The following is a 57,671-nucleotide window of genomic DNA, read 5'->3' as shown; positions in this document are numbered from 1 at the left end:
CACGCTTGGGTTCCGGCATAATCAAACTCTGCTGCTTGTCCGATGACGATTGGACCTGATCCGATAACGAGAATCTTCTGGATATCTTGACGTTTAGGCATGAGTGACCTCCTGTTGGTTCGTGATTTCTGTTAAAAACTGATCGAATAAATCATTGGCGTCCATTGGACCGGGTGATGCTTCCGGATGATATTGAACAGAGAAGACAGGTTCCGTCCGGTGTCTGACACCTTCGACCGTCCCATCATTGATCGCGACGTGTGTGACGATTAACTCGAATCCCTTCAATGACTGTTCGTCGACGGCGTAGCCATGATTTTGTGAGGTGATGCTGACGTGACCGGTTTGAAGATCTTGAACCGGGTGATTGGCACCGCGATGACCGAACGGTAACTTGAACGTATCGGCGCCGTGCGCAAGCGCAATCAATTGATGACCGAGACAAATGCCGAAGATGACGATTTTCCCTGTCAGCTCTTGAATCAATGGAATCGCTGTTGGAACGTCTTTCGGATTCCCGGGACCGTTCGATAACATCATGCCGTCCGGTTTATAACGTAAGACTTCCTTCGCCGTAACATTGTACGGTACGACGACAACTTCGCAACCGCGGCGGACGAGTTCACGGACGATGCCGAGCTTTGCACCAAAGTCGACGAGGACAATCCGCGGACCGGCACCCGGGATGATGTACGCCCGTTCCGTCGAAGCACGTTGCACCTGATCCGTTGCGAGTGGCATGTTGTGCAAACGCTCTAATTGGTCGGCGAGATTAAATTCACCATCGACGAGCAATCCCCGCATGACGCCTTTTGATCGTAAGTGGCGCGTCAGTTGACGTGTATCGACGCCGGTTAAGCCCGGAATATCGAATTCTTCTAAGGCCTCTGCTAACGACGATTGGGAGCGGAAGTTCGACGGAGTATGGCAGACTTCACGGACGATGAGTGCTTTCGCAAGTGGTCGCGTCGTTTCGTAATCTTCCCGGTTGATGCCATAGTTCCCGATCAAGGGATTCGTCAAGACGATCATCTGGTCACAATAGGATGGATCAGATAACATTTCCTGGTATCCCGTCATCCCTGTCTGGAAGACGACCTCCCCCATCGTGACGCGTGTTGCGCCAAATGCTGTCCCTTCGAACGTCATACCATCTTCTAAAATGAGTGTCCGTTTAGACATGTGCCGTTTCCCCCTTGAATACGATTTTTCCACCGACGAGTGTCATGACCGGGTATCCTGTCAGTAACTGCCCCGCGAACGGTGTATTTTTTCCTTTTGAATAAAAACGTTCTGGTTCAACCGGTCGAACGGTCTCTAAATCAAGCAACACGAGATCTGCCGGTGCCCCGACTTCCAAGCGACCATACGGTAAGTCGAACAAGGCGGCCGGCTTGCGTGTCAAGGCATCGACTAAGTCGCTTAGCGTCATCTGGTTCGTTTGAACAAGTTTCGTATAAAGTAGTGGAAAGGCTGTCTCGAAGCCCGTAATTCCAAATGGTGCCCGCTCGATGCCGAGCGCTTTTTCATCGGCTGCGTGCGGCGCATGATCCGTTGCGATACAATCAATCGTGCCGTCGCGTAACCCTTCGAGCAATGCCGCCCGGTCTGCCTTACTCCGAAGGGGCGGATTCATTTTAAAGTTCGGATCCTGCCCCTCGATGTCATCTTCCGTCAGGACGAGATGGTGCGGTGTCACTTCTGCCGTGACACGGATTCCTGCCCGTTTGGCGTCACGAATGACCCGGACTGATTCTTTTGTCGAGACATGACAGACATGATAATGGCAGCCGGTCGCTTCTGCGATTAAGACGTCGCGCGCGATGTGGATACTTTCCGCTAGTGACGGAATCCCCTGCAGTCCTTCCCGTTCACTATACGCACCTTCATGGACACAGCCGGCTTTCAACGTATCGTCCTCACAATGGGCGACGACCGCCTTCCCGAGTTTCGCTGCGCGTCGCATCGCTTCCCGCATGACGGCGGCACTTTGAACGCCGACGCCGTCATCTGTAAACGCAAAGGCATCCGTTAATTCTTCAAACGCGACGAGTTCCTGTCCTAGCTGATTTTTTGAAATCGCCGCATAAGGCAAAACCCGGACAGACGCCGTTTCTTCGATTTTCTTGAACAAGGCGTCTAACGTCTCGCGGTCATCCGGAACAGGACGCGTATTCGGCATCGGACAGATTGTCGTGAATCCGCCGGCTGCGGCTGCGGCCGTACCTGTTGCAATCGTTTCTTTATGTTCGCCACCCGGTTCGCGGAGATGGACATGAATATCGACGAAGCCTGGTGCTAATAAGCGGTTACTTGCATCGATGACTTGCTCGTCCGCCCGCGGCGCAGCATCGAGATCCGTAATCAAGCCATCCTCGATGCGAATGCTTGATTGTTGCAATTGTCCGTTTTGATACCATGTTGCGTGATCGATACGTAGTGTCATATTAAATCTCTCCTTCAGTTGAGTTAGGATGAAACGCACGTTCTAAAATCGCCATTCGGGCGAACACACCATTTTTCATCTGCTCGAAGATTCGTGACTGGGTATGTTCGACCAGTTCGTCCGCAATCTCGATCCCGCGATTGACGGGTGCCGGGTGTAAGATGATTGCTTCCGGTCGAATCCGCCGCATCCGGTCGAGTGTCAAACCATATTGTTCGTGATACGTTTCTTCGAGCTCCATCGCCTGATTGTGCCGTTCCTGTTGAACCCGGAGTAACATGATGATGTCACTTTGCTCGAGTGCCTCGTCAATCGGGACATAGGCAATCCCCATCGTCTCGTCAAACCATTCCGGTGGACCGGAACCGATGACGGTCGCCCCGAGCCGCTGCAACACGTCCGCGTTCGACCGGGCGACCCGGCTGTGTCGCAGGTCCCCACAGATGACAACCGTTTTGCCGTGAATATGACCGAATTCAGCGAACATCGTCATTAAATCGAGTAAAGACTGGGACGGATGTTGACCACTCCCATCGCCCGCGTTGATGACCGGAATCGTCAACTGTTCAATCAGCGCGTGGTAATAACCTGTCTCGTGATGGCGGATGACAAGTGCTTCGACCCCGAGTGCTTCAAGTGTTTTACATGTATCAAGTAACGTTTCTCCTTTTTGGACGGACGATGTCGTCGTCTCAAACGGCAGGACATGCATTCCTAAGCGATGTTCCGCCATCTCGAATGAACAGCGTGTCCGTGTCGAATTTTCAAAGAACAGGTTGGCGATCGTTTTATTCGCAAAGGTATTTGACGGTTGTCCATGTTTCAATTCAAGCGCCCGCTCAATCAACTGCTCGATTTCTAGAATCGAGAGCTGGTCGAGACTGACGAAATCGGGACTCACTGGTTGGGTTTTCATCTCGTTCACTCCTTTTTCGGCCGCAAAAAAGCGCACCTTCTGATGTGAAGGTGCGCTGAAGAAAGCAGATGAACATCTGCGATCTACAAGGGCCTCCACTTTATCGTCCTCTCGGGAACGTCTTAAAAGTCGTTAGCTGCTCGTTTCGGTTGTAAAGGTGTTTCTTCGATGTCGACTTCTTCCTGTGCCGCCTTCGGTAAAATCAAGTTCAAGACAACTCCGAGGATGGTGGCGAGCGCCATTCCTTCTAACGAGAAGTTCCCCACTTTCAAAGCTGCACCGCCGATGCCGATGACCAAGATGACCGCCGTGATCGTCAAGTTTCGTTTATCTGCTAAATCGACCTTACTTTCGACGATCGTCCGGAGACCGTTCGAGGCGATGACCCCGAACAAGAGGATGCTGATGCCGCCCATGACGGGTGTCGGAATCGTTTTAATGAAGCCTTCGACGTATCCAAGGAATCCGAAGCTGATTGCAAGTAATGCTGCGCCACCAAGGACAAACACGCTGTAGACACGCGTAATCGCCATGACACCGTTATTTTCGCCGTATGTCGTGACAGGTGGTCCACCGAGCATCGAAGCGACTGCCTTGGCAATCCCGTCTCCAAGCACTGTCCGGTGCATTCCCGGATCAAGGAGCGTCTCGCGCCCAATGATGCGGGAAGTGACCTTTTGTTCACCGATATGTTCCGTCAACGTGACGAGTGTGACCGGGACGATCAAGGCGAGTGCTGCCCAGTTCAAGGTCGGTGAATAGTCGAGGAACGGAATCGTAAAGTCAGGTAGATGGAAGAATGTTGCTTCGCGCAGTGGTGCGAAATCAACGATCCCGCTAATTGCTGCGACGAGGTATCCGGCGAGAATACCGAACAAAATCGGCACCGTACTCCACATGCCTTTAAAGTACGTCATCGCGAGGAGCGTAACAGCGAGCGTCGTCAAGGCGACGAAGAAGAACAAGCCGTTATATGTGCCATCCGCTCCGTTCATTGCCATGCTGACAGCCGTTGGGGCAAGCGATAGACCGATGACCATGATGACTGGACCGATGACGACCGGCGGAAGCAGTTTCATCAACCAGGAGACACCTGTGTACATGATGATTAAGGAGACAAGTCCGTAGACAAGTCCAGCGACCATCCCGCCGACAAGTGCATCTTCGACACCCCAGCGTTCGCTGACGGCGATGATTGGGACGATGTAGGCAAAACTAGAACCAAGGTATGTGGGGACTTTGAAACGGGTGACGGCGAGGAAAATCAACGTGCCGACTCCGCTCGCGACGAGTGCGACAGATGTGTTTAATCCCGTAAGTAACGGAACGAGCACGGTCGCACCAAACATCGCGAAGACATGTTGGAGGCTGAGCATCAGCCATTGAAGAGGATGTTTCGGTAATTCACGGACTTCAAGAATTGCTTTATGTTTTGACATGAGAGCATCTCCCTTTCTGGTCTCTCTGGACCACGTTAAAGGTATTTTTGATTTAACGTTTAATGAATACTTGATCAGCATCGTCGACTTCTGATAAGGCGACGACGACTTGTTCTTCGCGTGACGTCGGAACGTTCTTGCCGATGAAATCTGGTCGAATCGGGAGTTCCCGGTGACCTCGGTCAACAAGGACAGCTAACTGAATCATGCTTGGTCGACCATGATCGACGAGTGCGTCCATTGCCGCGCGGACCGTCCGTCCCGTGTACAGGACATCATCGACGAGCACAACGATTTTTCCTGTGACGTCTTCCGGCATCTCGGACCCTTTGATTTCCGGCTCGAGGCTTTTCTTCGAGAGATCATCGCGGTACATCGAGATGTCGACGACACCAAGTAACACGGCTTTTCCTTCAATCTCTTCAATCCGCCGGGCAAGGCGTCTCGCAAGTGTTTCGCCCCGCGTCTTGATACCGACGATCATCAATTCTTCAATCCCTTTGTTGCGCTCGATGATTTCATGGGCGATTCGTGTTAAGGCACGACTGATTGCCGCTTCATCTAAAATGATGGCTGGTTTCATGGCTTCTCCTTTCATAAAAAAACCTCCTGCTTAATCGGCAGGAGGTTGTTGAAGACAGATGTGTACATAGCAAAGCCATGTGTTTACACGCGTTACGGTGTCTCCCTTTCGTAGCCTCTCCGGACTCGATTAAAGGTGTTCTAATTTTGTAGGATCGTCACGCGGACGACCGATTTGGTGAGGCTGATGTCTCGCATCGCTCTCTAGGTGTTACTCTACCGTTTTATCAGAAAAACGTCAAGACTCTAATTCAAGTTTTTTCAACTGACTGATCTCAAACGTCATCTCTTCCGGGAGTGGTGCTTCGAACGTCAACCATTCGCCGGTCCGTGGATGTTCAAATCCGAGAACCGCTGCGTGGAGTGCTTGACCATTCATCTTCATCGTCTTCCGCGGTCCATATTTCGGGTCACCTGCGAGCGGGAATCCGATATAGCGCATGTGGACACGAATTTGGTGAGTCCGTCCTGTTTCGAGTTTACACTCAACGACCGTAAAGCCTTCATACCGGTCAAGGACACGGAAATGCGTGACCGCTGCTTTTGAGTTTTTGTCCGTGACCGTCATCCGTTGACGGTCATTTTTATCACGGCCGACCGGTGCTTCAATCGTTCCGAGTTCATGGGGAATCTCGCCATGGACAAGCGCGATATAAAGACGTTCCGTCGTCTTATCTTTTAATTGTTGCGCAAGCGATTCATGGGCTAAATCATTTTTAGCGACCATCAAGAGACCCGATGTATCTTTATCGATCCGGTGAACGATTCCTGGTCGTTTGACCCCATTGATGCCTGAGAGGTCTTGACAGTGATGAAGCAACGCATTAACGAGTGTTCCTGACACATGTCCTGCTGCCGGGTGGACGACCATGCCTTTTGGTTTATTGATGACGATGACATCGCTGTCTTCGTAAACGACATCTAGCGGAATGTCTTCCGGTAAGATTTCGAGTTCGACGGCTTCCGGGATATGCACGGTGATGCTTTCCGTTCCCGTCATCTTATAGTTCGGTTTTACGATGCGTCCGTCTACTTCGACGTGCCCCGCCTTTAACCAGTCTTGCACTTGCGAACGCGACCACTCTTGTTGTTCAGCCAACCATTTATCGATTCGCCCTGTCGCGCCTTTTGCTTCGACCGTCCATACTTGTTGTTCATTCATTAATCAATCGTTCCCTTCTTCGTCAAACGCTCTTCGAACATGACGCTAATCAGCATCAAAATCACTCCAAATGTCAAGCAGACGTCTGCGACATTAAAGATCGGAAAATTATAGCCGAACGGATAAAAGTGTAAGAAATCAACGACTTCCCCACGCGCCATCCGGTCAATAAAATTTCCGATCGCTCCACTCAGTAGTAAAGCGACACTCCAAGCAAATACTTTGTTTTTTGTTCCTTCTTTGTACAGAAAATAAATCAGACCAACAACGACGAGAACCGTCACGATGAAGAAGAAGCCGAATTTTCCTTCAAGCATTCCCCATGCCGCTCCACGGTTGCGGTATGAATTGAGATAAAAGAAATTTGGAATGACTTCAATCGCTTGACCAATCGTCATCTGCTGAACGACGATCCATTTCGTCAATTGATCCACTCCTACGAGTAAAGCAGCAATCACTAAGTAAAGCCACATCCTGTTTTCCCCCACATCAAAAATAATGAGGGGTAGCTACGAAGTCGCAGTAGCCGCCCCTCCCCTTATTCATTATAAAGAATTGACGACCGCAGTACAACGAGGACAAAGTGTCGGATGAGCCGGATCTTGACCAAGTTCAGTCGAATATGTCCAGCAACGTTCACATTTCTCGCCGTCCGCTTTCAAAACAGTGATTGCTGTCGTCTCATAGTTACGTTCTGCCGAGTCGACAAAATCGATGTGTGAGACTTGAAGCAGTTGTTCAAGATGGTCGATTGTCGCAAGCAAGTTCTTCGTCGCTTCGTTCGGTGCGAGCTCGAGTTTGGCTTCGAGCGTTTTCCCGACGAGCTTCTCTGCCCGTGCTTCTTCAAGCGCCTTCAAGACATCATCGCGGAAGACGAGGAACGCGTTCCATTTCGCGATCAGTGCAAGTCCTTCTTCCGATACGTCGACTGCTTCCGGTAAATCCGTCAAGAAGATACTTGCCGTCTCGACACCAGGAACGAATTCCCATGCTTCGTCTGCCGTATGCGGTAAGACAGGTGCCATCAATTGTAACAATGTCACGACGGTATCATACATGACCGTTTGAACGGCACGACGCGCCGGTGCATCTGCTTGTTCGATATACAAGATGTCTTTCGTGTAGTCGAGGTAGAACGAAGACAGGTCAAGGACACAGAAGTTATGCAACAGTTGGTAAACTGCCATGAAATCATACGCATCATAGGCTTTTTTGACTTTACCGACTAATTGATCGAGCTTCGTCCGCATGAAACGGTCTGCTTCCGGTAAATCTTCAAACGCAACACGATGTGCCGTGTGATCGAATTGATCCAAGTTCCCGAGCAGGAAACGGACCGTGTTCCGGATTTTACGGTATGATTCTGAAACTTGTTTAAAGTTGTCCATCGATGCCCGGACATCTGACTGATAATCGACTGACGCAACCCACAGACGAAGAATCTCAGCACCGAATTGTTGCATGATTTGGATTGGGGCAATCGTATTCCCGATTGACTTCGACATCTTCCGTCCTTGACCGTCTAATACGAAACCATGACTGACGACTGCTTTATACGGTGCTTTTCCCGTTGTCGCAACAGCTGTCGAAAGCGACGAGTTGAACCAGCCACGGTATTGGTCTGAACCTTCGAGGTAAAGATCAGCCGGACGCTCTAGTTCTGGACGCGTCGCCAGCACACCGGCATGTGACGAGCCGGAATCGAACCAGACATCCATGATGTCTGTTTCTTTTTTGAACTGACCATTCGGACTTGCCGGGTGCGTAAAGCCTTCCGGCAATAAGTCGATTGCTTCGCGTTCATACCAGACGTTCGAACCGTGCTCTGCGAACAAGTTCGCGATATGGTCGATTGTTTCCGGTGTAACGATTTCTGTTCCGTCTTCTGCATAGAAGATTGGAAGGGGCACGCCCCATGCACGTTGACGCGAGATGACCCAGTCGCCACGATCTTTAAACATGTTGTGAAGACGTGTTTCTCCCCATGCCGGTACCCACTGCACATCTTTGATTTCGTCAAGGATTTCCGCACGGAAGTCTTTAATCGACGCGAACCATTGTGGTGTTGCCCGGAAGATGACCGGTTTTTTCGTCCGCCAGTCGTGCGGATACGAGTGTTTGATGAACGATAGTTTCAACAATGCGCCCGCTTTTTCTAACGCAAGACCGACTTCTTTATTCGCATCTTCATAGAACATGCCTTCGAATCCTGGTGCTTCCGCCGTCATGACCCCTTTATCATCGACCGGGCAGAGGACATCGAGTCCGTATGCTTGTCCGATGCGATAGTCATCTTCCCCGTGTCCAGGTGCCGTATGCACGACGCCGGTCGCTTCCGCCGTAACATGATCACCGAGCATGACGAGTGATTCACGGTCATAGAGCGGGTGTTTGGCTTTCATGTATTCGAAATCTGCCCCATTGAAGACACGACCGACTGTCGCGTCTTCCCATCCGAGTGCCTCGATGACTTCAGGAACAAGCGCCTCTGCGACGATATAACCTTTTCCTTCGTACTCGATCCGGGCATACGTGAGTTCCGCACTGACAGAGATTCCGAGGTTTGCAGGAATCGTCCACGGCGTCGTCGTCCAGATGACGAAGTGATCGGTTGGCTCTAAGATGTTATTTCCTTCTAAGACAGGGAACGCAACATAGATGGCAGCAGAACGTTTATCATGGTATTCGATTTCGGCTTCTGCCAGTGCCGACTCAGAAGAAGGTGACCAGTAGACTGGTTTTTTTCCTTTATAGATATAGCCTTTGTTCGCCATGTCACCGAAGAGGCGAATTTGCGCCGCTTCAAATTCCGGTTGGAGCGTGATGTATGGATTATCATAATCACCGAGAACACCTAAACGCTTAAACTGTTCACGCTGATGATCGACTTGTTCGAGCGCATATTTCGCACACAACTCACGGAACTCAGCGACCGACATCGTCTTCCGATCGACACCTGATTTTTGGAGCGCTGTTTCAATCGGTAAACCGTGTGTATCCCAACCCGGTACGTACGGTGAACGGAAACCATTCATCGATTTGTAACGGACGACGATATCTTTTAAGACTTTGTTTAATCCGTGCCCCATGTGGATATCACCGTTTGCGTATGGTGGTCCATCATGAAGGATGAAGGTTGGTTTCCCAGCATTTTTTTCTTGAACTGCTTGATATAAGTTCATCTCGTTCCAACGTGCCTGCATGTCCGGCTCACGTTTCGGCAAGTTACCTCGCATTAGAAATTCAGTTTTCATCATCAGTAATGTATCTTTGTACTCCATCTGGCATTCCCTCACTTCTTTTAATTTAACATACAAAAAAAGCCAAACACATCCCTGGTATAGGGACGAGCTTGGCTTGAACTCGCGGTACCACCCTACTAGTAGTTCAACCGTACGAACTACCACTTAAGAGCCCGATAACGGGGGCGAATCGGTGCGACTTACTTAATGGTTCAGTCTCACACTCGAAGGGGATATCCATTCTCACTTACTGTTCGGGCTCACACCAGTCCCCGATTCGCTTGCAGCAGTCTGATTAAGACGTGTCCTTGTCATTGATTTAAGTTATATGACATCGTCGTCATTATACGCAACTGCCGGAATCTCGTCAAGCGCACCACGGGTCGAACTATCAAACGCGTCCCAATCATGGCTTGCCAATAACTCCATCTGCGCATCGATCAAGACTTTAAAACGATTACGGTACAATTCGATTTTCTTACGCATCTGTTCGACTTCAAAGTCTGTCCGTTGCGCTCGACGCTGTGCGGAATCTTGCAGTTGTTCCGCTTCACGCTCGGCTTGTTTTAAAATCAAGCTTGCTTCTTTAGTCGCATTGGCCTTGACTTCTTCTCCTGCTTCTTGGGCAACGATGATTGACTTGTTTAACGTCTCTTCCATCGAACTGAAGTAATCGACACGCGATTGCATGTTTTGAATCACTTCTTGCTGTTGACGGTTTTCCCGCAACAACATTTCAAAATCCTTGATGACTTGATCAAGAAATTCGTTGACCTCATCCTCGTCATAGCCGCGAAACTTACGTGTAAATTCCTTATTATGAATATCAAGTGGCGTCAATGGCATGATGAAATCCTCCTCAGCATTTTTTAACCTTTTAATAATCCGTACTGTAATTTAATCCGGTCGCGTTTCGTCGACCCTAAAATAGCCGTCAATTTGACGCGGCCTGTTCCACGGAGCGAAAGCAAATCGCCTTCTTCAAGCATGAAGCTTGGATCTTCGACGATTTTATAATTCACTTTACTTTCCCCTTGTTTAATCAAACTCTGTGCTTTTTGTCTCGAAAAACCAAGCACTTCGCTGACGACAGTATCAAAGCGGAGCGAACTGACGAATCCAAGTTCTTCTTGCCATTCCTGTTCTTTGATCTTCAATTGGTCTTCTAGTTCGACGCGAGATAAACGAATTTTCGTTTTCCCTGCCCGCTCGACGTTGACTTCGATATAAGAAGCAACGTCTTCTGCGACTGCGAACTGAACGACTTGATCTTGAATGACGACGTCACCGAACTTGCCGCGTTTCAGACCGACGTTTAAGAGCGTACCTGTTACTTGTCGATGCGATAGTTCAACGAATTTTGTAGGATAATGAATACGATAGATGGCAATATCAAAGTCGCTCGCATCAAGTTCGTAGTAATCAGGCGCAATTAGTGCCCGCTGTCGCTCTGCCCCTTCGAAACCGCCCTCAAAAAAGAGGGCACATTTCGTTCCGACGAGTTCGCGTGTGATTTGCTGTTCGCGTGGGTCAAGAAAATCTGTCAGTTTAAACGTATAGGTCGCTTCGACATGATCGATCCAGTTTAAGACAAGATCGACGAACTCCCGCTCATGTCCGCGATAGTGATCATAGACGCTCATTAGAAGAAGATTGCTCGAATGCCTGACTGTGCTAAGTTCAACACTAAAAAGGCAACGATTGGTGAGATGTCAAGCATACCTCCGATGGGCGGGATGATCCGTCGGAAAGGCGCGAGGAACGGTTCGACTAACATCGCTAATACTTGTCCGAATCTTGACTCTCGTGCGTTCGGGAACCATGAAAGTAAAATATAAGCAATCATGACATAGCTATAATATTGAAGTAACGTGCTCAATGTACGCCCAATCGCGTACATAACTTGTGAATCCATGTTTACCACCCCTTATGATTGATATCATCTTCTCCAAGTAGATTTGAAATACTACCCGCGAGCTCGACGTTGTTCGGCACACAGAGGAGCGTGTTTTGACTGATTGTCGTAATCGTACCATCGAGTGCAAAGACGACGCCTGAAAGAAAATTAATCATTTGCCGTGATTGATCTTTTGACATGCGTTGCATATTAACGATGACCGCACGATTTTGACGGAGATGCTCCCCAATTTCTTGTGCTTCATTGAAGACACGCGGCTCACTTAAAATGACTTGTGATTTTGCTTTTTTCGTATGAATCGGAACGATATTCGATTGACGCACAGGGTCCTCCTTTTGAGTAACACTCGGGGTAGATTCCTCGTAGTACTCTTCATACTCTTGCTCTGCAGTACCTCTACCTTTATTTATTGTAGCATCATTTTCATATTCAAGTTCGTCTAAATCGTCTGTGTTCCCAAGAAACAGATGTTGCATTTTCGATTTGAATCCCATTTCGATTCTCCTTTCAACTTCTTCTACGTTTTATGATTGGACGAGGACCGTTCCGATTCTGACGTGTGTCGCCCCTTCTTCAATCGCAATCTCATAATCAGACGACATCCCCATCGATAATTCCGTACAGGGAGCGTAAGACAGGTTTCGTGCTGCTACTTCGTCTCGTAAGACGCGTAAAGCGCGGAAAACGGACCGCACTTCCTCTTGATTTTCTGTCAATGGTGCCATCGTCATGAGTCCAATCACACGAACTTTTGGATATTGACCGATTTCATGTAGAAAGGAATGGATGTCTTCTGCGGAAATACCTTGTTTCGAAGCTTCACCCGAGACATTGACTTGAACAAAACAATCGATAGGACGTTTTGCACGTTTATTGATTTCTTCCGCTAAATGCAAACGATCGAGTGAGTGAAGCACATCGATTTGATCGATGATTTGACGTACTTTTCGCGACTGCAGTGTCCCGATGAAGTGCCACTCACAGGCTTCACGCCCAAGTGCTGCTTGTTTTTCTGACAAACCCTCCGGACGATTTTCACCTAGCGCCGTTATACCTGCTTCTAACAGCACAGAGGCAACTTGACTTGAAACTGATTTCGTCACGCCAATCAGTTGTACCTGCTTTTTTTGAAAACTCTTTTCACTCGCTTGTTGCATCTTTTGTTGGACAAGTTGAACATTTTCATTAATCGACATGTAATGACTCCTTTACGATCAAGCTCGCGAAACGACCTTGGTGGTCCCCATGACGGTAAGAGAAATAGTCATCTGCTTGGCAGTGCGTACAAATTCCTGCATCAATGATGTCACCTAATCCACTTCGCTCTGCTAATGCAGCATTCGTCTGCTGAAGCGAAAGCATCGCTTTTCCGTTTTCTTTTATTGTGTAGGGCGTATCTTCAAGACCAAGCCCGTCAATCGCTTCAAGGACGGGTTGGTCGACCTCATAACAACATTCACGAATCGAGGGTCCGATGACCATTTGAATCGAGGAACGGTCTGCCCCCGCCGCTTCCATTCGGGCGACAGTCGCTTCAACGATATTCGCGACTGTTCCACGCCATCCGGCATGCGTATTCGCAATAATTCCTGTCGTCGGATCACAAAACACGAGCGGTACACAATCCGCGAATAACATGGCGAGTAATACATTTGCATCCGTCGTCACCAATCCATCTGTACCCTCGATCGTTGTTCCATAATCCAGTGCGCCTCGTCCAGAATCTAGCGTCGTCACTTGTTCGACATGGTTCCCGTGAACCTGTTCTGCCCAAACTGAATTTTCGAGCGATAAATCAAGTTGACGGGCGATGACTTGCCGGTTTTGAATGACACCATCGCGATCGTCATTGACATGCAATCCAAGATTGCCAATACCATGCGGCGCTGAAAATTTTGTAGTGAATGCCGCACGCACTGTACCGGTCGGTGTATCCCACTTTATCCATTGACCAAACATCATTTCACATCCCTTTCAAAAAAGAGGTGCCGCTTACGCGACACCTCTTTGTCTAGCAGTCGTGTCTTGGAAAAAATCGATTAACGATTGTTCCGACGAAGGAATGATGGAATGTCCATCGTTTCTTCAACATCTGACCCTTTTGCTGGTTCTGGATTCGAGCTGACAGGTGTCTCTTCGACTTGTGGTTTCGGCTCCTCAGTCGCAGCAGGAGTTGGAGTCGCCTGCTTTTTCTTGAGTAAGTTTTTCATCATTTCTTGAGCAGATGGAATCTCGAAATCGAGTGGCTCGTTTTCGAATTCTGTTGCGATGACGGTAACGATGATTTCATCTTCTAAGTTATCGTTGATAACAGAACCGAAAATCAAGTTTACTTCTTCATCTGCTGCACTTTGAACGATTTGAGCAGCTTCCGTTACTTCATATAGACTGAGGTTCGCACTACCTGTGATGTTCATTAAAACACCTTTTGCACCTTCAATCGATGTTTCAAGCAATGGACTTGAAATGGCTTTCTTCGCAGCTTCCGTTGCACGGTGTTCGCCTGTCGCAACACCAACGCCCATCAAGGCAGATCCTTTTTCAGTCATGATTGTCTTAACGTCTGCAAAGTCTAAGTTGATTAAACCAGGGACAGCGATTAAGTCTGTGATCCCTTGAACCCCTTGACGAAGCACATTATCCGCTTCTTTGAATGCTTCGAGCATCGGCGTGTTACGATCAACGATTTCAAGTAATTTATCATTCGGAATGACGATTAACGTATCGACTTTTTCTTTAAAGTTTTGCACACCCGATACAGCGTGTTGCATCCGTTTGCGTCCTTCAAACATGAACGGTTTCGTTACGACACCGACAGTCAATGCGCCGATTTCTTTTGAAATTTCAGCGATGACTGGCGCAGCACCAGTTCCTGTCCCGCCACCCATACCTGCAGTGACGAAGACCATATCAGCACCTGACAAAATCTCTGTCAACTGTTCACGGCTTTCTTCTGCCGCTTTTTTACCGATTTCTGGATTCGCACCTGCACCTAAACCGCGTGTCAGCTTTGCACCGAGTTGGAGCTTCACATCTGCCTGCGACATGTTGAGTGCTTGTGCATCTGTATTGACGGCGATGAATTCTACGCCTTGTACACCATGTTCAATCATTCGGTTGACGGCGTTTGAACCACCGCCACCTACGCCGATGACCTTAATTTTAGCTACTTGGTCCATCATTTCATCAAAATGCAACATAAAAGGGGCCCCCTAATTTTTTATACTCATTGTATTTTAGTCATTAACCAAAAAACTTTTCAAAGAAACTACTGAATGATTTACGCTCTTTTGGAGGTTGTTCCTGTTGCGTTCGTTCTTCACGTACTGGAGACGGTGTCGGGTTCGTAAGCAATTGTTCTTGTTCACGATTTTGCGCCACGACTTCCTTCTCGTCCGCACGATCAAATCCTGATTTCGAAACCGTACTTCTTGAGAGTACATAGCGTAACATGCCGGCTGCCACAGCGTACTTCGGATTACGAATGCCTAAGCTGGCCGGTTGGTAGACGTTGACGTTCTGGTTGAAAATCCGTTTCCCTAGCTGATCGATTCCAGGAAGCGAAGAACTTCCACCGCAGAGAATGATGCCACTATTCATTTGTGGATGGCCAGCCTGCGTCATCCGTTTTTGAATCATCTCGAAGATTTCTTCGAGGCGTGCCTCTAAAACGAAACCGATCTCAGGTTGCGGCTCAAAACGATGCTCCCCATTAATCGTTACATAGGATACCTTTTCTTCAGGATCCCCTAACGATTCAAGCGCCACTCCGTATTCTTCCTTCGCAAGTTTTGCATCTTGGTACTTACAATTCATCTTATACGTTAAGTCACGTGTCAGATGATCGCCACCATAAGGTAACGTCGTCGAGTAAACGAGATCGTTTTTTTCATAAATCGACAATGTTGTCGTCTCATGTCCAATATCGATGATGCCGACGCCAAGCTCCAGTTCATCGATTGATGCCGCGATTCTTGAAACAGCTAAGCTTTCAAGTACGTATCCTGCAAGCTCTAGACCAGCCCGTTCGATTGAACGTTTAATGCTATGTAGGATCGTCTTCGCTCCAATGATCAACTTCCCTGTCACTTCTAGACGATAACCGATCATACCACGTGGATCCGTGATTTCTGTTTGTTGGTCGACCGTAAACGTTTTCGGTAGTACATCGACAACACTTAATTCGTTCGGAATGCGCATGACCATTGCGGAGTGTAAGACGTCTTTGACGTCGTCATCCGTAATTTCATTGTCTTCGCCTTTAATTGAAGTCATCCCTTGACAATCCTTGACTTGAATGTGTTCTCCAGAAATTGCTACATATACTTCACCAATCGGTTCACCGAGTGTCCGTTCCACTTCAGCGACCGCTTGTTTAATGGCATTGACTGTTTGGTCGATATCGACGATGACGCCACGTTTGACACCGGCAGATGGTGCAGAACCCTCCGCTAACACGTTCAGTGTCCCACCGAGTAGTTCACCGACGATGAGTTTCACTTCCGATGTTCCAATGTCTAGTGCGGCAATCGTACCTTTCGTTTCCATGGGAGTGACACCTCCACTTTCATAATACTCATACTGATTGTCCCTATATATATTCAGGAAACAAGATAAACTTCTTCTCGTTTAAGTCTACACTATATAAAACCCTACGAAAAGAAGTTATTGTCTAACTTACCCATCTAATAGATTACGATTTGATGACGATACGCCTACTTATTTACTAATGAAAACAAACGTTTGTCAATCTGCTGACTCATGACTAGGAATTTTCTATTTTTTTACTTTATATGGTTTGAAATAGATTCCCCCGTCAATCGTGATCGTCCCTGTTTTTCCTTTTGGTAAGGCTGAAATCACTTTGACATATTCATTCAACGAGTTAGAAAAAGCTGAAGTACTCAATAAGACGGTATTGCCATCCGTCATGAATAACTTCAATCCCCCTTTATCGGTTTTATCGTTTGCAACGATTTCCGAAATCCGACTCCGAACTTTTGGTTCGATTTTGACGAGTTCCTTCGTCAACCGTTCAAGGGACTGATCTGTAAAGCCTGTTAAAATCGGTGCATCGAACAATTCTTCCTTCGACTTTCCAGGGATGATTGTTCCATCTGCTAAGACGATTCGGTCTCCGGGTTGATCTTTCGCGTAAGCAATTTCTTTTTCCTCCACGACATTAACTTGATAGTTATGGAGAAAACTCTGTGTCATCGTTGCTTCCCGTATACCTGGTACATCTTCGATTCGCTCTAGCACAGCTTCTTCTGACACATTGAAAGCATGTGTCTCCTTCACCTTCATCCGTGACGCCTGAATGATGTCTTCTTCTTTGACATTGACGACACCGTCAATCTCAAGTGTCGCTACCCGCGAATAACTGGACTGAAGATAAAATACGACAGCAATCAATAGACCGATCAGGATGAGGACATAGATTAAACGTCGGTTTGCTTTCTTCCGGCGTTGTTCACGGATATAAGGAATCTTATCTTCTAGACTACTGACAGTGGCATCCGTATCTTTTACCGGTTGTCGCTCCTTCACGTTCATTCCTCCTCTACTTGATTAATTTCAGTTCCTTATCGGTCTATTCCTGCAACTGTTTAGTTTTTTTGTTGAATCAAGCGATTCAACTCGTCTACTAAATCACTCGATGCATTCGGCATCCCTAAAGCGAATGCGGCCTGCGACATCGCTTCTTGATTCGCAATCGCCGTTTTACAAGCATCGAATAACGTTTCTCCTGTCAGTTCAGCTTCTCGGACGAGCAAGCTTGCTCCTGTTTCGACGAGGGACGAGGCATTTACTTCTTGATGGTTTTCTGTGACGTATGGACTCGGAATGAGAATGCTCGGTAATCCGAGCGTCGTCAATTCCGCTAACGTGCTCGCACCCGAACGTGAAATGACGAGTTGACTCGCCTTTAAGATATTCGGTAAATCATAGACGAACGGACGTAACTGAATCCGCTCCGGGACCGTTCCGATTTGGCGAGTAATCTCTTCAAAATGAACTTGACCTGTCACGAACAACATCGACCAATCCATCTGAATGAACTTCGGCATCATCTCGATGATTGCTTGGTTGATTGCTGGCGCTCCACGACTTCCACCGTAAACGACGACTAACGGGCGCCCTTCTTCAAAACCATAACGTTGCCGTTCAATGACCGGGTCGACTTGCAAATCAGCTACTTCGGAAGCCCGGGGATTACCGATTAAAACGGTTTTCGCTTCGTTTTTACCGAAATGGTGACCTGATCCTTTAAACGATAACGCGACACGATCGACGTACCGAGCAAGGAACTTATTCGTAATACCAGGTAAACTGTTTTGCTCATGGACGAGTGTTTTATACCCCATCTTCGCTGCTGTATAAAGGACCGGTCCACAAACGAAACCACCTGTCCCGACCACGATGTCGGGGTTGAACTTTCGCAACATTTTCCGGACACGGGTCACGCTCTTTAAGAAACGGATTCCCGTCTTAACGTTTTCAAATGATAACGAACGGCGAATACCTGAAATCTCAATCGATTCAAAGGGAATTCCTGCGCGTCGGACGATATCTGCTTCTAGCCCATTTTCCGTTCCGATGTATAGCACTTCACACGGCATCCGTCGCTCGATTTCGCGGATCATCGCGAGCGCCGGATAAATATGCCCTCCGGTTCCACCACCTGATACGACGATTCTCATTTAGCATCTCCTCCAATCGATTCGACGGCGCGAACAAAATGTTCGCCACGTTCTTCATACGTCTTATATTGATCCCAGCTCGCTGACGCAGGCGATAATAAGATGATATCCCCGGCTTGTGAGACATCAAATGCTGCCTGTACTGCTTGCGCCATATCGCTGACGACCGTTGCATCAATCTTTTCTTGACGTGCCAGTTCCGCAAAACGTGGTCCAGTCTCGCCCAAACCGACGACATGCTTGACTTGTGTCATCGACTCTACGAGTGGTGTTAAATCAGCACCGCGTTCTAGTCCGCCACATAACCAAATGATTGGAGCTTTAAAACCGGATAGTGCTGCTTCCGTCGCTACGTTGTTCGTCGCTTTCGAATCATTGTAGACTTTACGTCCCTTGAATTCGCCAATGTACTCTGTACGATGCGCGACGCCACCGAATGTCCGTAAGACGTCCTGCACCGCTTGTAACGGAATATTGAATGGTTCTACTAACGTCAATGCTGCTAAGACGTTCTCTAGATTGTGTCCCCCACCTAAAGCCAGTTCAGCGGCCGGTAAGATCGGCGTTTCACCAACCATAATCATGTCCTGCTCGACACGAGCATAAGCTGGACTCTTACGTGAAAAACGCAACCGCTCTGCTTTTGCCTGATCACTTAAGCGCATGACGACATCATCGTCTGCATTGACGACAAGGCGGTCATTCGCATCCATGTTACGGAAAATTCGTGCTTTCGCTTCCGCGTAGGATTCAAGATCACCATGATAGTCAAGATGAGCCGCTGATAAGTTTAAGAAAGCCGCACTCATTGGTTTAAAGGCGTGCATTCCCATCAGTTGGAAACTCGAAAGTTCAATCACGATGATTGCATCATCTTCCGCTTCTTTCGCAATCTCAATCGCCGGGAAGCCGATGTTTCCCGCCAAGTGTACCGGACGCGTCTGCTGTTTCAATAATTCGTGGACAAGCGTCGTCGTCGTCGTCTTCCCGTTTGACCCTGTAATCGCTACCCATTGCGCATTCGTCGCATGATAGCCAAGCTCGACTTCCGTCCAGATTGGAATCTGTCGCACCAGTGCTTCTTGCAAGAGCGGAATCTGATACGGAATCCCTGGATTTTTGACGATGAGCTCTACTCCTTCAAGTAACGTGAGCGGATGCTCGCCGAAAGTCGTTTTGACACCGAGTTTCAGCAAAGTATCTTGATCTGTTCCCGAGGGTGTCCCACCGTCGTTCACCGTCACATCTGCCCCTGCTTCGACCAAATACTTAGCCGCTGCGATACCACTTTTAGCCGTTCCGAGCACTAAGACCTTTTTGTTGACCCAATCAGACTTCTTCATCTTAAAATCGCTCACTTTCTTCATCCGGAAATTTCAATTAAACAAGCAAGTAGGCAATGAACGCTACGATACAACTAATCGAAGCAAACGTACCGACAATCCGCCATTCACTCCAACCGACCATCTCGAAATGATGATGAATCGGGCTCATCTTAAAGATACGTTTTCCCGTCGTTTTAAATGAAATCACCTGTAAAATCACAGATAATGTCTCAACAACGAACACGATTCCAATTAAGACAAGTAGCAATTCAAGTTTTAAGAGGATGGATAACCCGGCGAGTGCTGCTCCGAGTGCGAGCGAACCTGTATCCCCCATGAAGATTTTCGCAGGGTGGGCATTGAACAATAAGAATCCAATCAATGCACCGACTGCTGACATCGCGAATAACGCGACCCCTACTTCATCTGCAACGAACCACGCATACAAACTAAAGAACAGGAATGTCGGGATTGCTGTAAAGGATACGAGACCATCTAATCCGTCCGTCAAATTGACGGCATTCGAAAATCCGACTAACCAGAACAACGCGACAAGTGGATAAAGCAAGCCGAAATCAAACGTCATTGACGTAAACGGGATCGCTAAGTAAGTCGCTTCGCTTGTAAACCCACCACTCAACCATACAAACAATAATCCAACAACGATTTGTCCAATTAATTTTTGTTTCGAGTTCAATCCAAGGTTACGTTTTTTGACGACTTTGATGTAATCATCGATGAATCCGATCGCACCATAAGCAAGCGTCAAGAACAAGAGTGACAAGTGATTCGCTTCTAAGTCTCCCGTAATCATCGCCGCAATCAAACTCCCGATCATTGCGAGTAAAATGACGATTCCACCCATCGTTGGCGTTCCGGACTTGACCTGGTGCCACTGCGGTCCTTCTTCTCGAATTTCTTGTCCAAATTTCAACTGGTGTAAAAAAGGAATCGCTCTTGGCATGACAAGAAGAACCACGAGTAAAGCGACAATTAAACTGATGAATAATGTAATCATTGCAAACACCTACTTTTAAGAATTAAATTTTGTTTAAATCCGTTAAAATCTGCTCAAGTGCTACTCCACGAGAAGCTTTAAGCAACACAATCGTTTGTTCACCCAACAACGGACGAAGCAACGTAGCCGCCTGATCGACCGTCTCTGCGAATTCGACCACTACCGACGGATCAGTAATGCCTTCCGCGATATACCGTCCCTTCTCTCCTACAAGAATAGCATGTGAGACTGGAAGTGTAATCCGCTTACCGACCGATGCGTGCAATTCACGCTCTTGGTCCCCAAGCTCGTACATGTCTCCTAAGACAACAACGCGGGTCGGATAACCGTCAAGCTCTGCAACCGTCTCGATTGCCGCATTCATCGATGTCGGGCTTGCATTATAAGCATCATTGATAATGGCTGTCTTGTGATAGACAAGACGTTCCATCCGCATCGGTGTCAATTTCACTTCATCCAGCCCTGCCTGAATCACCTCGTCCGCAACCCCGAGTGCACGTGCTGTCGCAATCGCATAAGCCGCGTTGCGCACTTGATGTTTTCCAAGAACCGGAATACGGAATGTTGCTCCGGCAAATTGAAACGTCGTTCCGAGGAAGGTCGCCTCTGCTTGCTCGATGACAAATGTGTTTGCGTGGTGGTAACCAATCCGCTCACCTGTAACACCAGCAAGTAACGCTTCGTCTCCGTCAAGGAATAGATGACCATCCGGCTTTAGACCTGCTGTGATTTCTAATTTGGCTTTTGCAATTCCTGCACGCCCCCCGACATGTTCCGCATGAGACTCACCGATATTCGTTACAAGTGCGATATCCGGTTCTGCTAATTGTGATAAGAACTCGATGTCACCGAAGCCGCTCATTCCCATCTCGAGCACCGCTACCTCCGTGTCACGAGGCATCATCAAAATCGTCAACGGCATGCCGATGTCTGAATTAAAATTACCTGATGTCTTATGCGTCCGATACGTCGTTTTCAATACACTTTCGACCATATCTTTTGTCGATGTCTTACCATTGGACCCCGTAATCGCCACTACCTTTGGTGAGACGAGTTTCAAGTAACGTGTTGCAATATGTTGCAACGCGGCTAACGGGTCTTCGACTTCGAGTACGACGATGTCTGCGTCCGGAAGCGGGATTCCTTTTTTCCATAACGTCGCGATGGCTCCTTGGTCGATTGCTCCATCGATGAACGAATGTCCGTCGACGCGCGCGCCTTGTATCGGAACGTACAATCCTTCTGTCAGTTCACTTCTCGAATCCGTCGCAAAGTGGCGAAGCGATCTTTTGTCTGTCACATCTAATCCGAGCCAACTTGCGATTTCTGTTATCGTCACCATTTCATTTCCTCCACTCATTTACAGAAAAAGAGGACGAATTCAAAAGTCAACGAATGACTCCTGTTCGTCCTCGTTCTCCTGCAGAAAATTAGGGACCGCTTTTACCTTAATCGTTTGGTTCAGCGAGTTCAACCGTCAACTTTCCATTTTCTTTCACTAGTGTACCAGTTCGGGCTGATTGTTTGGTTACAAAACCTTTACCAATCACATCTAACTTCAAATCATACAAACTGACGAGCTTTTTGACATCTCGTTGCGACCAGCCAGTCAAATCAGGCATCTTGAACGTATCATCCGTTTTAAGAAGGACACGTTCACCACTGACGAATTCCTGACCACGCGACGGGATTTGCGAGACGACTTGTGCCCCGTCACCTAAAATAATCGGAACGGCACCTTGTTCCTTCGCTAAAGCCTTCGCTTCGGCAGCGGTTTTTGTAATATAGCTCGGTGTTATTTTTGCTTTGACATCGACTGACTCTTTTTGTGTTTCGGGCTGGATGCTCCGATACTGGAGTGCTGTATTCATGACGCTTTTGAAAACTGGACTCATGATACTTGGACCCGAGACCGATGATTCATTTTTCGATGGACGATCGACTGCAATGTACATGATGAGTTCAGGATCATCCTTCGGGGCCATTCCGATGAAGGAATGGATGAACTTTCCTTGGATATACTTCCCGTTCTCTGAAATTTGCGCTGTCCCTGTTTTACCGATGACGCGGTAATCATCCAACTTATACATTTGTCCCGTTCCAAGCTTACTGTTGACGACGCCATCGAGTGCTTCCCGCGTCGCCTTCGCCGCTTCAGCCGAAATCGGTTTGCCGACCACTTCCGTTTTTGCTTTGTAAGGAGCCTGATCGACGTGATCTGCCTTTTGGATGATGTGTGGTTTGACCATTTCACCATTTCCAGCGATTGCCGTCGCTCCCTGCAACAATTGCATCGGAGTCACGGCGGTCGATTGTCCCCACGACGTGATGACCGTATTTAACGGTTTTGATAAATCGGACTGACTGTTTACTTCTCCCGAGATGTCTATACCCGTCTTTTGATCAAAATGAAACTTCTTAAAGTATTCTTTATACCGCTCGATGCCTAGCTTTTCAGCTGTCAAAATCGAGAACATGACATTCGACGAGTGATAGACTCCTTCAATCATTGGAATCGTCCCCCAACCAACATCATTGTAATCCTTGATGACTGTGCCTTTATAGTTGTAGTTACCTGACTTATACGGTTCATTCGGCCGAAAGACACCGGCATCAATCGCAGCCGCCAGCGTAAAGATCTTCATCGTCGAACCCGGTTCGAACCGGGAGGAAACGGCAAAGTTCGTGAAATCTGTCATATCCCGCAAGTTCGGATTGAATGATGGTCGATCCGTCATCGCGAGTATTTCACCCGTTTTTGCATCCATGACGACACCTGTCGCATTTTTAGGTTTGTATTCGTCATACATTTTCTGCATTTGTTTTTCGAGCGCTTGTTGAATCCGGTGATCAATCGTCAAGTATAAGTTCGAGCCATCTTTCGGCTCATTTGAAATACGCGATCCACCTTGAATCAATTCACCGCCACTTCGATCTTTTTCAAAGACACGGGACCCAATTGACTCCCGTAACGCATCATCATATTGTTTTTCGATCCCCATCTGTCCTTTTAAGACGACGCGTCCGTTATCCTCCGTCATCTTTTGAACGAATCCGAGCGTATCGGATAGAAAAACACCGTTTGGATAATATCGTTTTGGTTCTTCAATCAGTCGGATTCCGGGAAGGTCGAGCTTATCAATTTTTTCTTTTTGATCAAGCGTCAAATCACTCCCTTTTTTTCCGAACTCGATTTGCGAGCGGTCTTTATTTTCAATCAAATACGTCTCAAGCTCTTTGACCGTCATACCAAGAATCGGCGCGAGCCCTGTCGCCGTCTTCTTATAGTCAACGACTGTCGCATCCGGATCTTGAACGCCGCCTAACCGGTAGACTGCGACAAGGTGGTAAGAGGGTACATTGATCGCAATCGGTGAACCAAGACGGTCAAAAATTTCCCCTCGCTCTGCCGAGAGCGTCGACTCGGCTTCCCAGCGTTTCTTTTCCGCGTAGGCAATCATATCTTCTCCGTGAAACTTTTTAGTTGTCGACAAATAAAGAAACCGGCCAATAAACACAAAAAAGAGAGCAGCAAATATCATCATGATGATGGCTACTCTCACACGGGACTTTTTAAGTGGATTCATTTAGGAATCACCTTGATGTTCCCTTTTCGCATATCAAGACCTTGTTCTTTCGCAATCTTGTAGATCCGTTCTGGAGAGCTTAAATTCGTAACTTCAAGTTGAAGACGTTCATTTTCCTTCTTCATCTCTTGCGTCACTTGATTTTCCTTCGCAAGATCTCGACTGACGTTATAAGCATCATTGTGTGCCCCAATCGTCGCGCTACCGAATAAGACGAGACCACCAATCATTGCACTGTATAAGAATTTTTCAAAGGGATACAGGCGATACTTCGGACGGACGGCGACGCGACGATTAATGTCTTCCGTTTTCGTCGGTTCTTGAACTGGGCGCTGACGAACAGGTTCTAGCGATTGGACTGGTTTACGAAGTGGTTCTGCCATCTGAATGCTCCTCTCAACTTTCCTTCATTTTTTCAACAATCCGTAACTTAGCAGAACGTGAACGACGGTTATCATCAAGCTCATCATTTCCTGCTGTAATCGGCTTACGTGTGACGAGGCGAAGTTCTGGTTCAAACTCTTTTGGAATCATCGGCAATCCTTGTGGAAGCTCAGGTAACGATGATTTTTCTTTAAATGCTAGTTTACACATGCGGTCTTCAAGTGAATGGAACGTGATGACACAAAGACGACCACCAACAGCCAGCAAATCAATCGCCTGATACACCGCTCGATCGAAGACATTCAATTCATCATTGACAGCAATCCGAATCGCTTGGAACGTCCGCTTTGCCGGATGCCCACCCTTTCGACGGGCAGGCGCTGGAATCGCGTCCTTGATGAGTTCGACCAGTTCGAACGTCGTCGTGATTGGACCTTCTTCACGTGCCTTTTCAATTTTCCGTGCAATCTGCTTCGAAAATTTTTCTTCTCCGTATGTAAAGAAAATCCGAACGAGATCATTATATGGCCAGTCGTTGACGACTTCATATGCCGATAACGATGACGTTTGATCCATTCGCATATCGAGACGCGCATCAAAGTTATAACTAAAACCACGTTCCCCTTCATCCAGCTGGGGGGAGGATACACCGAGATCAAACAAAATACCATCTACTTTAGTTACACCTAACTCATTTAGCTTTTCTTGCAAGTGAACGAAGTTACTCTTAATCAGCGTAAAGCGACCGGCATACGCTGCGAGACGTTCTTCCGCATGGGCAAGCGCGACGTCATCTTGATCAAATGCATAGAGATGACCTGTCGTCAATTGCTTCACGATTTCTTCACTGTGTCCTGCTCCACCTAATGTACAATCTACATATACTCCATCAGGTTTAATATCTAGCCCTTTAATGGACTCCCATTTTAATACCGTTTCATGTTCAAACATGCCCTGCCTCACCTTTCAGTGTCCAAGATGGACGTTACTCTTTTTCAATGTATCACATTCCTTATTTAAAACGTTACGAAAATGAGACAGTTTTCTTGATTTATTTCACTTTTAGGTATCTTTCGCTAAAAAAACAAAAAAACCTGCTCATTTCAGCAGGTTTAAAGCAAAATTTCCAATTGTTCAGCATCTGTCTGCTCATATTGTACACGCAGGTTTTGAATTAAATCTAAACCGTAGCGATTGAGCCATGGCAAGATGGAGTGCATGCGCTCTTGAGGCGCTCCATTCGGAAGAAGTTGATACTGGAGTGAGCGTTTTGTTCGCATGAGGCGATCGTAATTCCGCCGCTCTTGCGTAACGAGCGTATCGATTGCGAGTTGAATTTGTTTATTCAGCTTTTTCGTCGCTGATAAATTTTTAGAAGTTGCCCGCTCGACCTGTTCAATTTCTTGAATGAGTGCAGTACCTAAAATATGCGACGAATGCAGCTGACTATTTATCTTCGTCGCATCGAACGGTTCAATCGCTACACCATGCGATAATACTTGTTCTAGCGACAAGTCATACCGGCGAAGCAGCTTTTCGTCCCGCGCCCGTAACATGACGGCGCCCATTCGTGGAATGAGCAGCGGCATCGTCCAATCAAAGTGATGGAACAATGGTCGAAGACGTGTCCAGTAGGCAATCTCACCAGGTCCTCCGATATAGGCGAGGGTCGGGAACAGATAATCCTGCATCAACGGTCGTGTGACGACACTATTCGAAAAACGCTCAGGACTTGCATACAGCAACGCCAGTAACTCAAGTTCCGTGTAAGTCTTCCCCTGCTTCGTTACAAAGTCTTCTCCCGGGTACAATAAATCCCGTCCGATGTCCTCGACGAACAGATGCGCTGCTTCTTCATTCAAGAAGGTATCCGGTAAGTCCGTCGTTTGCTGAATCCCGATCGACAACGCTTGACGAATTTCTTTGTTGTCTTGAATCAACTGCTCAAAGAATGGAATTTCGAGTTCGCGTACTGCTTTTGCATCGGCATCAAAAAAGATGACATCATGATTCACTAATTCTCCGAGTAGCGCTGAGAAAAAACCGCCATATGTCGTTTCTTGATCAATCAACCGCTCCACCAGCAAAACAAGTTCCTTTGTATTTTGTGTTTCTTGGTCGACGCTCAAGGCTTGGCGTAAGACTTGTTTGACCGCTTTTTGATCGAGCGTCATCCGACTAACGGAACGCTGAATCGTATCTTGCGGTGAAACCGTCAATTTTCGCGGTTGATATTCTGTCGTCGGTGCATAGATATGATTGATTTCATCAAAATCATGATCTTCGGTCGCGAGCCAAAAAATCGGAACAACCGGTAACCCCAATTGATTTTCCGCTTGCTTCGCGACCTTTAGACAGGTTAACAGTTTGTAAATTGCATATAAAGGCCCCCCGAAGATACCGGTTTGCTGCCCAGTAATGACGACTTGTGCCTCACCCGTCCGTAAACGTTCGAGACGCTGTCGAATCGTTCCAGTCATCTGCGGATTTTGACGAATCAACTCATCGACGAGTGGACTGAGATGAGGATACTGACGTTCTCGAAGATGTTGGCTCCGCTCGAGCATCCCATCTTCTCCGATGTGGTCTACATATTTAGAAAAGTCTTCACCCGTCGCTCTATGCATCAACGAGTTGTCTTCATATAAGGCGTGAAATGATTGTACCTTCAAACAAAATCCCTTCTTTCTAACTTGATCAACCAATCATTAGTTGACGAATTCCAATTCCAAACAGTATGAGATGTACAGGAAGGGCAATCAAGACGATGATTCGCCAACTATGTCGAATCATTTGGACATAATCGATGTCGACTTGTCGAATCCGTTGCCATAACGCATTTAATGCAAACACTGACAATACCGCAATCAACAACCAACCCACGTAGTTATGCCCCGTCAATGCGATTAACGAAACATGAATCGCATACAATACGATGAACGTCCCGAGATCAAGCGCGACCCGGACGGCCTTGGCATGCGTCCGAAACAACAACAGGAATAATAAGTAAAGGACAATTAAACTGAACAGTGGAAAGATGATAAAAACCGTCACAACGAATCCCCCTCTTGTTCTCGATGCTTAATTTCCTGAAAGTAATAAGCTAACAACGGTGTCGGTTGCGTCGCCTGCTTTAGCACATACCCAACGATTGGATCGATTTCCGTCATTCGTCCTTGCTCCACATCCCGTAACATCGACGAGCGATTGAGACGCGTACGCTTTAAAATCTGTTCGATTTCATCATACGTAATCGGGTGGTTCGGGAAGACACTACGCACTTCGGCAAAGACGGCACGTGCTTTCGATGCATACGGTTCATCGAGTAATCGCCCATTTTCAACCCCATAATAAGCTGTCAATGGATTGATGACAGCATTCATGAATAATTTCGTCACCATGACTGCTTCAATATTCGTTACGTGCTCAAACTGCAACGCATCTCGCTTCAGCATCGACAGGACATGATTCCCATATCGAATGCGCCCTTTTCCCGTATGACGGATTTCGTAAGGACCTGTTTTCATCGCGCCATGCTCAACGACCCCGAAAATTGCTTGCGGCAGAGCACGTGCTGCATCAAGATGTCCCATTCCATTTTGTAAAAAAACGACTGGATTTTTCTCGTGTTCTAGATAAGGAATCACACTTTTTATATCATACGACTTTGTCGTAACGAACACCAAGTCTTGTGACTCGAAATGCGCAATCGGTCGAACCTTTACGGTCGGACTCCATTGATTGTCTCGTAGGATTCGCTTTGTCCCGTCATCTAACTGTCTCGTATATAACGTAATTTGATGGTGCTCTGCTAAGTAGGAAGCAAGTAATAACCCAACAGCACCGGCTCCGATGATTCCTATTCTGCTCATCGTCGAATCACTCCTTTATATATCAAAAAAAACGACCTGTAAAACCGATTTTCTCGATTTTACAGGTCGTCTTTATACCGATCATTCAGCTTACTTGCTGACGATTTCTTTACCTTTGTACGAGCCACATGCTTTACAAACACGGTGTGAAAGTTTCATTTCACCACAGTTTGGGCACTCGACCATACCTGGTACACGGAGTTTGAAATGAGTACGGCGAAGACGTTTGCGTGTTTTCGACGTTCTGCGGAATGGTACTGCCATCGTTGTCCACCTCCTTGAAAAAATACACTCGTCTTTATCAAAAAATTAGGAATCCTGATCTTTTTTAAAGAACTGAGCGAGACCCGCAAGTCGCGGATCAATTTTTGGTTCAGCTTCTTCTGGAGATTCTTCTGAAAGAACCGTCCAACCTTCCCCTTGAACCAACTGATTTTCTTCATCATCCCCATGCACTTGCACTGGCACATGAAGTAAAATCAATTCTTGCACGAGTGGTCGAAGATCGACCGTATTCCCGTTCGGTAAATTGATATCGTCCGAATCAACCGGAGCAGCATCAACTTCGAGCAGGAACGACTCGATGGATTCAATCTCGAACGGGTACGCGACGTCATTTAGCGTCCGGGCATCCGGAAGCGTCATTTCGCCAGTAATCCGGAGATTGAATATTAATTGATTCGATGTAAACGATGCATTTGCACGAATGTGCACAGGTTGCACCGCCCGGATATCCGGATGGAGGGCGATGAGCTCAGGAAGCTCGATCGTCTCGTTAACCTGAAGTTGACCCAGATTGCGCAATTTATTCAATTGCATCAGGGACCATTTCATCCGAATCACCTCGATTGCAACAATATGAATTATAGAGAGGACATCTTGTTTTGTCAATGTTTTTTCTTTACACTGAAATCGCTAGAGAACGAACACTTTCGGACGTCTTCATCCATATTACCGCACTTAATTCCGTTTGCAAAGGAGAAAGTTTCATGAAGATGACAGCAATTATTTCAGAGTACAATCCGTTTCATAACGGACACCTCTATCAAGCCAAAATCGCACGCGAGGAAACCGATGCCGATTTGATCGTCGCCATCATGAGCGGAACGTTCATGCAGCGCGGGGAACCTGCTTTTAGTGACAAGTGGACACGTGCACGAGCGGCCGTCGCAAGCGGCGAAATCGACCTTGTCTTAGAACTTCCGTTTTATTTTTCCGTCCAACGCGCCGACCGTTTTGCGCAAGGAGGCGTCACGATCGCCGAAATGATCGGCGCTACGTCTTTGTCATTCGGGAGTGAATGTGGAGACATCACCCCTTTCCTTTTAGCAGCATCTGAAAAAAATGAAGAGACTCCTGCGTACCAGCGACTCGTCAAAGAAGGCTTATCAAACGGATTATCTTCCGCGATGGCAGCGAGCCAGGCATTCCGCGCATTGACGACGACGCTCGACTTGACGACGCCGAATAACACACTCGGTTATTATTATGCCCGTGCTGCATCAAACATCTCCTTACATACGACAAAGCGTATCGGAAGTGGCTACCACGACCTGTCAGTCGGCGATATCATGAGCGCGACAGCAATCCGTGCCCACTACGATGAAACGCACCAATTGACAGGACTTCCAAAAGAAAGCGCTAGCGTACTCCAAGGGGCGACTTTTGCTTCATTTGATCTCTACTATCCCTTTATCCGGAACCGGCTTCTATCGACGCCTCTAGGCGTTCTCATGCAATTTAACGGCATTGATACGTCACTGGCACCTCGTCTCGTCGAAGGCGCCCGCTACAGCTCGACTTTCGACGACTTCATGACTTTCATCAAAACACGCCGCTATACGCGGACAAGTTTACAGCGCACACTCATTTATTTACTGACCTCGACGATGACGGAAGAAATCGATTCGGTTGCATTTGACCAAATCGATTACGTGCGACCACTTGCCTTTAATGACAAAGGAAGACAAGCGCTACGGCAAATCAAGCAACACATTCGAGTCATCAGCACATTCGAGGCGCACCCTTGGCTCATAAAAGAGAGCCAAGTTACGGCAGCGTATGCCGTTCCCTTGGCTCGGTATGACCAACTAGAGGAACATCGTCGGTTTGCTCATTTTTCTGGTAACTCTTCTAAATAATCGAGTGCATCCTCAACTGTTTTGATCGGGACGAGTTTCATTTTCGTCCCGAGTTTTTTGATGGATGGTTTTGCTTCTTCATAATTCGAACCGGCTGGGACGAACATGATTTCCGCTTCCGCTTCGTCTGCTGCGACGACTTTTTGCCAAGCTCCACCAATTGGTCCTACTTTCCCACCCTCTTCAATTGTTCCAGTACCAGCAATCGTATGTCCCTTCGCTAAATCACCATCTGTCAATTGATCATAAATCTCAAGCGTGAACATCACCCCGGCCGATGGTCCACCAACATTTTCTAAGTTAAACTCGACTTTCGGATCCGTCTGCACGTCTGACATCGGAAGCGGTTCATAGATACCGAGCCCGACCTGCTCTGAGTTCTTCGCTAGTTTCCCGACCTTGATCGTCGTTGTTTTCGTTTTTTTGTCCCGTTCGAATGTCACTTTCACATCTGTCCCTGCTTTTTTCGAACTAATTGTCTGCATAAAGCTGCTCATTGATTTTAACGGTGCTCCATCAACGGCAACAATCTGGTCCCCGGCACGTAACTTCCCGTCAGCAGGACCGCCAGAAATAATGCCAGAGACATAAACGCCTTCAAAGTCGACCTCGACTTCTTTATCAGCCAGTTCATATCCTTCAATCATTGCATTATGTTGCGCTTCTTCCATGTAAAGTTGTTGTCTGTTCTCGTATTGTGCGTCAGATTCACCGTCATATAAATAGTCACTTACATCCGACGTTTCAGAAAAAGGTAAAAATAAACTCTCGACTAGAAAATACGGTGTCGCCCGCCGTTGCGCAACGGTCAACATCATTAGATCGCCCGGCTCTTTTTCCGCACCCGATACGTCAATGATTTGTTCTGTCGATGTTGCGTCTCCAGGATACGAGATGAAATAGGGCAATGGAACAAAGAAGACGATCATCGCCGCGACGATGGCAGCGAGCGCAGGTTTCCATGCTTTCATTTCAATTCTCCTTTCGCATACTTTTGACGTAACGCTTCTTCGACGGGCGGTGGCACAAGACCGGCGACGGAAGCACCATACTTTGCAGCTTCTTTGACGATTGAGGAACTGAGGAACGAATATTGGTTACTCGTCATCATGAACAAGGTTTCAATCTGGTCATTCATCTTCTTATTGATTGAGGCCACCTGCATCTCATATTCAAAGTCGGATACAGCACGTAGCCCGCGTACGATTGCCGTCGCCCCTACTTCTGCTGCATAGTCGACAAGCAGACCGTTAAAAGAATCCACTTTGATATGCGGTAAGTGCTCCGTCACCTCAGAAATCAATTCCATACGTTCTTTAACCGAAAATAAAGGTTGCTTCGACGAGTTATTTAATACCGCGACGATGATTTCGTCGAAGATGGGTGCAGCACGCTCGATAATATCAAGATGACCGTTCGTGATCGGGTCAAAGCTCCCCGGACAGATGGCGATACGTTTCATACTTCTTCCTCCAGTTCGATAATTTCATATAATGTGATTGAGATGACCGTTGAGTACCGCATCCTTTTCACAACTTCAAGGCGACCAATCCGATCAGGTAATTCAATCTCTGACCCATGCTCACAGACGATGACGCCATTGTCCGTCAACATGTCGTGTTGCTCTATGTACGTGACGTGTTCGACGAGTCGTTCCTTGGCATAGGGTGGATCGAGAAAGATTAGTTTAAATGGCGTTTCTGATGCGAGTTCCGTCAAAGCAACGGAGACATCTTTTTTTAGGACACGACTTCTCTCAGCCAATCGAGTCGTCATCAAGTTTTCTTTAATTGTCTGAACCGCTTTAAAGTGCTGATCGACGAATACCGCTTCTTCACATCCACGTGACAATGCCTCGATTCCAAGGCCACCGCTCCCCGCGAAGAGATCAAGTGCACGTCCCCCGTTAAAATAAGGTCCGATGACATTAAATAATGATTCTTTGACCTTATCGGTCGTCGGTCGTGTATTATCCCCCGGTACCGCTTTAATTTTAGTACCTTTTCGTTCTCCAGAAATGACTCGCATGACTTTTCCTTCCCTTCAAAAAAGAGCGACGAGGATGTCCTCATCGCTCCAACGTTTATACTTCTTCTTGCAGTTTACCTTTTTTATTTGCGTATGTTTCGGTAATGAATGGTCGCTCCGAACGAAGAACGGAATCGACGAAAGGCAATGCAGCAATCGTTTCGACCGAACGTTCATACTGCTCCAAATCAACATATAAAAAAACATATTTTTCTCGCTTCGATGTAAAATAGACGTTTCCAAATCGGCGCAATTGACGCGATGCTTTCATCGCGTTGACATAGACGATCAGTCCAATTCGATCCTTAATCACAACACCGTTCCTCCCTTGTTCGGCATTAGCCGCTACAGCTACAACTACCTCCGGTCGAACATCCACCTGCACATCCTTGATCGAAGAATGGATTACCCGTCGGAACCTTAATTTGAGGTGACACTTCCCCGGCAAGTTTCAGACTAATTTGTCCGAGTAACGTCTCTAATTGTTTTTCTGCTTTTTTAAACGTCGCGACCTCTTCTTGCAGATCGAGCGCCCGCTTTACTTCATGTACTTTTTTCGTGATCGTTTGGTAATCTGGATGATATCGACCAAAACGTTGAACAAGCTCGTATTCTTCCTTGATTCGATTAAAATCCCGAATGACGTCTTGTGCTTGTGCTGAATTTGCGCGTGCTTGTTTGGCACTTATATATGCTTGACCTGTTTCGCTATGCAAAAGAGCGGATGTCAGTTCTTCCGCAGCGTTGATGAGGTCTATCGTTTTATCAGAATAAATCACAACGAATCTCCTCCTTGACTTCACCATCATATCATAACATTTATCTCGCTCCTAGCACGCTGAATTGTGTATACTTTGTTCAGAAGGAAGGAATGAATTGTATGCAATTTTTATCATTTAATATGTTTCGGACGATCGGGATTAAAACCGATCACGCGAAGTCAGACTACCATTTTGATTCGCTCGATAAAATCGCCAAAGCGGACGTCGTCTTGTTCCCCGAATATTGGCAGATCCACTCCATCATCTACGGAATGAAAAAACCGATTTTCCCGTCCGCCGCGACATTCCATCTCGGGCACGATAAAATCGAGATGACGCGTATTTTTAAAACCGTGATTCCGGACAATATTCCTCGGACCGGTATTTACGGAAAAAATGAATTCACCGTGAAGCGTGTTTTAGATGAATTTTCGTTCCCATTCGTCGCGAAGACTGTCCGCAGTTCGATGGGCCAAGGGGTTCACCTGATTAAGGATGAAATCGACTGGAAGAAGTATACCGATCACCATGAGACGTTTTACGTCCAAGAATATATCCCGAACGAAAAAGACCTTCGTGTCGTCGTCATCGGTGATCAAGTTCTCGCTGCCTACTGGCGTGTCGGCGGTGCGCAATTTTTAAACAATGTCGCCCAGGGTGGGGTCCTTGATTTCGAGAACATCCCACAAGAAGCACTCGATTTTGTTCTCGCACTCGCGAAACGACTCGATATCGATCATGCCGGTTTTGATTTGATTTTCCGCGACGGAAAAATTTATATACTCGAGTTCAACGTCTTCTTTGGTGGAGAAGGCCTGAACCATCTAGGAATTCATGCACCGGATACGATTTTAGAATATGTCGAACGAAAATATAAGAATTCATGAATTCTTCAAATTGACTTCACAACTTTTACTTTATCGAATCATTCATTATGGTATGATAGTTTGGAAAGACTAGTATCTACTAGCAAACTGGGGTATAGGGGGATTCAAACATGAAGTTTGAGAAATACGGCATCGAAGGCAAAGAAATTAAGTTTGGTTTACTTGAGACAATCATGGACCACCACCGTTTCGTCCGTGAAGGACAATGGGATTACGAACGTGCGATGTATGACATGAAGTACGAAAAACAATCAACAGGAGAGGTCTTCTATCTCCGGATTCCAGTTTATGCAATTCAAGGTGAAATTGAAGATCGCCACGCGATCGTTCGCATGATGACACCACTTCTCGGAAAACACTACTATCCACATGGTGTTGAGTATGATGAAGAGTTCCCACCTGAAATCGTTAAAGATTGTGAGCGTCGCTTGACAGGGTTACTCGAAACACTCGAAAAATAAGTTCTATCCGACCGTTCCTGTTAAAAGGAGCGGTTTTTTTCATCTAAAAATTTTCTTTAGGCGATTCGTTGCGCTGCCGAGTCCGTGTCTGATTGCTTTTTCAAGTCGACGTGTCACGAGAGACTTCAAGGCATTCTTCACGGAACAGTCGCTAAAAAGTCTGTTACCAAAAAAATCGTGTGTTGTGTGCTGGTCCCCCTACTCCTTGTCCAGGCCTAAAAGTAAAGGCCCCTTCCGCCAGACGTGGAAGGGGCCTTTATATGTCTCATTTTGTGACCAGTTGGAGGTAGTCGACTACCCCGTCTCCGAGTTGTAAGCGGACTTGTTCTCGCAAACCCATATAGAGGGCAGGTAACTGTTGCACCGTTGCGGTAACCTTCAAGCTAAACGAAATCCCTTCCGTCGGCAAACGTTTAATCCGTGTACAAACGACACCAAATTCGATGACGGCACACAACAATAACTCTTCAATTGCTTGTACTGATACCGTCACTTCACCTTTATTCTGATATTCTTCAACCAAAATGATCACTCCTTCGCAAGTTGTTTGACGGATGTCATGACTTCCTCGAGATCGACCGGCTCGTCAGGTGTCTTCGCCATTGAAGATATCGCACGCACCTTATTGTCGCGATCGAGAATGAACATTTGTGTCCCGTGTGTGACAAGACCACTTTCTGCTTTTGAATAATAGAAGTTCAACTGGCGTGTCAGACGATCAATGACGACCTCATCCCCCGTTAAAACCTTCCAGCCTTCAGGATTCGCCTCGAAATTAGACGCATACTTCTTCAAGACCTTCGGCGTATCAACTTTAGGGTCGACCGTCACGGCGACAAGTTCGACATCGGATCCATATAGATTTTCCGCCCGTAATTTTTTCTCGAGTTTCCGGTAGTCATTTAACGTCAAAGGACAAATGTCTGGACAATTCGAGTAGAAAAACGTCAATACTTTTACTTTACCATCTTCTGAATCAAATGTTTTCCCGTTGACGGCATTCGTTAATTCAAATGGTGTCGGTTCAGCAATCACAGGTAGCTTTTCTTTCATAAAGAAATAATAATACCCCCCTGCAGCGGCGACTAAAATCAAAACGACGGCGGCTACCGTCAAATAACTATTTTTTTTCAAAGCGAACCCCCCCTTAATGATTCCAAATCGCACGAAATACATTTGTTGTTTCGCCCGGCTCATACACAACGTATAACAGGCAATAGACAAGGACTCCCGTGATTGCCGTCAAAAACCAAATGACCGATGCTTTTGGACCAATTTTACGGTGACGGGCAAAGTTTTGTTTATAGGCGTAGAACAAAGCGATTAAGCCTAAGATACCACCCGATGTGGCGAGTAAAATATGAAAGATTAAAAATCCTGTGTAGTACGGTTTAACCGTATCCGGTCCCCCGAAAGCAGTATTCCCGAGTAAGATCGTCCGAAGCGCGTACATGATGAAGAACAGTAACGCGAGCGCTGCCGCAATGTTCATCACGACTTTATGCGCCCCCATATTCCGGCGTGTCTGCGCGATCAAAAACCAACCGATTGCTACAAATATTGCACTGAGAACAATCAAAGAAACACAAATCAACGGCAAATAACTCATTTTCAGACTTCCTCCATTTACTTAATCCGCTTTTGGCGTGAAGGACATGCCTTCATCGACAGCAGTACTTTTTGATCGTCTCACCCACGTGAAGAAGGTCAAACCGAAGAAGATCCCGTAGACGAGTTCTTGTCCAAGTTTCATCAAGACGCCTCCGAACCGTTGATCTTCGAGTAAATCTTTCGTTGTCCCAAATAGGCGTTCCATGTTCAAGCCGCTCACATCATTATTCGGCAGACAGTAAGCCAAGACTTTCGCGAATGTCGCTGGGTCTTGATACGCATCGTATTGGAAGCTCTGACTGAAGATCATGAACGCACAAGCTGGTGTCAACAGCACGCCGTTCGCAACGATGTAGACCATCTTTTTCAAATCGGACAGACTATCCTCCTCATTGACAGGTGCGATGATTGGATACCACATCGTCATGCTGAGGAAGATTAATGTCCCGTGGAACAAACGGTGGACCGTATAGTTCGTCAAGACGTAATCAAAGATGAACGGCATATGGTAAAACGTAAACAAGGAATTGAACACGACGAGCGCAATCAATGGCAATGTGAAGAAGCGTAATGCCTTCCCTAAATACGGGACGCCGAACAATCGCTTAAATGCCCAACCCGGAATTGCTAGCATCAACAGTGGCGGCGCCACCATATAGACGAAAACCATCTGGAGCATGTGCGCAGAGAACGTAATATGCGCTAACACATCAAGCGGACTACCAAAGCCAATATAGTAGACGAATAAAGCCGCTAGCATCATGAACTTTTGAGCTAACGTCGTTTCTGCCTCGTCTGGTCGTCTAATTTTTTCAGTAATGAATGCATACAATACGTAAAGACCGATCAAGAGTAACGCGTAATACGGGCTCCACAAGACAGTCCAATCGAATTGCGATAAAGCACCCCTTAAATTGCCTAACATATTTCTCACCCCGTTCCTGTTTCCTACAAACTAAGATTACCGTTCCCCTATTTCATTGTAAAGGTTTCTCATAAAACGATTCCAAAATAAAAGACCATCCTGCTAAACGTTAGCAGAATGGTCACAATTTTTTACCAAATTAAAAGGCGAAGTGTCGCGACGATTGTTAAGGCAACGAAGATACCGAGTCCCATCATGACTTTAATCCATGTGTTCCCTTTGTTATTCATATGCATGAACATATATAACTGAAGGTAGACTTGGACGATTGCCATGATGACGAGGAATCCACCTGCAGCCCAGTGTGGCATAAGCTCTGCCATCACTGCGCCGAAAGCGATCAACGTCAAGAAAATCATCAGTCCAAAACTGATCAATTGTAGCTGCATTTCGCGGCTACGATCAGCTTTCATTTCTAATTCTAACTGGTTACGTGTAACTTGTGGTTCGTGTTTTTCCATCTTATTTCACCATCCCCATGAGGTAGACGACTGAGAAGATAAAGACCCAGACGACATCAATGAAGTGCCAGTAAAGACTTGAAACATAGTACTTCGGTGCATTGACGACTGTGATGCCGCGTTTCCAGTTACGGATGAGCAAGGTCGAAATCCAGAGAAGACCGAACAAGACGTGCGCTCCATGGAACCCGACGAGTGTGTAGAACGCCGAACCGAATGCGCTTGACGTAAACGTATGACCGATGTGGTAATAGTGATTAAACTCATAAATCTCACCAGCGAGGAATGCTAGACCGAGAGCGAGCGTAATAATGAGCCACATCTTCATTTTCGCAACGTCATTCCGTTTCATCGCCATCATCCCAAGAACACTTGTCAATGAACTCGTCAGAAGAAGCATCGTCATGATGAAGACGAGTTCCATCTCAAAGATGTCGTAACTCCGTAATCCTTCTTTTGCGCCTGAGTTGTGCAATCCGATGTATGTTCCGAAGAGAGAGGCGAACAATGTCGTCTCTCCTCCAAGGAAGAACCAGAAAGCTACATATTTATTCTTACCCTCAAGTGTTGCTTTTTCAACATGATCTGGAATACCAGTCACTGGGTTATTTGGTACTGAATGATGACCCATCTTACTTCGCCTCCTTTTCAGCTTCAAGGCGTAGATCTTCTTCGATGACCGATTTCGGGATGTAGTATCCTTCATCGTCAATCCAAGAACGTAGGAACATCGCGAAGAGTGTCGTTGCAAGACCAATCAAGGCGATGACAAGACCGACAGTTCCGTAGTCAAGACGAAGAATGAATCCAAGACCTGCAAGGAACAAGCCGACTGACATGACGAATGGCAAAATCGTGTTATTCGGCATGTGGATATCGCCGACTTCTTCCGATACGGAAACTGTTTTATTTCCAGCCATTTTTTCGAGCCAGTACGTGTCGAGTCCTTTGACGAGTGGTGTTTGTGCAAAGTTGTACTCTGGAGTCGGAACAGGAAGCGTCCACTCAAGGGTACGACCGTCACCCCAAACATCGCGTTTCACATATTCTTTCGACATCAATGCCGCTGCAATTGAAACAACAAGAACGATTGTTGATACACCCATGAAGCCTGCACCAATCGATGATAGTAAGTTCATTGTTTCCCAGCCTTGGTTTGGTAAGTACGTGAAGACACGACGTGGCATACCTGTAAGACCAAGGATGTGTTGCGGGAAGAACGTCAAGTGGAAGCCGATGAAGAACAACCAGAATTGAATCTTGCCCCAGAATTCGTTGAGCTGTTTTCCGAACATCAATGGGAACCAATAGTAAAGACCCGCAAAGAGACCGAAGACGACCCCACCAACGATAACGTAGTGGAAGTGGGCAACAACGAAGTAGCTGTCGTGATACTGATAATCGGCAGGAGCAACTGAAAGCATGACCCCTGTCATACCACCCACAAGGAATGATGGGATGAATGCGACCGAATAAAGCATCGCAACCGGGAACGTCAATTTACCGCCCCAAAGTGTGAACAGCCAGTTGAAGATCTTCACACCGGTCGGTACAGCGATCGCCATCGTCGCAACAGCGAAGATTGCGTTTGCGACTGGTCCGAGACCCACTGTAAACATGTGGTGAACCCAAACCATGAATCCGAGGAAACCGATCAACATTGTCGCAAAGACCATCGTCGTGTAACCGAAGAGACGTTTACGTGCGAATGTAGGAATGATTTCAGAGAAAATACCGAATGCCGGTAAAATCAAGATATATACTTCCGGGTGCCCGAAGATCCAGAAGAGGTGTTCCCAAATGACGATGTTACCGCCGGCTGCCGGGTCGAAGAAGTGAGCTCCGAAAAGACGTTCAAACGTCAAGAGGAACAAACCGACCGTAAGCGGAGGGAATGCGAAGACGATCAAAGCTGATGCAACGAACGCCGTCCATGTGAACAAAGGCATCCGCATCAGTTTCATACCTGGTGCGCGCATGTTCAAGATCGTAACGAGGAAGTTAATCCCCCCCATAAGTGTACCGAAACCAGAAATCTGTAACCCGAGTGCATAAAAATCAACACCAAGTGATTCCGGGACTGTCGATAGTGGTGCGTAAGCTGTCCATCCTGCGTTCGGTGCTGCGCCGAAGAACCATGATAAGTTCAAGAGCACGCCACCGAAGAAGAACAACCAAAAACCAAGTGCGTTCAAAAACGGGAACGCAACGTCACGTGCTCCGATTTGAAGCGGCACAGCAGCGTTCATATAACCGATCAACATCGGCATCGCTGCCAGGAAGATCATCGTCGTACCGTGCATCGTGATCAACTGGTTAAATAACTCACCGCTGACGAAATCGTTCATCGGTTTAATCAATTGAAAACGAATCATTAAGGCTTCTACGCCACCGACCAGAAGGAAGAACAATCCGGACATGATGTAGAGAATCCCAATTTTTTTATGGTCGACTGTCGTTAGCCAGTCCATGATGCCGCTTTTTTTCTTCGGCATACCCATAGTATGTGTCCCCACTATGATTCCCCCTTAATTTTATTGGAGCTTTTTGTCCAATAGGTAGTCTGCAAGTTCACTCAATTCTTCATCGCTAATCTGATCTTCAGAGAAACCAGGCATTTTTGTCCCTTGTTTTTCTTTTTGCGGATCGCGAATCCAGTTCTCGAGGTTTTCTTTGTCGTGATCGAGGTATCCTGCGATACGTTGACGGTCACCAAAGTTCGTTAAGCTTGGCGCGACTTTCCCGCCACCGTGACAGCTGAGGCAGTTTTGAGCGTAAACTTGTTCGCCCGTCGTCCAATTTTTTTCATTTTTAGCATCGAGTTGTTTTGTTTCTGCTTCTTTTGCAGTTTTCATGTCTTTTAACCATGCATCATAATCATCTTGCTCGAGTGCGATGACTTTAAAGTCCATCAATGCATGAGAAGGTCCGCAAAGCTCCGCACACTTACCGTAGTATGTGCCCGCTTCTTGTGCTTGTAACCACATCTCGTTATCGAGCCCTGGGTTTGTATCTGTTTTACCAGAAAGTGCCGGCACCCAGAATGAGTGAATGACGTCTTTAGAAGTCAAGTTGACAGCAACACGTTTTCCGACCGGGATGACAAGTTCTTGTCCTGTCGAAACACCTTTGTCTGGATATTCGAACTCCCACCAGTACAAGTTTGCCGTAACGTTGATCTGTTCGTTTTTCTTCGCTTCTTTTGCATCGGCTAATTCAACCGTCGTTTTGATTGTCGGTACAGCGAGAACAACCAAGAGAAGGATTGGAATAACTGTCCAAATGATTTCAAGCGTATGATTTCCTTCGACTTGTTTCGGAACTGTGTTATCTCCCGATTTACGACGGAATTTCATAAGTACGTAAACATAGATGACCGCTACAATCGCAAGGACGAACAACATCACCCATAAGCTGAGCTTGATGATCTCAAGTTGCATTTCTGCGCCTTCCCCGCGAGGCTGAAGCGCGGACAATTCCGGAATTCCACAACCTGATAACAATAATGCCATCAAACCGATCGGAAGAAGCCGGAAGAGCATTTTTCCTGATTTTTTCACAACCATCCCCACTTTCTTTTCCCCAATTTTTTTCTTGTAATGGTGTACGTGAATATGTCAAATCGTTTTAGAGAGAAACGAGTACGACCGTCACGATCCAAGCTGTGAAGTAAAAGAGCGAGAAGAAGAACATTTTCGATGCCCATTTAATTTCAGCTTGTTTTTCTTTGATTTTGAGACCTTTCAGTCCCATGTAAAGCCAGTAACCGCTTAACGCCGCCATGACAATCGTGTAGACGATACCATAGTGTGCCAAGAGTAGTGATGATGGGACTAAGACTGCAATCCACCACACAATTTGTCGTTTCGTGATGGCAAAACCATTAACGACCGGTAACATCGGAATACCTGCAGCACGGTATTCTTCCGTCCGTCTCATTGCGAGTGCAAGGAAGTGAGGCGGCTGCCAGACGAACATGATGAGGAATAAAATCCAGGCATCGATATGAAGTGCTGGAGTGACTGCCGCAAATCCAATGATCGGTGGCACTGCTCCTGAAATACCCCCTACGACCGTATTGATCGTATGCGTCCGTTTGAGCCACATCGTATAGATGACGACGTAGACGAATGATCCAATCAATCCGAACACTGCCGCGACATGGTTAACGATCAAGAGAAGCACCGTTCCCGTCGCAAGTATTCCAAGTCCTAATGCCAATATGCGCTGTCCATCCATCTTGCCGGTCACACTCGGTCTCCCCATCGTCCGTTCCATCTTGTAATCGATGTCTCGGTCAATGTAGTTGTTGAGGTAACAACTTCCGGCAATGACCAGGCCACTTCCAAGAAGTGTCCACAATAATGTCAACTTCGTCTGCCACAGGTATAACAAGACATCATCGGTTAAATACGATGCTGCCACGACATATCCTGCGAAGACGGTGATGAGATTCGCGCGAACGATTCCCATCTTTGCTAGGGTGACATAGTCCTTGAACGTCGGTTGATCCGTTTGCTCGATCATGATGTCAAGCGTCTCCCCATTTACTTTCGCCATGTTGTTTCCTCCTTCTAACCGCCTGTATCCTCTCTGCACGCATGAGACACGTATTTTCTTCACAGAAATAACACAGACACGCCACGAAACGTCCTTTTCTCTATAAAAGATACCACATATTCAGGGTCGTGACGCATGAAAATACTTTCGACATAATGAACAAAATGTGAAATCTATGTGATTAACCTCACAGTTCACCATATTTACCTAATATTAGAATAGCGTTCTTCTAAAAGATTGCAAGCGTTTCGATATTTTTTATGCGATACTATTGCTATGCGCATGACTGTATATTGTATATTTTAGAAAGGTGGTGTCCGTGTCTTGAATCGAAAGCTTTCGATTTTTTCGGCATTCGTCACATTCACGATGATGATCGTATTGTTGATGGGGGGCACAGTCACAAAGACTGATTCAGGGAACGGCTGTGGAACAGACTGGCCACTCTGTCACGGAGAGCTCATTCCGACTAACCCTAGTGTAGAAACGATGATTGAATACAGCCACCGCGCCGTAACCGGTGTCGTCGGACTATTAATCATCGCATTATGTTTATGGACACTCGTCGCTTTCAAAGAGCGTCTCGATACGAAGATTTTTGCCTTTCTTGCTTTTATCTTCATGTTGATTCAATCCATCGTTGGAGCAGGTGCTGTTGTTTGGCAACAGTCTGACCTCGTCATGGCGCTCCATTTCGGGATTTCGCTTATCTCCTTCGCTTCTTTGCTCATTTTGACGCTATTAATCATGGAACGTCCAGGACGAGAATTCAGGGAAACGGTCCCAGCATTCTTACGTAAACTCCTGTACGGCCTGCTGATTTACACGCTGATCGTCGTCTATACGGGCGCATATGTCCGTCACGTCGGCGCAACGTATGCCTGTGTCGGTTGGCCCGTCTGTTCGCAACCAACGATGACATACGAGTCATGGGTCCAGATGATTCATCGCATTATGGCTGGCTTATTATTCTTCTATACGTTATATGTGCACTTCGTCGCGATTCGCTTAAAGCATCGGACGACACAAAAAGGGATGGCGTTTGCTACGTTCTTCATCAGTTGCCAAGTTGCGACAGGTGCCTGGATCGTTTTAGGCGGACACGCGACTTACGTTCCACTTTTACACGCGTTCTTGATTACATGTTACTTTGGTGTACTGTCTTACATGACGTATCACGCGTTCCGGACAAGGCAAGATCGTTAAGCATATTAGACAAGTCAAAAAAAGATGGAGCATCATTTCACTGTGATGCTCCATCTTTTTTATGTCGGTACCGCGTTCGTAGTTTATTACTTTTTAAAGCGAGCAATCGCCCGTTTACGTGCCATATCATGCTCAACGATTGGTTTTGGGTAATCATAGTCTTCACGTTGCTGGTCTGTTGGTTCATGAATGAATTTATTCGGCAAGTCCTTAATCTCTGGTACATATCGACGAATGAAGTCACCAGACGCATCAAATTTTTTCGATTGGGTCGTCGGATTGAAGACACGGAAGTATGGTACGGCGTCCGTTCCGACAGATGCTGCCCACTGCCATCCCCCGATGTTCGAAGCCGCTTCATAGTCGACTAACTTCTTCTGAAAATATTGTTCACCCTTTTGCCAATCGACTAACAAATCTTTTGTTAAAAAGGAGGCAACAATCATCCGGAGCCGGTTATGCATCCAGCCCGTTGTGTTCAGCTGACGCATCGCCGCATCGACGATGGGATAACCTGTCTCACCTTTTTTCCACGCGTCAAACCCCGTCTCGTCGTCTTCCCATTGAATGTCATTATACTGCTCGTTTACCGGTAGACGTTTTGACTCTGGATAGTGCATCAAAATCGTGTAGTAAAATTCACGCCAAATTAATTCCGTCAAATAGGTTTGTTTTCCTTTTGAAGCAGCTGCTTGCTCAACCTGCGTATAAATGGTCCGAATGCTGATTTCTCCCGTCCGCAGGTAACGTGACATCAGACTCGTTCCGTCGATTGACGGGATATCCCGATTTTCTTCGTACTGTTCGAGTCCGCTCGAGATGAACTGATGTAAACGGTTCTGCGCATTTTCTTCACCCACCTGAAAATCAACCTCGGATTGAGCCTGTTTAAAGTACTCCTCAATGAATGAGTTGTCATTTTGGTGTTTTTTATACTGGGCTTGCAGACGTTCGAGATTCACTTGGACTGGTTCTGGAAGATCTTTTTTTAAAAACGCATTTTTATATGGTGTGAACACTTTATAATAGCCACCATCATTTTTCTTGACTGCATGCGGATGCAACAAGTGACGATCGAGTACACGATCCGTCTGTTGACGCTGACGCTTTTTAATAATCGCATCATCGCGCGTCTTAAACGGTTCGACGTATTCGGCGTTAAAAATTAAATGGTCTGCCATTGCCGTTTCCTCTAAAAACTTCGCTTCGTCCCCTTTAATAAAACGAATCGGCAAGCCCTTTGTTTTACAGTTATCCGAAAAGTGCTCCAGCGCTTGAAAGAAATACTGTTGTCTCGCTTCGTAAGAACCGATATAGTCCGGGTTAAGCCAAAAAACAAATTCCACGGTCGCTTGATCGTCCTGCTCGAGGTATTCTACCGCTTTCGCCAACATTTGATTATCCTGAAGTCGAAAGTCACTTCTAATCCAACAGATGATATTCATTCCTAGCTCCTCCTCCGATAATGCTGCTTAAAAAGAAAAACAGGCTAGCCGCCATGCGTCTGCCTGTTTTTCATCGATTCTATTTTAAAGTTATCGAATCACCACGCCACGAATCAGATGAATTCAATTAATAAATCTTGGCTTGCGATTGCTTCGCCTTCGTTGACATGGACGGCTTTAATTTCTCCGTCTTCCGGTGCTTGAATCGTCGTTTCCATTTTCATCGCCTCCGTGACGAGCAATTGCTCCCCTTTACGGACACGTGCTCCTGGTTCGACAAGAACTTTCAGGACACTTCCCGGCATCGATGCACCAATCTGTTTCGGGTTCGACCGGTCCGCCTTTGGACGACTGGACGAACTTTCCTTGACGCTAATGTCCTTGACTTCGACTTCACGCGGAACACCATTCATTTCGTAGTAAACGATTCGCACACCGTGATCATTCGGCTGTCCGACTTGAATCAACTTGAGGTACAACGTTTTACCACGTTCGATTTCGACTTCGATCGTTTCACCGAGTCGCATGCCGTGGAAGAATGTACTCGTATCAAGGACCGAGACGTCTCCATAACGTGCGACATATGAACTATAATCCATGAATACTTTCGGATAAAGCGCGTACGCAAGCGCATCAAATTCAGTAATCGGTCGTTCGAGCTTTTCAAACAATTCATGTTTGATGGCATCAAAGTTAAGCGGCTCCATCATTTTCCCTGGACGTTCTGTTAATGGTGCGACACCTTTGAGGATCGCATCTTGCACTTGTTTCGGGAACCCATCCGGAGGTGTGCCAAGCTCACCTTTCATCAGTTCTACGACTGAATCCGGGAAATCGAGCCCACTCGCACGATGTAAGACGTCTTCTTCTGTCAAGTGATGTTGGACCATGAACAAGGCCATATCTCCTACTACTTTAGACGACGGTGTTACTTTGACGATGTCACCAAACAACATGTTGACGCGGGCGTACATACTCTTGACTTCCGACCAACGATCTCCGAGTCCTACTGCTTTTGCCTGTTGTTGAAGATTCGAATATTGACCGCCCGGCATTTCATGGTCGTAAACGGTTGGATTCGGTGCTAACATATCGAGTTCGAACGCTTTATACAAGTGACGAACATCTTGCCAATAATCTGAAATTTGTTCGAATTTCTGTGCTGAAACAAGTGGCTGGCGCGGGTGTCCACTCAGCGCATGGATTAAACTTCCTCCTGCTGGTTGACTCGTTAAGCCGGCCATACTCGAAGCAGCGACATCGACGACGTCAACACCGGCATCGACTGCACGGGCATACGTGTAGATTCCGTTCCCACTCGCATCATGTGTATGGAGGTGGATCGGTAAATCGACAGCATCTTTTAAAGCAGAGACTAACGCATACGCTGCTTCCGGCTTTAACAGCCCCGCCATATCTTTGATTGCGATGATGTGCGCGCCACTTGCTTCCAATTGTTTCGCTAACTTGACGTAATACGGTAAGTGATACTTCGGACGATTCGCATCGAACAGATCGCCTGTATAACAGACGGCTGCTTCTGCAATCTTCCCTGTCGGTAAGACCGCGTCAATTGCTAATTGGATTGATTCCGGATTGTTCAAGCTATCAAAGATTCGGAAGACATCAACGCCTGCTTGGGCCGCTTCCTTGACGAAAGCATGAATGACGTTGTCCGGATAGTTTTTATAACCGACTGCATTCGCACCACGTAATAGCATTTGAATCAAGACGTTTGGCATTTGTTCACGTAATTTCATTAAACGAGTCCAAGGATCTTCTGACAAGAAACGATATGCTACATCGAACGTCGCGCCACCCCACGCCTCGACCGAGAACAATTCCGGCAAGAGTTTTGCTTCTGCTTCTGCAATCGCTACTAAATCTTTCGTCCGCATCCGCGTCGCAAGTAACGACTGGTGTGCATCCCGGAACGTCGTGTCTGTCAACAAGACCTGTTCTTGTGCTTTCAACCAATTCGCAACACCAACCGGCCCTTCTGCATCAAGTAACGCTTTCGTGCCCGCTTGATACGTCGTTGGTAAATCTTTCGGAATCCGAACGTCACGTGCTAACGGTTTGTCGATTTTTCCGATACCAGGGAATCCATTGACAGAAACTTCGCCGATATACGTTAATAACTTTGTTCCACGGTCTTGCCGTTTCGGGAAGATGAATAATTCTTGCGTATCATCGATGAAGGACGTGTTGTAGTCACCACTGATGAATGCATGGTGTTTCAAGACGTTGCTTAGGAACGGAATGTTTGTTTTGATTCCACGGATCCGGAACTCACTTAAGTTTCGGCTCATCTTCGCGACAGCTTGATCGTACGTCAGGCCGTGCGTTGAGATTTTAACGAGCAGTGAATCATAGTATGGTGAGATTTCTGCACCGACGTAAGCATTCCCTCCGTCAAGACGGACTCCGAAACCGCCGGGTGAGCGGTAAGCTTTAATTTTTCCCGTATCGGGTAAAAAGCCGTTTTCTGGATCTTCCGATGTAATCCGGCTTTGAATCGCGAAACCAAGCATCTGAATCTCTTCTTGCACCGGAATTCCAACGAGCTCACTATGAAGCGACTCACCTTCTGCCACCCGGATTTGCGTTTGTACGATGTCGACGCCTGTAATCATCTCCGTGATTGTGTGCTCGACCTGGACACGCGGGTTAACTTCGATAAAGTAGAACGATTCATCTTGCGTCACTAGGAACTCGACTGTTCCTGCATTCTCGTACCCGACGTGTTTCATTAGCGTTACTGCCGCGTCACAAATTTTCTTCCGTCCTGCATCGGAAAGCGTGACACATGGTGCCACTTCGACAACCTTTTGATGTCGACGCTGAACAGAGCAATCACGTTCGAACAAGTGAATGATATTACCATGGGCATCGCCAATGATTTGGACTTCGATATGTTTCGGTCGTTCAATTAATTTCTCAATGTATATTTCGTCTGATCCGAAAGCCTTTAATGCTTCTGATTTCGCACGCTCAATCATTTCCGGCAGCTCTTCCTCTGTCCGGACAACGCGCATACCGCGTCCCCCTCCACCAAGAGAAGCTTTAACCATCAATGGATAACCTGTTTTTTCAGCAAAAGCATAGGCTTCTTCCATCGTTGAAATCGGACCGTCCGTTCCCGGAATGACAGGTAAGCCGGCTTCGATTGCTGTCGTACGCGCTCGTACCTTGTCACCGAATTTATAAAGATGTTCTTCTTGTGGACCGATGAAGATGATGCCTTCTTCACGGCAACGTTTTGCGAGTTCAATGTTTTCAGACAGAAAACCATACCCTGGGTGAATCGCGTCACACTCTGCTTTTTTAGCAGTTGCGATGATACCTTCAATGTCTAGGTACGCTTCGATTGGTTTCTTCCCCTCACCAATCCGATATGCTTCGTCTGCTTTATAACGGTGAAGCGATCCCATGTCTTCTCTCGAATAAATCGCAACTGTCCGAATGCCTAATTCGGTTGCTGCCCGAAATACTCGGATTGCGATTTCACCACGGTTTGCTACAAGAATCTTTTTAATTTTTGTCAACTGATGCTCCCCCTTTTGTTAATGAACTCGTTGCGCTCATCGTCCGTGCATCTTGCACTTCTTTATGATACGCTATTCGATGTTTATTTTGCATGGAAATATTCGCCAGCACACCGAGCATCGTACTCATGACGAGTAACGAAGACCCCCCGTAACTGATGAATGGTAACGTGACCCCGGTTCCCGGGAACAAACCTGACATGGCACCGATATTGATCGTTGTCTGGATGAATATGATGGAAGAAATACCAATCGCCATCATGCTTGAATACAGCGAAACACATTTTTGGGCGATTCTCGCACCTTGAAACATTAAGAAAAACAGTAATCCAAGGACGACAAGTACGCCGACAAATCCAAGTTCTTCCGAAATGATTGACATGATGTAATCGGTCTCTGGTTCAGGTAGATACCCATATTTCTGAAAACTGTTCCCTAACCCGACGCCGAACACGCCTCCATGGGCAATGGAAATGACCGAATTGATCAATTGATAGCCTTTTCCCTCCGCATCGAGGAACGGGTTGAAGATGACATGGATTCGTTTCAGCTGATTCTCTGAAAAATTATTATACGCATAGAAACCAACTAACGGTATTGCGATGAACCCTAATGTGATGTAACCACTCGGTAATCCGACAGCAAACCAAATCATTGCCGTAATCAACAACAAGATGAACAATCCCCCATCATCGGGTTGCATCCGGATGATGATTGCATAAGGTGCCAGCAAGACGAGCATCGGAATTAAAATCCAATCAGACAAACTAAGTAACATCCGCTTGCCCGCGGAAGAGGGAGAGATTTGACGGTGGATGAAGTGATGAACGATTCCGATTACGCCATTCAACGTCCCTTTTTGTTTTTGATCAAAGTAATTCGCTAACCCGACGACTAAGACGAATTTACAGAGCTCGATCGGTTGAATCAAAAAAACACCAAAGTTCAACCACGCTCGTGCCCCGTTCAACGGTTCAGAAAACAACGTCGCCATCAACATCACCCATGTGATGAGATACAAGACTAAACGAAAAATCGGACCTCGAAGCACTTCATGATTGAGATGCGCAACAAATAAAAATGCCACGATTGCCAAGCCGTCAAACATCAGTTGTTTCTCGAAAAACGAAGTGTTCGCATAATCGCCACCGTTCCAAACACTAGCGCTATAAACCATCACCGTACTGATTGCCATCAGAATCAACATCGTAAAGAACAAGCGAAAGTCAAAAAATGCTCGTCTTTCTTTAAACTTCGATTGCATATGTACACGTCCCTTTTCTAGTTCTAAAAAAAAATACCCAAACGCCGCATTTCACGTTTGAGTAGAAAATCAGCACGTCTCCGCATCATGTAAGTCAGATAGTTGCTGTTCAAGTGATTCGAGTAATTGTTTCCCTTCACTCGCATCAATCAGTTCAAGACGAACGGCAAAATCAATTTGGCGTGACAATCCGAACATTTGTGTATCCAATACTTCCTCATAAAGAGGACATTGTGGCATCGTTAAATTCGCAAGCTGGACCTCGATCAACCGGCGGATTTTATGGGCATCCGCTTCTAGTAGCTCAAGAGCGCGCTGGCGATGAACTGTCCCGATTTCAGTTGACAATCCAATCCCTCCTCATCAAATGACGCGTTCCTGTTATAGATAAACTTTACCTTACTTTCGCTAACAATTCAACGTTTCGGTATAATGGATTTGTAGCATTCACACATTTAGGGGGAATAGAGATGATTTTTCCAATCACAGGTAAGGTACGGTACACATTAACGATTGATCCAACCGTCTGGATCTTTGACGATCGTAAGATTGCGGTCGAACAAATCGGACAAGAGACAGAGCATAATGCCGCTGAAGCATACTATGCGAAAATGGGGGCTGCTTGGGACAAGGGGATTACGGAAGGGAGTCGGACCGATCACAATAAACCGATGACGCGCGAAGAAAAAGATGACGCACTACGCGGGACGTTCGCGATGCCACTCCTTCCATTCATCACAAATGCTGAAGTACTAGACGATGCCTCACAATTACGTTTTGAAGGAATCGATACCGTCGAACTCCCACTCGAGGTACTGCCTCAACTCTACTTACAATTTTCAAAAGACGGGAAAGTCTTAACCGATGGTCCCGTTCATTTGCTTTATCAAGATCAAGTCGTCCGTTCGGTCAATCGGATCACTGTCATCTAATAGCAAACTGCCCTCTTTTCCTTCTAACGTTAACGACTGAAGGAAAAGAGGGCAGTTTTATTTTTTAAAGCAAGTCGGCCGCAAGACGCGCGAGGTTCGACCGTTCCCCTTTGACGAGTTTGACGTGCCCTGTCATTTGTTCACCTTTTAACCGTTCAACTGCATAGGATAGACCATTTGAATATTCATCGAGATACGGATGATCAATTTGTTGCGGATCCCCGACTAGAACAATTTTCGAGTTTTCCCCGACACGAGTCAAAATCGTTTTCACTTCATGTTTCGTTAAGTTTTGTGCTTCATCGATGATGATGAACTGTCCCGGCATACTCCGTCCGCGGATATAAGTTAATGCCTCAAGCTGAATCGATTTCATGCCCGCTAGGATATTTCCAAGTTCATCACCCGAACCCGTATTGAACAAGTGCTCCAAATTATCATAAATCGGTTGCATCCATGGTCGAAGCTTCTCTTCCATCTCACCCGGTAAATAGCCGATGTCATTTCCCATCGGAACGACAGGACGCGCGACGACTAGTTTTTTATAACGATGTTCATCTTCGACTTGCAACAACCCGGCCGCAAGTGCGAGCAATGTTTTCCCCGTTCCTGCCTTGCCGACGAGTGTAACGAGCGGAACATCATCCCGAAGTAACAATTCGAACGCCATGCGCTGTTGAACGTTACGGGGGACGACACCCCATACTTGATTGATATCAAGCGAAAGTGCCCGGATGATAGGCAATTCCTGATCGACGACAGCGAAAGCTGAAGCTTTCGATACATTGCTTTTTAAAATGACGAATTGATTCGGATAAACTTTTTCATTCAAGATATCCACTGAGAGTCGTTTGTCTTCGTAAAAGGCATCGATGTATTCCTGGTCGACGACTGCTTCAATGAAACCCGTATATAACCCTGTCAAATCCGCAATATGATCCGTCAAGTAATCTTCTGCGACAAGTCCGTACGCATCTGCCTTTACACGAACGAGAATATCTTTTGAGACGAGAATGACGTCACGTCCACTCTGTAGTTCCTGCTGTTCCCGATGAATCGACCACGCCAACTCGAGAATCTTATTGTCATTCGATTCATGTGTGAACGGTGAGACGTCACTGATCGTGTCACCGATGTCGACACGGAGGATGCCGCCATTTCCGAGCGGTACTCCTGCATGAAGATGACCCGCTTCCCTTAATTGATCCAAAATCCGCGCGGTCTCTCGAGCATTTCGCCCGACTTCATCCATGTTTCGTTTTTTTCCGTCCAGCTCTTCTAAGACGATTGCCGGTATGACGACATCATGTTCTTGGAATTGAAATAAAGATAATGGATCGTGGAGCATGACATTAGTATCGAGCACGTATATTTTTTTCATTCCATCGTTCGCCCCTTTAGAGTCGAGTTTTGATGAATGTTACGCTTTTAGAATCGCATGCATTTGTTGATCTAGACGTAACGCTGCCGTTTCGTCATACGTTTTCTCGATACGAGGACGATTGGATACAGCGGCTCCGTAAAATAAAATATCGCGTACTTCTTCTACCATTCCTTCGTAAAATGCAAGCTTTAATGGCACTTCGGCTGCCGGATCCCAGCGCTTCACCTCCGTACACGTCAAGCTATAGGCAGATTGATCGGCAAAGAAAATCAATGTGAAAACAGGATGCTCTGCCAACGTCTTGACGATATGCGAATCGGCTTCAATCGCAAATCGGACCGTTTGTTCATCTTTTGCATAAACCCAACTGATTGCATGAGTGATGGGCCAACTTTTCGATTGATCGTGCGTGATTAAAAAAACGAGTGGTAAATCGGATAACGCTTCGAGTTGCTTTAGATTCAGACGATGTTCCATTTTATTTGCCATGGTGTCACCCCCCTATTTATCTTACTGACTTAGTTTCGAGTCATGTCATTCAATTCCCTTTTTTACATCTGAATAATCTTTTAATATGGTATACTAGTAAAAAAAGAGGAGGACCTCGAAATGCGTGTAAAATGTACTATCTGCGATAAACGCGAAACGATCGACGACTGGTCCTTCGCAGCAAAACGCTTACGTAACAAACCGGTTCGCATCTATTTGTGCGATGAATGCAATGAGCGTATCGAGCAACGGACGATTGCGCGCGAAGCAACTGGGAACTTTAACTTATATCCGACGTGGGCGTCTACTAAAAAAAGATGGTGACGGCTTACTTTCTATGCTGAAGTAACTTTGAGCTCCTGTGACATCCGGATGATGTCGAAGGAGCTTTTCATATCTTTACGGGTCGAAGCGGACAAAAACATCATCATTCTTCTCAGGATTTCCACGGCCGTCCGTATTGTTCGTAAGGAAATATAGTGCAGTTCCATCTGTCATGACGTCACGAATGCGTCCACGATCCGTTACGACTTGTTCGACTTGCTTCGTGCTCTCTTCAATCGAGCGAAGGCTCTGCCCGACCAACGTACCGAAATACAACTTCCCATCAAGTTCCGTCACCCCGCTTGGTGCAACGGAGCGATTTCCTACTTCATACCACGGTGTGACTAATCCTTGTTGTTTTTCCATCCCTTCAATCAACGGCCATCCATAATTTTTCTGTTCAATCTTATTGATTTCATCATGTCCGCTTTGACCATGTTCGGTCGCAAAAAGCTGATTTCCGACAAAAACAAGACCTTGTGGATTACGATGACCATAACTATAGACGTAACCCTCCAGATTCCCTTCAACCGGCTCTCCCGTTAAGTCCATCCGTAAAATTTTTCCGGCCAAAGAGGATAGCTTCTGTGCATTCTCGGGAACTGCAGCATCTCCTGCTGTGACGTACAGGTAACCATCCGGCCCAATCTCGATTCGACCGCCATTATGAATCGAGGACCCAGGAATGCCATCCAGTAAAATGCTTTTCTCTGTCCAGTCCCCATCCTTCCGTTCGATTGAAATGACACGATTCCGTAGCTCACCTGCTTGTTCATACGTATGGTATACATAAGCGAGCTGATTCTCTTCAAAGTCGGGATCAAGGGCCATTCCAAGTAGTCCACCTTCGCCTTCCGCCACGACTTCTTCCGTCAGACGTGGGGCTGTTCGCGAATAATCCCCTTGCGTTCCTTCGACGATTTTTCCATCTCGTTCTGTAATATAAAATGTATCCCCTGACATCTCGACATTCCAAGGTGCCTGCAGGGACTCGAAAATGATGTCGGCTCCCTCTTCAGTCTCTTGTTTAGCATCTGTTTGACTCGACTCCTCCGTCTTTGAATCAGTCGCGCAACCGACTAATAACATCGTAAGACTCAGCGGGGCGAGCCAGCTCCATTTATTCATTTTCATCACTCCTTAAAGGTTTTTCCCCTGACTTTCTCGTTTCTATTCCTTTATTTACCGATTGAACGATAAAACAAAAAGTCCGCCTTCACAAGGAAGACGGACTTTTAAACGAATCAAATGAATTTAAGATGCAGTCTGTTCTCGATCGCGTTTGACACGCCACATCCGGAAACGATAAATCCCGAGGATGGCGACCATCGCAAGCAATACTTCAGGAATCGGCCACGTCCAAAAGACGAGTGTTAAAGCCGCTGAAAAGACAGCTAATAAAAGATAGACGATCAGCGATTTCCACCAAGCTAATTCCTTTGCAAAACCTAGCTTAAACACGACGAGCGTCAAAATGACGACCGTAATCATCAATGCATTGAAACCCGCACTTAAGTTATTCGGATCACTCCCGACGCCAAGAAACCTGGCGACGGCAGGAATATCGAATTTCGAGAAATCAGAAGCAACGGCAGGTTGTGCAGACATTGCCAGTCCCCCTTACATTGTTAAGAACTCAGTCTTTTCCAAGACGACGACGTTTGTCTTGTTTTTCACGTTCGTTCTTGTTCAACACTTGTTTACGAAGACGAACTGATTCCGGTGTAATTTCACAGTACTCATCTTCATTCAAGAATGTTAATGATTCTTCAAGTGAGAAGACACGTGGACGTTTAAGAACGTTTGTCGTATCTTTCGCAGATGCACGCATGTTCGTCAATTGTTTCGCTTTAACAACGTTAACAGCGAGATCGACGTCACGGTTACATTCCCCGATAATCATTCCTTCATATACTTCAAGGCCTGGCTCGATGAAGATCGTTCCACGGTCTTCAAGAGCAGAGATTGCGTAAGCAGTCGCTTTTCCTGTTTCAATCGAAACCATAACACCACTACGACGACCACCGATGTCTGCGTTGATGAACGGACGGTACTCTTCGAATGTGTGGTTCATGATGCCGTATCCGCGTGTTGCAGATAAGAATTCGTTACGGTAACCAATCAAACCGCGTGAAGGAACGATGAACTCCATTTTCGTTTGACCGTTATCCATTGTTTGCATGTTCGTCAATTCACCTTTACGGAGACCGATCGATTCCATGACTCCACCCGTGTACTCTTCAGGAGTATCGATGACGACGCGCTCAAACGGCTCGACTTTAACGCCATCTTCAACTTTGATGATTACCTGTGGTTTCGAAACTTGAATTTCGTAACCTTCACGACGCATGTTTTCGATCAAGATACCAAGGTGAAGCTCACCACGACCTGAAACGATCCAGCGGTCAGGAGAATCTGTGTTTTCGATACGAAGCGAAACATCTGTTTCAAGTTCTTTTTCAAGACGCTCTTCGATTTTACGTGAAGTAACGAGATCCCCTTCACGACCAGCGAATGGTGAGTTGTTGACGATGAACGTCATTTGAAGTGTTGGCTCATCAATCCGAAGCAATGGAAGTGGATCGACGTGTGACGTTGGACACACTGTTTCACCGACGTTGATATCTTCCATACCTGCGATTGCGATCAAGTCTCCAGCTTTCGCCGCTTCGATCTCAACGCGTTTAAGGCCGAAGTATCCGAATAATTTCGTTACACGGAAGTTTTTGATTGATCCATCAAGTTTAGAAAGCGAAACGCTATCGCCGACTTTGATTTCTCCACGGAAGACACGACCAACTCCGATACGACCAAGGTAGTTGTCATAATCAAGCATCGTAACTTGGAACTGAAGTGGATCCATGCTGTTATCGACAGGTGCTGGTGTGTGCTCAAGAATCAAATCAAGAACGTTCGTAATTGTATCTTCTTGTTTATCAAGTTCAGGTTCAAATGAACTTGAGCCGTTGACTGCCGATGCATAAACGACTGGGAATTCGAGTTGATCTTCGTCTGCGCCAAGATCGATTAAAAGATCGACGACTTCATCGACGACTTCGAGTGGACGAACCATCGGCTTGTCGATTTTGTTGACGACGACGATTGGTTGTAATCCTTGCTCGAGTGCTTTTTTCAATACGAAACGTGTTTGTGGCATACAGCCTTCACGTGCATCGACGACGAGGATAACGCCATCTACCATACGCATGATACGTTCAACTTCTCCACCGAAATCGGCGTGACCTGGTGTATCAACGATGTTGATGCGGGTATTTTTATAATCGATTGCTGTGTTTTTCGCGAGGATTGTGATTCCGCGTTCACGCTCGATATCATTTGAGTCCATTGCGCGTTCTTCAACTAGTTCATTCGCACGGAATGTCCCAGATTGTTTTAAAAGCTCATCGACGAGTGTCGTTTTACCATGGTCAACGTGGGCGATGATCGCGACGTTGCGTAAATCAGTTCTTACTAAAGTTGTCATAAGTGTGTACCTCTTTCTATTCATTTAAATAATCCAACATTACTTTCGGTCAACTTTAAGAGTATAGCACAGGTTGAGTGGCAGTTGGCAATGACTATGATTCAAGCTTATAGCGAAAGCCTTTTCATTGACCCCGTTTCACGCTAAACTAAATACGTACTCACGTAAAACGAGGGGGAAATGATATGCGGTTCGTCTTTTTATTGTTGGCAGTATTAGCAGTAGGTTCGATGGCAGCGATCGGGATTTTCATCGCTGAACAAAACATGCTGATGGTCTTCATCTCGCTACTTCTAGTATTTGTTTCGATGGGCGTCGGTTTTGTTTTGAAAGCCCGCCTTCGGAGACAGTCTTAAACGTCCTTTATGGGCGTTTCAGCGTGTAGACAAACTTATGAAGCATGAGCATGCGATATCGAGAAGCAATCCGTTCGCGCTTCCCTGTCTCGTCTTCAAAGCGGCAATCTTCCGCGCCGCTACAGCAAAGCTGCAGGGTCACGACCGATTGCTTTTCGCTTTAAAAGCGATTCAAGACGGATTGCGCTCTAAACCGTCTGCAGGTCTGGATTTCCTTCACGGCATTACCTAAAAAAGCGTCGCGTTTGGTGACTCATACGGGAAAAAGTTCGTGTTTAACGCACTTTTAGAGGCAGTCAAGACCCTGTTCGTTGTCCGTGAAGATCAAGGAGTAACGGCTTGCGCCTCGTCCGAGGAAAGCAACGAAAAAAGACGCTGTATCTCCCGATAGCACTTTGTCTACAGTCTAAAACGTCCTTTATCAAAATCAGGCGAGAATATGCCCACTTCTAAACGATCAGGGTGAAGCCCTAGTGAAAGTGGGAGATGAATCGCCACCCTCTCTTTCAGGTATATCCGTTGTAAGGAGGTGAACATCATGTTGACTCACAAGGCCTACACATTCAGAATCTATCCGACAAAAGAGCAGGAAATCCTGATCGCGAAGACGATCGGTTGTTCGCGCTTCGTCTTCAACCACTTCTTAGCGAAGTGGGATGAGACGTATAAAGCGACAGGGAAAGGACTGTCCTTCGGGTCTTGTTCGAAAGAACTCCCGTCGTTGAAGCAGGCGTTCGACTGGCTGAAGGAAGTCGATAGCACGTCTGTGCAGACGAGCGTCAAACATCTTGCTGATGCCTTTGACCGCT

61 protein-coding genes and 1 other annotated feature (1 of these 62 running past the window's edge) are annotated in these 57,671 nt (G+C 46.6%); of the genes, 8 read left to right on the top strand and 53 right to left on the bottom strand.

The window, feature by feature from the left end; translation table 11 throughout:
* The 30 genes from carB to KNP98_RS05095 all read right to left on the bottom strand — a co-directional run.
* A protein-coding gene (gene carB / locus KNP98_RS05240; protein ID WP_214765205.1) for a carbamoyl-phosphate synthase large subunit crosses the window boundary here: on the bottom strand, nt 1–101 show its 5' portion. Its footprint begins 3,112 nt before the window's first position; 101 of the gene's 3,213 nt are visible here — the first part of the coding sequence; it begins with the start codon at nt 99–101; its stop codon lies off the left edge, out of view.
* Nucleotides 94–1,182, bottom strand: coding sequence for a carbamoyl phosphate synthase small subunit (locus KNP98_RS05235; protein ID WP_214765207.1), 1,089 nt, complete (start codon nt 1,180–1,182; stop codon nt 94–96). Before KNP98_RS05235 ends, carB begins: the two co-directional genes overlap by 8 nt.
* Nucleotides 1,175–2,446 carry a dihydroorotase gene (locus KNP98_RS05230; protein WP_214810828.1) on the bottom strand — a complete coding sequence of 424 codons (1,272 nt, stop codon included), beginning with the start codon at nt 2,444–2,446 and terminating at the stop codon, nt 1,175–1,177. Before KNP98_RS05230 ends, KNP98_RS05235 begins: the two co-directional genes overlap by 8 nt.
* Nucleotide 2,447: 1 nt before the next feature.
* Nucleotides 2,448–3,362 (bottom strand): aspartate carbamoyltransferase catalytic subunit, encoded by a 915-nt coding sequence (locus tag KNP98_RS05225; protein ID WP_214765211.1) that lies wholly within the window; start codon nt 3,360–3,362, stop codon nt 2,448–2,450.
* A gap of 122 nt (nt 3,363–3,484) precedes the next feature.
* Nucleotides 3,485–4,801 (bottom strand): uracil-xanthine permease family protein, encoded by a 1,317-nt coding sequence (locus KNP98_RS05220; RefSeq protein WP_214801892.1) that lies wholly within the window; start codon nt 4,799–4,801, stop codon nt 3,485–3,487.
* Nucleotides 4,802–4,853: 52 nt separating this feature from the next.
* Nucleotides 4,854–5,384 carry a bifunctional pyr operon transcriptional regulator/uracil phosphoribosyltransferase PyrR gene (pyrR, locus tag KNP98_RS05215; protein ID WP_029330897.1) on the bottom strand — a complete coding sequence of 177 codons (531 nt, stop codon included), beginning with the start codon at nt 5,382–5,384 and terminating at the stop codon, nt 4,854–4,856.
* A 237-nt stretch (nt 5,385–5,621) separates the two neighbouring features.
* The gene (locus KNP98_RS05210) at nt 5,622–6,545 is read right to left on the bottom strand and encodes an RluA family pseudouridine synthase (protein ID WP_088837422.1); all 924 of its coding nucleotides are present in this window, start codon (nt 6,543–6,545) and stop codon (nt 5,622–5,624) included.
* On the bottom strand, nt 6,545–7,018 hold the full coding sequence (lspA, locus tag KNP98_RS05205) for a signal peptidase II (RefSeq protein WP_088837423.1): 474 nt from the start codon (nt 7,016–7,018) through the stop codon (nt 6,545–6,547). The genes KNP98_RS05210 and lspA overlap by 1 nt, the downstream gene beginning before the upstream one ends.
* A 72-nt stretch (nt 7,019–7,090) precedes the next feature.
* On the bottom strand, nt 7,091–9,826 hold the full coding sequence (ileS, locus tag KNP98_RS05200; protein WP_088837424.1) for an isoleucine--tRNA ligase: 2,736 nt from the start codon (nt 9,824–9,826) through the stop codon (nt 7,091–7,093).
* Between the two features lie 58 nt (nt 9,827–9,884).
* Nucleotides 9,885–10,111: a binding site (T-box leader), on the bottom strand.
* Nucleotides 10,112–10,633: a DivIVA domain-containing protein gene (locus KNP98_RS05195; protein WP_088837425.1), complete on the bottom strand. Its 522-nt coding sequence runs from the start codon at nt 10,631–10,633 to the stop codon at nt 10,112–10,114.
* Nucleotides 10,634–10,656: 23 nt separating this feature from the next.
* Nucleotides 10,657–11,430 carry a YlmH family RNA-binding protein gene (locus KNP98_RS05190; protein ID WP_029330902.1) on the bottom strand — a complete coding sequence of 258 codons (774 nt, stop codon included), beginning with the start codon at nt 11,428–11,430 and terminating at the stop codon, nt 10,657–10,659.
* Complete coding sequence (locus tag KNP98_RS05185; protein ID WP_088837426.1) at nt 11,430–11,702, bottom strand: YggT family protein; 273 nt, start codon at nt 11,700–11,702, stop codon at nt 11,430–11,432. Before KNP98_RS05185 ends, KNP98_RS05190 begins: the two co-directional genes overlap by 1 nt.
* 2 nt (nt 11,703–11,704) lie before the next feature.
* Nucleotides 11,705–12,199 (bottom strand): cell division protein SepF, encoded by a 495-nt coding sequence (locus tag KNP98_RS05180; protein WP_029330904.1) that lies wholly within the window; start codon nt 12,197–12,199, stop codon nt 11,705–11,707.
* 30 nt (nt 12,200–12,229) lie between these two features.
* Entirely contained in the window at nt 12,230–12,901 is a 672-nt protein-coding gene (locus tag KNP98_RS05175) for a YggS family pyridoxal phosphate-dependent enzyme (RefSeq protein WP_214810825.1), read from the bottom strand.
* Entirely contained in the window at nt 12,891–13,664 is a 774-nt protein-coding gene (gene pgeF, locus KNP98_RS05170; protein ID WP_088837428.1) for a peptidoglycan editing factor PgeF, read from the bottom strand. The genes KNP98_RS05175 and pgeF overlap by 11 nt, the downstream gene beginning before the upstream one ends.
* 80 nt (nt 13,665–13,744) lie before the next feature.
* Nucleotides 13,745–14,905 (bottom strand): cell division protein FtsZ, encoded by a 1,161-nt coding sequence (gene ftsZ, locus KNP98_RS05165; protein WP_029330907.1) that lies wholly within the window; start codon nt 14,903–14,905, stop codon nt 13,745–13,747.
* A 43-nt stretch (nt 14,906–14,948) separates the two neighbouring features.
* Complete coding sequence (ftsA, locus tag KNP98_RS05160) at nt 14,949–16,253, bottom strand: cell division protein FtsA (RefSeq protein ID WP_214765220.1); 1,305 nt, start codon at nt 16,251–16,253, stop codon at nt 14,949–14,951.
* A 228-nt stretch (nt 16,254–16,481) separates the two neighbouring features.
* On the bottom strand, nt 16,482–17,255 hold the full coding sequence (locus tag KNP98_RS05155; protein ID WP_088837430.1) for a cell division protein FtsQ/DivIB: 774 nt from the start codon (nt 17,253–17,255) through the stop codon (nt 16,482–16,484).
* 59 nt (nt 17,256–17,314) lie between these two features.
* Nucleotides 17,315–18,409 (bottom strand): undecaprenyldiphospho-muramoylpentapeptide beta-N-acetylglucosaminyltransferase, encoded by a 1,095-nt coding sequence (murG, locus tag KNP98_RS05150; RefSeq protein WP_088837431.1) that lies wholly within the window; start codon nt 18,407–18,409, stop codon nt 17,315–17,317.
* Entirely contained in the window at nt 18,406–19,752 is a 1,347-nt protein-coding gene (murD, locus tag KNP98_RS05145; RefSeq protein ID WP_214765222.1) for a UDP-N-acetylmuramoyl-L-alanine--D-glutamate ligase, read from the bottom strand. Before murD ends, murG begins: the two co-directional genes overlap by 4 nt.
* A gap of 37 nt (nt 19,753–19,789) precedes the next feature.
* Entirely contained in the window at nt 19,790–20,752 is a 963-nt protein-coding gene (gene mraY / locus KNP98_RS05140) for a phospho-N-acetylmuramoyl-pentapeptide-transferase (RefSeq protein WP_088837433.1), read from the bottom strand.
* A 22-nt stretch (nt 20,753–20,774) separates the two neighbouring features.
* The gene (locus KNP98_RS05135) at nt 20,775–22,094 is read right to left on the bottom strand and encodes a UDP-N-acetylmuramoyl-tripeptide--D-alanyl-D-alanine ligase (protein ID WP_088837434.1); all 1,320 of its coding nucleotides are present in this window, start codon (nt 22,092–22,094) and stop codon (nt 20,775–20,777) included.
* Between the two features lie 106 nt (nt 22,095–22,200).
* A complete protein-coding gene (locus tag KNP98_RS05130) occupies nt 22,201–24,339 on the bottom strand; it encodes a penicillin-binding transpeptidase domain-containing protein (RefSeq protein ID WP_088837435.1) in 2,139 nt (712 codons plus the stop codon).
* On the bottom strand, nt 24,336–24,722 hold the full coding sequence (gene ftsL, locus KNP98_RS05125) for a cell division protein FtsL (RefSeq protein WP_088837436.1): 387 nt from the start codon (nt 24,720–24,722) through the stop codon (nt 24,336–24,338). Before ftsL ends, KNP98_RS05130 begins: the two co-directional genes overlap by 4 nt.
* Nucleotides 24,723–24,735: 13 nt before the next feature.
* Complete coding sequence (gene rsmH / locus KNP98_RS05120) at nt 24,736–25,674, bottom strand: 16S rRNA (cytosine(1402)-N(4))-methyltransferase RsmH (RefSeq protein ID WP_029330916.1); 939 nt, start codon at nt 25,672–25,674, stop codon at nt 24,736–24,738.
* A gap of 161 nt (nt 25,675–25,835) precedes the next feature.
* Nucleotides 25,836–27,395 (bottom strand): bacillithiol biosynthesis cysteine-adding enzyme BshC, encoded by a 1,560-nt coding sequence (gene bshC, locus KNP98_RS05115; RefSeq protein WP_214810823.1) that lies wholly within the window; start codon nt 27,393–27,395, stop codon nt 25,836–25,838.
* Nucleotides 27,396–27,420: 25 nt separating this feature from the next.
* Nucleotides 27,421–27,777, bottom strand: coding sequence for a DUF3397 family protein (locus KNP98_RS05110; RefSeq protein ID WP_088837438.1), 357 nt, complete (start codon nt 27,775–27,777; stop codon nt 27,421–27,423).
* Complete coding sequence (locus KNP98_RS05105) at nt 27,774–28,595, bottom strand: ketopantoate reductase family protein (RefSeq protein ID WP_088837439.1); 822 nt, start codon at nt 28,593–28,595, stop codon at nt 27,774–27,776. The genes KNP98_RS05110 and KNP98_RS05105 overlap by 4 nt, the downstream gene beginning before the upstream one ends.
* A gap of 90 nt (nt 28,596–28,685) precedes the next feature.
* Nucleotides 28,686–28,859 carry a 50S ribosomal protein L32 gene (rpmF, locus tag KNP98_RS05100; RefSeq protein WP_012370841.1) on the bottom strand — a complete coding sequence of 58 codons (174 nt, stop codon included), beginning with the start codon at nt 28,857–28,859 and terminating at the stop codon, nt 28,686–28,688.
* Nucleotides 28,860–28,904: 45 nt separating this feature from the next.
* Nucleotides 28,905–29,429 carry a YceD family protein gene (locus KNP98_RS05095; RefSeq protein ID WP_088837440.1) on the bottom strand — a complete coding sequence of 175 codons (525 nt, stop codon included), beginning with the start codon at nt 29,427–29,429 and terminating at the stop codon, nt 28,905–28,907.
* Nucleotides 29,430–29,584: 155 nt separating this feature from the next.
* On the opposite strand from KNP98_RS05095, the gene KNP98_RS05090 reads away from it, so the two are divergent.
* Nucleotides 29,585–30,736 carry a tRNA(Met) cytidine acetate ligase gene (locus tag KNP98_RS05090; RefSeq protein ID WP_088837441.1) on the top strand — a complete coding sequence of 384 codons (1,152 nt, stop codon included), beginning with the start codon at nt 29,585–29,587 and terminating at the stop codon, nt 30,734–30,736.
* On the opposite strand, the gene KNP98_RS05085 is transcribed toward KNP98_RS05090, so the two are convergent.
* Genes KNP98_RS05085 through KNP98_RS05065 form a run of 5 tightly spaced genes read right to left on the bottom strand, consistent with a single transcriptional unit; the run spans nt 30,709 to nt 33,543 of the window.
* The gene (locus KNP98_RS05085; RefSeq protein ID WP_214810821.1) at nt 30,709–31,707 is read right to left on the bottom strand and encodes a SepM family pheromone-processing serine protease; all 999 of its coding nucleotides are present in this window, start codon (nt 31,705–31,707) and stop codon (nt 30,709–30,711) included. The two genes, KNP98_RS05090 and KNP98_RS05085, sit on opposite strands and share 28 nt — an antisense overlap.
* Nucleotides 31,704–32,198 carry a pantetheine-phosphate adenylyltransferase gene (gene coaD / locus KNP98_RS05080; protein WP_088837443.1) on the bottom strand — a complete coding sequence of 165 codons (495 nt, stop codon included), beginning with the start codon at nt 32,196–32,198 and terminating at the stop codon, nt 31,704–31,706. The genes KNP98_RS05085 and coaD overlap by 4 nt, the downstream gene beginning before the upstream one ends.
* Nucleotides 32,195–32,764 (bottom strand): 16S rRNA (guanine(966)-N(2))-methyltransferase RsmD, encoded by a 570-nt coding sequence (rsmD, locus tag KNP98_RS05075; protein ID WP_088837444.1) that lies wholly within the window; start codon nt 32,762–32,764, stop codon nt 32,195–32,197. The genes coaD and rsmD overlap by 4 nt, the downstream gene beginning before the upstream one ends.
* A gap of 55 nt (nt 32,765–32,819) precedes the next feature.
* Nucleotides 32,820–33,077: a YlbG family protein gene (locus KNP98_RS05070; RefSeq protein WP_088837445.1), complete on the bottom strand. Its 258-nt coding sequence runs from the start codon at nt 33,075–33,077 to the stop codon at nt 32,820–32,822.
* Between the two features lie 25 nt (nt 33,078–33,102).
* The gene (locus tag KNP98_RS05065; protein WP_029330926.1) at nt 33,103–33,543 is read right to left on the bottom strand and encodes a YlbF/YmcA family competence regulator; all 441 of its coding nucleotides are present in this window, start codon (nt 33,541–33,543) and stop codon (nt 33,103–33,105) included.
* A 101-nt stretch (nt 33,544–33,644) separates the two neighbouring features.
* On the opposite strand from KNP98_RS05065, the gene KNP98_RS05060 reads away from it, so the two are divergent.
* Both KNP98_RS05060 and KNP98_RS05055 read left to right on the top strand, forming a co-directional pair.
* Entirely contained in the window at nt 33,645–34,412 is a 768-nt protein-coding gene (locus KNP98_RS05060; protein ID WP_239456734.1) for an ATP-grasp domain-containing protein, read from the top strand.
* Nucleotides 34,413–34,522: 110 nt separating this feature from the next.
* Nucleotides 34,523–34,873, top strand: coding sequence for a YugN family protein (locus KNP98_RS05055; protein WP_029330928.1), 351 nt, complete (start codon nt 34,523–34,525; stop codon nt 34,871–34,873).
* Between the two features lie 265 nt (nt 34,874–35,138).
* On the opposite strand, the gene KNP98_RS05050 is transcribed toward KNP98_RS05055, so the two are convergent.
* The 9 genes from KNP98_RS05050 to cyoE all read right to left on the bottom strand — a co-directional run bounded on the left by KNP98_RS05050 (nt 35,139) and on the right by cyoE (nt 42,430).
* The gene (locus KNP98_RS05050; RefSeq protein ID WP_353048584.1) at nt 35,139–35,405 is read right to left on the bottom strand and encodes a hypothetical protein; all 267 of its coding nucleotides are present in this window, start codon (nt 35,403–35,405) and stop codon (nt 35,139–35,141) included.
* Entirely contained in the window at nt 35,402–36,007 is a 606-nt protein-coding gene (locus KNP98_RS05045) for an SCO family protein (RefSeq protein WP_088837448.1), read from the bottom strand. Before KNP98_RS05045 ends, KNP98_RS05050 begins: the two co-directional genes overlap by 4 nt.
* Before the next feature lie 13 nt (nt 36,008–36,020).
* Nucleotides 36,021–36,482 (bottom strand): DUF420 domain-containing protein, encoded by a 462-nt coding sequence (locus KNP98_RS05040; RefSeq protein ID WP_029330931.1) that lies wholly within the window; start codon nt 36,480–36,482, stop codon nt 36,021–36,023.
* 21 nt (nt 36,483–36,503) lie between these two features.
* Entirely contained in the window at nt 36,504–37,409 is a 906-nt protein-coding gene (ctaG, locus tag KNP98_RS05035; protein ID WP_088837449.1) for a cytochrome c oxidase assembly factor CtaG, read from the bottom strand.
* A 131-nt stretch (nt 37,410–37,540) separates the two neighbouring features.
* Nucleotides 37,541–37,870, bottom strand: coding sequence for a cytochrome C oxidase subunit IV family protein (locus KNP98_RS05030; protein WP_088837450.1), 330 nt, complete (start codon nt 37,868–37,870; stop codon nt 37,541–37,543).
* Nucleotide 37,871: 1 nt separating this feature from the next.
* A complete protein-coding gene (locus KNP98_RS05025) occupies nt 37,872–38,501 on the bottom strand; it encodes a cytochrome (ubi)quinol oxidase subunit III (RefSeq protein ID WP_088837451.1) in 630 nt (209 codons plus the stop codon).
* Nucleotide 38,502: 1 nt separating this feature from the next.
* The gene (ctaD, locus tag KNP98_RS05020) at nt 38,503–40,371 is read right to left on the bottom strand and encodes a cytochrome c oxidase subunit I (RefSeq protein ID WP_201302332.1); all 1,869 of its coding nucleotides are present in this window, start codon (nt 40,369–40,371) and stop codon (nt 38,503–38,505) included.
* Nucleotides 40,372–40,404: 33 nt separating this feature from the next.
* A complete protein-coding gene (coxB, locus tag KNP98_RS05015) occupies nt 40,405–41,436 on the bottom strand; it encodes a cytochrome c oxidase subunit II (RefSeq protein ID WP_088837453.1) in 1,032 nt (343 codons plus the stop codon).
* A 61-nt stretch (nt 41,437–41,497) separates the two neighbouring features.
* The gene (gene cyoE / locus KNP98_RS05010; RefSeq protein ID WP_088837454.1) at nt 41,498–42,430 is read right to left on the bottom strand and encodes a heme o synthase; all 933 of its coding nucleotides are present in this window, start codon (nt 42,428–42,430) and stop codon (nt 41,498–41,500) included.
* A 324-nt stretch (nt 42,431–42,754) separates the two neighbouring features.
* On the opposite strand from cyoE, the gene KNP98_RS05005 reads away from it, so the two are divergent.
* Nucleotides 42,755–43,636: a COX15/CtaA family protein gene (locus tag KNP98_RS05005; protein WP_029330938.1), complete on the top strand. Its 882-nt coding sequence runs from the start codon at nt 42,755–42,757 to the stop codon at nt 43,634–43,636.
* A gap of 86 nt (nt 43,637–43,722) precedes the next feature.
* Here the strand turns inward: KNP98_RS05005 and KNP98_RS05000 are convergent, their stop codons facing one another.
* From KNP98_RS05000 to KNP98_RS04985, 4 genes are all read right to left on the bottom strand, one after another.
* A complete protein-coding gene (locus KNP98_RS05000) occupies nt 43,723–45,081 on the bottom strand; it encodes a cryptochrome/photolyase family protein (RefSeq protein WP_214801902.1) in 1,359 nt (452 codons plus the stop codon).
* Nucleotides 45,082–45,194: 113 nt separating this feature from the next.
* Nucleotides 45,195–48,629 carry a pyruvate carboxylase gene (locus KNP98_RS04995; RefSeq protein WP_214765242.1) on the bottom strand — a complete coding sequence of 1,145 codons (3,435 nt, stop codon included), beginning with the start codon at nt 48,627–48,629 and terminating at the stop codon, nt 45,195–45,197.
* Nucleotides 48,616–49,893: an FtsW/RodA/SpoVE family cell cycle protein gene (locus tag KNP98_RS04990; protein WP_088837457.1), complete on the bottom strand. Its 1,278-nt coding sequence runs from the start codon at nt 49,891–49,893 to the stop codon at nt 48,616–48,618. Before KNP98_RS04990 ends, KNP98_RS04995 begins: the two co-directional genes overlap by 14 nt.
* A 69-nt stretch (nt 49,894–49,962) precedes the next feature.
* Nucleotides 49,963–50,241: an Fpa/YlaN family protein gene (locus KNP98_RS04985; RefSeq protein ID WP_029330942.1), complete on the bottom strand. Its 279-nt coding sequence runs from the start codon at nt 50,239–50,241 to the stop codon at nt 49,963–49,965.
* Nucleotides 50,242–50,363: 122 nt separating this feature from the next.
* Here KNP98_RS04985 and KNP98_RS04980 point away from each other — a divergent pair, with 122 nt between their 5' ends.
* The gene (locus KNP98_RS04980) at nt 50,364–50,825 is read left to right on the top strand and encodes a hypothetical protein (RefSeq protein ID WP_029330943.1); all 462 of its coding nucleotides are present in this window, start codon (nt 50,364–50,366) and stop codon (nt 50,823–50,825) included.
* A gap of 64 nt (nt 50,826–50,889) precedes the next feature.
* Here the strand turns inward: KNP98_RS04980 and KNP98_RS04975 are convergent, their stop codons facing one another.
* The gene (locus tag KNP98_RS04975) at nt 50,890–52,206 is read right to left on the bottom strand and encodes a PhoH family protein (protein WP_088837459.1); all 1,317 of its coding nucleotides are present in this window, start codon (nt 52,204–52,206) and stop codon (nt 50,890–50,892) included.
* Nucleotides 52,207–52,245: 39 nt separating this feature from the next.
* Entirely contained in the window at nt 52,246–52,698 is a 453-nt protein-coding gene (locus KNP98_RS04970; protein WP_088837460.1) for a PNPOx family protein, read from the bottom strand.
* Nucleotides 52,699–52,818: 120 nt separating this feature from the next.
* Between KNP98_RS04970 and KNP98_RS04965 the strand changes: the two genes are divergently transcribed.
* Entirely contained in the window at nt 52,819–53,022 is a 204-nt protein-coding gene (locus KNP98_RS04965) for a YlaI family protein (RefSeq protein WP_214765247.1), read from the top strand.
* Nucleotides 53,023–53,097: 75 nt separating this feature from the next.
* On the opposite strand, the gene KNP98_RS04960 is transcribed toward KNP98_RS04965, so the two are convergent.
* The 3 genes from KNP98_RS04960 to typA all read right to left on the bottom strand — a co-directional run bounded on the left by KNP98_RS04960 (nt 53,098) and on the right by typA (nt 56,506).
* A complete protein-coding gene (locus KNP98_RS04960; RefSeq protein ID WP_214768643.1) occupies nt 53,098–54,150 on the bottom strand; it encodes a PQQ-dependent sugar dehydrogenase in 1,053 nt (350 codons plus the stop codon).
* A gap of 126 nt (nt 54,151–54,276) precedes the next feature.
* Nucleotides 54,277–54,630, bottom strand: a complete 354-nt coding sequence (locus KNP98_RS04955; protein WP_088837463.1) for a YlaH-like family protein — start codon at nt 54,628–54,630, stop codon at nt 54,277–54,279.
* Between the two features lie 28 nt (nt 54,631–54,658).
* Nucleotides 54,659–56,506: a translational GTPase TypA gene (gene typA / locus KNP98_RS04950; protein WP_029330949.1), complete on the bottom strand. Its 1,848-nt coding sequence runs from the start codon at nt 56,504–56,506 to the stop codon at nt 54,659–54,661.
* A 185-nt stretch (nt 56,507–56,691) separates the two neighbouring features.
* On the opposite strand from typA, the gene KNP98_RS04945 reads away from it, so the two are divergent.
* Together KNP98_RS04945 and KNP98_RS04940 are read left to right on the top strand one after the other, a co-directional pair.
* On the top strand, nt 56,692–56,862 hold the full coding sequence (locus tag KNP98_RS04945; protein WP_157898488.1) for a DUF5325 family protein: 171 nt from the start codon (nt 56,692–56,694) through the stop codon (nt 56,860–56,862).
* 538 nt (nt 56,863–57,400) lie between these two features.
* The coding region (locus KNP98_RS04940) for a helix-turn-helix domain-containing protein (protein ID WP_214810819.1) at nt 57,401–57,671 on the top strand (271 nt) is incomplete at its 3' end.

Source organism: Exiguobacterium sp. s127, from assembly GCF_018618695.1.
GTDB lineage: Bacteria > Bacillota > Bacilli > Exiguobacteriales > Exiguobacteriaceae > Exiguobacterium_A > Exiguobacterium_A oxidotolerans.
Note: the sequence above shows the minus strand (reverse complement) of the source record. Positions and strands in the feature narration are given on the sequence as shown.

What these genes read in the sequence shown, in the direction of transcription:
- KNP98_RS04970 (WP_088837460.1), bottom strand. Translation starts at nt 52,698, where the DNA reads ATGGCAAATAAAATGGAACATCGTCTGAATCTAAAGCAACTCGAAGCG.
- murD (WP_214765222.1), bottom strand. Translation starts at nt 19,752, where the DNA reads ATGAAGAAGTCTGATTGGGTCAACAAAAAGGTCTTAGTGCTCGGAACG.
- rpmF (WP_012370841.1), bottom strand. Translation starts at nt 28,859, where the DNA reads ATGGCAGTACCATTCCGCAGAACGTCGAAAACACGCAAACGTCTTCGC.
- ftsZ (WP_029330907.1), bottom strand. Translation starts at nt 14,905, where the DNA reads ATGTTGCATTTTGATGAAATGATGGACCAAGTAGCTAAAATTAAGGTC.
- ctaD (WP_201302332.1), bottom strand. Translation starts at nt 40,371, where the DNA reads ATGGGTATGCCGAAGAAAAAAAGCGGCATCATGGACTGGCTAACGACA.
- pyrR (WP_029330897.1), bottom strand. Translation starts at nt 5,384, where the DNA reads ATGAAACCAGCCATCATTTTAGATGAAGCGGCAATCAGTCGTGCCTTA.
- KNP98_RS04955 (WP_088837463.1), bottom strand. Translation starts at nt 54,630, where the DNA reads ATGTCTGCACAACCTGCCGTTGCTTCTGATTTCTCGAAATTCGATATT.
- KNP98_RS05210 (WP_088837422.1), bottom strand. Translation starts at nt 6,545, where the DNA reads ATGAATGAACAACAAGTATGGACGGTCGAAGCAAAAGGCGCGACAGGG.
- KNP98_RS04960 (WP_214768643.1), bottom strand. Translation starts at nt 54,150, where the DNA reads ATGAATAAATGGAGCTGGCTCGCCCCGCTGAGTCTTACGATGTTATTA.
- KNP98_RS05025 (WP_088837451.1), bottom strand. Translation starts at nt 38,501, where the DNA reads ATGGGTCATCATTCAGTACCAAATAACCCAGTGACTGGTATTCCAGAT.
- KNP98_RS05195 (WP_088837425.1), bottom strand. Translation starts at nt 10,633, where the DNA reads ATGCCATTGACGCCACTTGATATTCATAATAAGGAATTTACACGTAAG.
- lspA (WP_088837423.1), bottom strand. Translation starts at nt 7,018, where the DNA reads ATGTGGCTTTACTTAGTGATTGCTGCTTTACTCGTAGGAGTGGATCAA.
- typA (WP_029330949.1), bottom strand. Translation starts at nt 56,506, where the DNA reads ATGACAACTTTAGTAAGAACTGATTTACGCAACGTCGCGATCATCGCC.
- cyoE (WP_088837454.1), bottom strand. Translation starts at nt 42,430, where the DNA reads ATGGCGAAAGTAAATGGGGAGACGCTTGACATCATGATCGAGCAAACG.
- KNP98_RS05230 (WP_214810828.1), bottom strand. Translation starts at nt 2,446, where the DNA reads ATGACACTACGTATCGATCACGCAACATGGTATCAAAACGGACAATTG.
- KNP98_RS05190 (WP_029330902.1), bottom strand. Translation starts at nt 11,430, where the DNA reads ATGAGCGTCTATGATCACTATCGCGGACATGAGCGGGAGTTCGTCGAT.
- KNP98_RS04965 (WP_214765247.1), top strand. Translation starts at nt 52,819, where the DNA reads ATGCGTGTAAAATGTACTATCTGCGATAAACGCGAAACGATCGACGAC.
- KNP98_RS05030 (WP_088837450.1), bottom strand. Translation starts at nt 37,870, where the DNA reads ATGGAAAAACACGAACCACAAGTTACACGTAACCAGTTAGAATTAGAA.
- KNP98_RS04945 (WP_157898488.1), top strand. Translation starts at nt 56,692, where the DNA reads ATGCGGTTCGTCTTTTTATTGTTGGCAGTATTAGCAGTAGGTTCGATG.
- mraY (WP_088837433.1), bottom strand. Translation starts at nt 20,752, where the DNA reads ATGATTACATTATTCATCAGTTTAATTGTCGCTTTACTCGTGGTTCTT.
- KNP98_RS05185 (WP_088837426.1), bottom strand. Translation starts at nt 11,702, where the DNA reads ATGGATTCACAAGTTATGTACGCGATTGGGCGTACATTGAGCACGTTA.
- ftsL (WP_088837436.1), bottom strand. Translation starts at nt 24,722, where the DNA reads ATGGCAGAACCACTTCGTAAACCAGTCCAATCGCTAGAACCTGTTCGT.
- KNP98_RS05105 (WP_088837439.1), bottom strand. Translation starts at nt 28,595, where the DNA reads ATGAGCAGAATAGGAATCATCGGAGCCGGTGCTGTTGGGTTATTACTT.
- KNP98_RS05235 (WP_214765207.1), bottom strand. Translation starts at nt 1,182, where the DNA reads ATGTCTAAACGGACACTCATTTTAGAAGATGGTATGACGTTCGAAGGG.
- KNP98_RS05040 (WP_029330931.1), bottom strand. Translation starts at nt 36,482, where the DNA reads ATGAGTTATTTGCCGTTGATTTGTGTTTCTTTGATTGTTCTCAGTGCA.
- KNP98_RS05060 (WP_239456734.1), top strand. Translation starts at nt 33,645, where the DNA reads ATGCAATTTTTATCATTTAATATGTTTCGGACGATCGGGATTAAAACC.
- KNP98_RS05180 (WP_029330904.1), bottom strand. Translation starts at nt 12,199, where the DNA reads ATGGGATTCAAATCGAAAATGCAACATCTGTTTCTTGGGAACACAGAC.
- ileS (WP_088837424.1), bottom strand. Translation starts at nt 9,826, where the DNA reads ATGGAGTACAAAGATACATTACTGATGATGAAAACTGAATTTCTAATG.
- murG (WP_088837431.1), bottom strand. Translation starts at nt 18,409, where the DNA reads ATGAGAATCGTCGTATCAGGTGGTGGAACCGGAGGGCATATTTATCCG.
- KNP98_RS05095 (WP_088837440.1), bottom strand. Translation starts at nt 29,429, where the DNA reads ATGAAATGGTCCCTGATGCAATTGAATAAATTGCGCAATCTGGGTCAA.
- KNP98_RS04975 (WP_088837459.1), bottom strand. Translation starts at nt 52,206, where the DNA reads ATGAAAAAAATATACGTGCTCGATACTAATGTCATGCTCCACGATCCA.
- KNP98_RS05130 (WP_088837435.1), bottom strand. Translation starts at nt 24,339, where the DNA reads ATGAATCCACTTAAAAAGTCCCGTGTGAGAGTAGCCATCATCATGATG.
- ftsA (WP_214765220.1), bottom strand. Translation starts at nt 16,253, where the DNA reads ATGGAAACGAAAGGTACGATTGCCGCACTAGACATTGGAACATCGGAA.
- rsmH (WP_029330916.1), bottom strand. Translation starts at nt 25,674, where the DNA reads ATGTTTGAACATGAAACGGTATTAAAATGGGAGTCCATTAAAGGGCTA.
- KNP98_RS05055 (WP_029330928.1), top strand. Translation starts at nt 34,523, where the DNA reads ATGAAGTTTGAGAAATACGGCATCGAAGGCAAAGAAATTAAGTTTGGT.
- ctaG (WP_088837449.1), bottom strand. Translation starts at nt 37,409, where the DNA reads ATGTTAGGCAATTTAAGGGGTGCTTTATCGCAATTCGATTGGACTGTC.
- coaD (WP_088837443.1), bottom strand. Translation starts at nt 32,198, where the DNA reads ATGAAACGTATCGCCATCTGTCCGGGGAGCTTTGACCCGATCACGAAC.
- KNP98_RS05225 (WP_214765211.1), bottom strand. Translation starts at nt 3,362, where the DNA reads ATGAAAACCCAACCAGTGAGTCCCGATTTCGTCAGTCTCGACCAGCTC.
- KNP98_RS05220 (WP_214801892.1), bottom strand. Translation starts at nt 4,801, where the DNA reads ATGTCAAAACATAAAGCAATTCTTGAAGTCCGTGAATTACCGAAACAT.
- rsmD (WP_088837444.1), bottom strand. Translation starts at nt 32,764, where the DNA reads ATGCGAGTCATTTCTGGAGAACGAAAAGGTACTAAAATTAAAGCGGTA.
- KNP98_RS04980 (WP_029330943.1), top strand. Translation starts at nt 50,364, where the DNA reads ATGATTTTTCCAATCACAGGTAAGGTACGGTACACATTAACGATTGAT.
- coxB (WP_088837453.1), bottom strand. Translation starts at nt 41,436, where the DNA reads ATGGTTGTGAAAAAATCAGGAAAAATGCTCTTCCGGCTTCTTCCGATC.
- KNP98_RS05135 (WP_088837434.1), bottom strand. Translation starts at nt 22,094, where the DNA reads ATGGTGACGATAACAGAAATCGCAAGTTGGCTCGGATTAGATGTGACA.
- KNP98_RS05000 (WP_214801902.1), bottom strand. Translation starts at nt 45,081, where the DNA reads ATGAATATCATCTGTTGGATTAGAAGTGACTTTCGACTTCAGGATAAT.
- KNP98_RS05085 (WP_214810821.1), bottom strand. Translation starts at nt 31,707, where the DNA reads ATGAAAGCATGGAAACCTGCGCTCGCTGCCATCGTCGCGGCGATGATC.
- KNP98_RS04990 (WP_088837457.1), bottom strand. Translation starts at nt 49,893, where the DNA reads ATGCAATCGAAGTTTAAAGAAAGACGAGCATTTTTTGACTTTCGCTTG.
- KNP98_RS05175 (WP_214810825.1), bottom strand. Translation starts at nt 12,901, where the DNA reads ATGTCGATTAATGAAAATGTTCAACTTGTCCAACAAAAGATGCAACAA.
- pgeF (WP_088837428.1), bottom strand. Translation starts at nt 13,664, where the DNA reads ATGTTTGGTCAATGGATAAAGTGGGATACACCGACCGGTACAGTGCGT.
- KNP98_RS05090 (WP_088837441.1), top strand. Translation starts at nt 29,585, where the DNA reads ATGAAGATGACAGCAATTATTTCAGAGTACAATCCGTTTCATAACGGA.